51 protein-coding genes and 1 riboswitch (1 of these 52 only partly in view) are annotated in these 57,671 nt (G+C 48.7%); of the genes, 35 read left to right on the top strand and 16 right to left on the bottom strand.

What is annotated here, in order from left to right; translation table 11 throughout:
• The 3 genes in view from preA to FHS16_RS25015 are tightly spaced (at most 35 nt apart) and all read left to right on the top strand, a layout consistent with a single transcriptional unit that may run on beyond the window.
• On the top strand, nt 1-67 hold the 3' end of the coding sequence (gene preA, locus FHS16_RS25025) for an NAD-dependent dihydropyrimidine dehydrogenase subunit PreA (RefSeq protein ID WP_183569303.1). 1,238 nt of this gene lie to the left of the window's left edge; only the last 67 of its 1,305 coding nucleotides appear in the window; its start codon lies beyond the left edge, outside the window; it ends in the stop codon at nt 65-67.
• On the top strand, nt 68-1,495 hold the full coding sequence (gene hydA, locus FHS16_RS25020; RefSeq protein ID WP_183569302.1) for a dihydropyrimidinase: 1,428 nt from the start codon (nt 68-70) through the stop codon (nt 1,493-1,495).
• 35 nt (nt 1,496-1,530) lie between these two features.
• On the top strand, nt 1,531-1,743 hold the full coding sequence (locus FHS16_RS25015; protein ID WP_183569300.1) for a hypothetical protein: 213 nt from the start codon (nt 1,531-1,533) through the stop codon (nt 1,741-1,743).
• Between the two features lie 165 nt (nt 1,744-1,908).
• On the opposite strand, the gene FHS16_RS25010 is transcribed toward FHS16_RS25015, so the two are convergent.
• Nucleotides 1,909-3,153, bottom strand: a complete 1,245-nt coding sequence (locus tag FHS16_RS25010; protein ID WP_246431948.1) for an MFS transporter — start codon at nt 3,151-3,153, stop codon at nt 1,909-1,911.
• A 210-nt stretch (nt 3,154-3,363) separates the two neighbouring features.
• On the opposite strand from FHS16_RS25010, the gene FHS16_RS25005 reads away from it, so the two are divergent.
• Together FHS16_RS25005 and FHS16_RS25000 are read left to right on the top strand one after the other, a co-directional pair.
• Nucleotides 3,364-4,539 carry an exonuclease SbcCD subunit D gene (locus FHS16_RS25005; RefSeq protein ID WP_183569298.1) on the top strand — a complete coding sequence of 392 codons (1,176 nt, stop codon included), beginning with the start codon at nt 3,364-3,366 and terminating at the stop codon, nt 4,537-4,539.
• A complete protein-coding gene (locus FHS16_RS25000; protein WP_183569296.1) occupies nt 4,536-7,628 on the top strand; it encodes an AAA family ATPase in 3,093 nt (1,030 codons plus the stop codon). Before FHS16_RS25005 ends, FHS16_RS25000 begins: the two co-directional genes overlap by 4 nt.
• A 66-nt stretch (nt 7,629-7,694) precedes the next feature.
• Here FHS16_RS25000 and FHS16_RS24995 read toward each other — a convergent pair whose 3' ends face one another.
• A complete protein-coding gene (locus tag FHS16_RS24995; RefSeq protein ID WP_183569294.1) occupies nt 7,695-8,195 on the bottom strand; it encodes a hypothetical protein in 501 nt (166 codons plus the stop codon).
• A 64-nt stretch (nt 8,196-8,259) separates the two neighbouring features.
• On the opposite strand from FHS16_RS24995, the gene FHS16_RS24990 reads away from it, so the two are divergent.
• Nucleotides 8,260-8,646: a DUF423 domain-containing protein gene (locus FHS16_RS24990; protein ID WP_183569292.1), complete on the top strand. Its 387-nt coding sequence runs from the start codon at nt 8,260-8,262 to the stop codon at nt 8,644-8,646.
• 152 nt (nt 8,647-8,798) lie between these two features.
• Entirely contained in the window at nt 8,799-10,700 is a 1,902-nt protein-coding gene (locus FHS16_RS24985) for a putative bifunctional diguanylate cyclase/phosphodiesterase (RefSeq protein WP_246431947.1), read from the top strand.
• 350 nt (nt 10,701-11,050) lie between these two features.
• Here FHS16_RS24985 and FHS16_RS24980 read toward each other — a convergent pair whose 3' ends face one another.
• Nucleotides 11,051-11,593 carry a hypothetical protein gene (locus FHS16_RS24980; protein WP_183569290.1) on the bottom strand — a complete coding sequence of 181 codons (543 nt, stop codon included), beginning with the start codon at nt 11,591-11,593 and terminating at the stop codon, nt 11,051-11,053.
• A gap of 164 nt (nt 11,594-11,757) precedes the next feature.
• Between FHS16_RS24980 and FHS16_RS24975 the strand changes: the two genes are divergently transcribed.
• A complete protein-coding gene (locus tag FHS16_RS24975; protein ID WP_183569288.1) occupies nt 11,758-12,063 on the top strand; it encodes a YunC family protein in 306 nt (101 codons plus the stop codon).
• 78 nt (nt 12,064-12,141) lie between these two features.
• Here FHS16_RS24975 and mtnA read toward each other — a convergent pair whose 3' ends face one another.
• Nucleotides 12,142-13,197, bottom strand: coding sequence for an S-methyl-5-thioribose-1-phosphate isomerase (gene mtnA / locus FHS16_RS24970; RefSeq protein WP_183569286.1), 1,056 nt, complete (start codon nt 13,195-13,197; stop codon nt 12,142-12,144).
• 24 nt (nt 13,198-13,221) lie between these two features.
• Nucleotides 13,222-14,433, bottom strand: a complete 1,212-nt coding sequence (gene mtnK / locus FHS16_RS24965; RefSeq protein ID WP_183569284.1) for an S-methyl-5-thioribose kinase — start codon at nt 14,431-14,433, stop codon at nt 13,222-13,224.
• Nucleotides 14,434-14,576: 143 nt separating this feature from the next.
• On the opposite strand from mtnK, the gene FHS16_RS24960 reads away from it, so the two are divergent.
• The 6 genes from FHS16_RS24960 to sufB all read left to right on the top strand — a co-directional run bounded on the left by FHS16_RS24960 (nt 14,577) and on the right by sufB (nt 20,621).
• On the top strand, nt 14,577-15,161 hold the full coding sequence (locus FHS16_RS24960) for a DUF1802 family protein (RefSeq protein ID WP_312891080.1): 585 nt from the start codon (nt 14,577-14,579) through the stop codon (nt 15,159-15,161).
• Nucleotides 15,162-15,444: 283 nt separating this feature from the next.
• On the top strand, nt 15,445-16,224 hold the full coding sequence (gene sufC / locus FHS16_RS24955) for a Fe-S cluster assembly ATPase SufC (protein ID WP_183569282.1): 780 nt from the start codon (nt 15,445-15,447) through the stop codon (nt 16,222-16,224).
• Between the two features lie 21 nt (nt 16,225-16,245).
• Nucleotides 16,246-17,553 (top strand): Fe-S cluster assembly protein SufD, encoded by a 1,308-nt coding sequence (gene sufD, locus FHS16_RS24950; protein WP_183569280.1) that lies wholly within the window; start codon nt 16,246-16,248, stop codon nt 17,551-17,553.
• On the top strand, nt 17,550-18,776 hold the full coding sequence (locus FHS16_RS24945; RefSeq protein WP_183569278.1) for a cysteine desulfurase: 1,227 nt from the start codon (nt 17,550-17,552) through the stop codon (nt 18,774-18,776). The genes sufD and FHS16_RS24945 overlap by 4 nt, the downstream gene beginning before the upstream one ends.
• Complete coding sequence (gene sufU, locus FHS16_RS24940) at nt 18,763-19,194, top strand: Fe-S cluster assembly sulfur transfer protein SufU (protein ID WP_183569276.1); 432 nt, start codon at nt 18,763-18,765, stop codon at nt 19,192-19,194. Before FHS16_RS24945 ends, sufU begins: the two co-directional genes overlap by 14 nt.
• Nucleotides 19,195-19,223: 29 nt before the next feature.
• Nucleotides 19,224-20,621 carry a Fe-S cluster assembly protein SufB gene (sufB, locus tag FHS16_RS24935; RefSeq protein ID WP_183569274.1) on the top strand — a complete coding sequence of 466 codons (1,398 nt, stop codon included), beginning with the start codon at nt 19,224-19,226 and terminating at the stop codon, nt 20,619-20,621.
• Nucleotides 20,622-21,655: 1,034 nt separating this feature from the next.
• Here the strand turns inward: sufB and FHS16_RS24925 are convergent.
• The 5 genes from FHS16_RS24925 to FHS16_RS32310 form a co-directional block, all read right to left on the bottom strand.
• Nucleotides 21,656-21,814 (bottom strand): hypothetical protein, encoded by a 159-nt coding sequence (locus FHS16_RS24925; RefSeq protein WP_054023675.1) that lies wholly within the window; start codon nt 21,812-21,814, stop codon nt 21,656-21,658.
• Between the two features lie 588 nt (nt 21,815-22,402).
• Nucleotides 22,403-22,705, bottom strand: a complete 303-nt coding sequence (locus FHS16_RS32315; protein ID WP_183569270.1) for a hypothetical protein — start codon at nt 22,703-22,705, stop codon at nt 22,403-22,405.
• 101 nt (nt 22,706-22,806) lie between these two features.
• On the bottom strand, nt 22,807-23,046 hold the full coding sequence (locus tag FHS16_RS24915) for a hypothetical protein (protein WP_183569269.1): 240 nt from the start codon (nt 23,044-23,046) through the stop codon (nt 22,807-22,809).
• Between the two features lie 292 nt (nt 23,047-23,338).
• On the bottom strand, nt 23,339-24,394 hold the full coding sequence (locus FHS16_RS24910; RefSeq protein WP_183569267.1) for an HD-GYP domain-containing protein: 1,056 nt from the start codon (nt 24,392-24,394) through the stop codon (nt 23,339-23,341).
• A gap of 222 nt (nt 24,395-24,616) precedes the next feature.
• On the bottom strand, nt 24,617-25,339 hold the full coding sequence (locus FHS16_RS32310; protein WP_183569265.1) for a molybdenum cofactor biosynthesis protein: 723 nt from the start codon (nt 25,337-25,339) through the stop codon (nt 24,617-24,619).
• A gap of 102 nt (nt 25,340-25,441) precedes the next feature.
• Between FHS16_RS32310 and moaA the strand changes: the two genes are divergently transcribed.
• From moaA to FHS16_RS24825, 16 genes are all read left to right on the top strand, one after another.
• Nucleotides 25,442-26,443: a GTP 3',8-cyclase MoaA gene (gene moaA, locus FHS16_RS24900; RefSeq protein ID WP_183569264.1), complete on the top strand. Its 1,002-nt coding sequence runs from the start codon at nt 25,442-25,444 to the stop codon at nt 26,441-26,443.
• 9 nt (nt 26,444-26,452) lie between these two features.
• Nucleotides 26,453-26,923, top strand: a complete 471-nt coding sequence (locus FHS16_RS24895; RefSeq protein WP_183569262.1) for a hypothetical protein — start codon at nt 26,453-26,455, stop codon at nt 26,921-26,923.
• 41 nt (nt 26,924-26,964) lie between these two features.
• Nucleotides 26,965-28,413, top strand: coding sequence for a bifunctional metallophosphatase/5'-nucleotidase (locus FHS16_RS24890; RefSeq protein ID WP_183569260.1), 1,449 nt, complete (start codon nt 26,965-26,967; stop codon nt 28,411-28,413).
• Nucleotides 28,414-28,561: 148 nt separating this feature from the next.
• The gene (locus FHS16_RS24885) at nt 28,562-29,680 is read left to right on the top strand and encodes an HD-GYP domain-containing protein (protein WP_183569258.1); all 1,119 of its coding nucleotides are present in this window, start codon (nt 28,562-28,564) and stop codon (nt 29,678-29,680) included.
• 134 nt (nt 29,681-29,814) lie between these two features.
• Entirely contained in the window at nt 29,815-30,954 is a 1,140-nt protein-coding gene (gene yfkAB / locus FHS16_RS24880) for a radical SAM/CxCxxxxC motif protein YfkAB (protein WP_183569256.1), read from the top strand.
• Nucleotides 30,955-31,027: 73 nt separating this feature from the next.
• A complete protein-coding gene (gene ytvI, locus FHS16_RS24875) occupies nt 31,028-32,059 on the top strand; it encodes a sporulation integral membrane protein YtvI (RefSeq protein ID WP_183569254.1) in 1,032 nt (343 codons plus the stop codon).
• A gap of 83 nt (nt 32,060-32,142) precedes the next feature.
• Nucleotides 32,143-33,300 (top strand): glycosyltransferase family 4 protein, encoded by a 1,158-nt coding sequence (locus FHS16_RS24870; protein ID WP_183569252.1) that lies wholly within the window; start codon nt 32,143-32,145, stop codon nt 33,298-33,300.
• A 72-nt stretch (nt 33,301-33,372) separates the two neighbouring features.
• A riboswitch (TPP riboswitch) is annotated at nt 33,373-33,477 on the top strand.
• A 428-nt stretch (nt 33,478-33,905) separates the two neighbouring features.
• The gene (gene thiC / locus FHS16_RS24865) at nt 33,906-35,672 is read left to right on the top strand and encodes a phosphomethylpyrimidine synthase ThiC (protein WP_183569250.1); all 1,767 of its coding nucleotides are present in this window, start codon (nt 33,906-33,908) and stop codon (nt 35,670-35,672) included.
• A 225-nt stretch (nt 35,673-35,897) separates the two neighbouring features.
• Complete coding sequence (locus FHS16_RS24860) at nt 35,898-36,938, top strand: FecCD family ABC transporter permease (protein WP_183569248.1); 1,041 nt, start codon at nt 35,898-35,900, stop codon at nt 36,936-36,938.
• Nucleotides 36,939-37,000: 62 nt separating this feature from the next.
• A complete protein-coding gene (locus FHS16_RS24855) occupies nt 37,001-37,972 on the top strand; it encodes a FecCD family ABC transporter permease (RefSeq protein WP_183569329.1) in 972 nt (323 codons plus the stop codon).
• Nucleotides 37,973-38,126: 154 nt separating this feature from the next.
• Complete coding sequence (locus FHS16_RS24850; protein WP_183569246.1) at nt 38,127-43,055, top strand: WIAG-tail domain; 4,929 nt, start codon at nt 38,127-38,129, stop codon at nt 43,053-43,055.
• Between the two features lie 252 nt (nt 43,056-43,307).
• A complete protein-coding gene (locus FHS16_RS24845; RefSeq protein WP_183569244.1) occupies nt 43,308-44,717 on the top strand; it encodes a glycosyltransferase in 1,410 nt (469 codons plus the stop codon).
• A gap of 61 nt (nt 44,718-44,778) precedes the next feature.
• Nucleotides 44,779-45,069 carry a nucleoside-diphosphate sugar epimerase gene (locus tag FHS16_RS24840; protein ID WP_183569242.1) on the top strand — a complete coding sequence of 97 codons (291 nt, stop codon included), beginning with the start codon at nt 44,779-44,781 and terminating at the stop codon, nt 45,067-45,069.
• A gap of 27 nt (nt 45,070-45,096) precedes the next feature.
• A complete protein-coding gene (locus FHS16_RS24835) occupies nt 45,097-45,441 on the top strand; it encodes an alpha-helical endospore appendage domain-containing protein (RefSeq protein WP_183569240.1) in 345 nt (114 codons plus the stop codon).
• Nucleotides 45,441-45,755 (top strand): hypothetical protein, encoded by a 315-nt coding sequence (locus tag FHS16_RS24830; RefSeq protein ID WP_183569238.1) that lies wholly within the window; start codon nt 45,441-45,443, stop codon nt 45,753-45,755. The genes FHS16_RS24835 and FHS16_RS24830 overlap by 1 nt, the downstream gene beginning before the upstream one ends.
• Nucleotides 45,742-45,993 carry a hypothetical protein gene (locus FHS16_RS24825; RefSeq protein WP_183569236.1) on the top strand — a complete coding sequence of 84 codons (252 nt, stop codon included), beginning with the start codon at nt 45,742-45,744 and terminating at the stop codon, nt 45,991-45,993. Before FHS16_RS24830 ends, FHS16_RS24825 begins: the two co-directional genes overlap by 14 nt.
• A gap of 107 nt (nt 45,994-46,100) precedes the next feature.
• On the opposite strand, the gene FHS16_RS24820 is transcribed toward FHS16_RS24825, so the two are convergent.
• Nucleotides 46,101-47,108, bottom strand: coding sequence for a ketoacyl-ACP synthase III (locus tag FHS16_RS24820; RefSeq protein ID WP_183569233.1), 1,008 nt, complete (start codon nt 47,106-47,108; stop codon nt 46,101-46,103).
• Between the two features lie 158 nt (nt 47,109-47,266).
• Here FHS16_RS24820 and FHS16_RS24815 point away from each other — a divergent pair, with 158 nt between their 5' ends.
• Entirely contained in the window at nt 47,267-47,992 is a 726-nt protein-coding gene (locus tag FHS16_RS24815; protein WP_183569231.1) for a YhcN/YlaJ family sporulation lipoprotein, read from the top strand.
• Nucleotides 47,993-48,213: 221 nt separating this feature from the next.
• On the top strand, nt 48,214-49,359 hold the full coding sequence (locus FHS16_RS24810) for a hypothetical protein (RefSeq protein WP_183569229.1): 1,146 nt from the start codon (nt 48,214-48,216) through the stop codon (nt 49,357-49,359).
• A gap of 67 nt (nt 49,360-49,426) precedes the next feature.
• On the opposite strand, the gene FHS16_RS24805 is transcribed toward FHS16_RS24810, so the two are convergent.
• The 4 genes from FHS16_RS24805 to FHS16_RS24790 form a co-directional block, all read right to left on the bottom strand.
• Nucleotides 49,427-50,176, bottom strand: coding sequence for a glycosyltransferase (locus tag FHS16_RS24805; RefSeq protein ID WP_183569227.1), 750 nt, complete (start codon nt 50,174-50,176; stop codon nt 49,427-49,429).
• Nucleotides 50,176-51,162, bottom strand: a complete 987-nt coding sequence (locus FHS16_RS24800) for a glycosyltransferase (RefSeq protein WP_183569225.1) — start codon at nt 51,160-51,162, stop codon at nt 50,176-50,178. The genes FHS16_RS24805 and FHS16_RS24800 overlap by 1 nt, the downstream gene beginning before the upstream one ends.
• Before the next feature lie 83 nt (nt 51,163-51,245).
• Nucleotides 51,246-51,935, bottom strand: coding sequence for a glycosyltransferase family 2 protein (locus FHS16_RS24795; RefSeq protein WP_183569223.1), 690 nt, complete (start codon nt 51,933-51,935; stop codon nt 51,246-51,248).
• On the bottom strand, nt 51,929-52,945 hold the full coding sequence (locus tag FHS16_RS24790; RefSeq protein ID WP_312891082.1) for a glycosyltransferase family 4 protein: 1,017 nt from the start codon (nt 52,943-52,945) through the stop codon (nt 51,929-51,931). Before FHS16_RS24790 ends, FHS16_RS24795 begins: the two co-directional genes overlap by 7 nt.
• A 210-nt stretch (nt 52,946-53,155) precedes the next feature.
• Here FHS16_RS24790 and FHS16_RS24785 point away from each other — a divergent pair, with 210 nt between their 5' ends.
• The 3 genes from FHS16_RS24785 to FHS16_RS24775 all read left to right on the top strand — a co-directional run bounded on the left by FHS16_RS24785 (nt 53,156) and on the right by FHS16_RS24775 (nt 56,842).
• Complete coding sequence (locus FHS16_RS24785; RefSeq protein WP_183569219.1) at nt 53,156-54,148, top strand: sugar phosphate nucleotidyltransferase; 993 nt, start codon at nt 53,156-53,158, stop codon at nt 54,146-54,148.
• Entirely contained in the window at nt 54,145-55,440 is a 1,296-nt protein-coding gene (locus FHS16_RS24780; protein WP_183569217.1) for a UDP-glucose dehydrogenase family protein, read from the top strand. Before FHS16_RS24785 ends, FHS16_RS24780 begins: the two co-directional genes overlap by 4 nt.
• Before the next feature lie 88 nt (nt 55,441-55,528).
• Nucleotides 55,529-56,842, top strand: coding sequence for a nucleotide sugar dehydrogenase (locus FHS16_RS24775; RefSeq protein WP_246431946.1), 1,314 nt, complete (start codon nt 55,529-55,531; stop codon nt 56,840-56,842).
• Between the two features lie 69 nt (nt 56,843-56,911).
• On the opposite strand, the gene FHS16_RS24770 is transcribed toward FHS16_RS24775, so the two are convergent.
• Nucleotides 56,912-57,646 (bottom strand): glycosyltransferase, encoded by a 735-nt coding sequence (locus tag FHS16_RS24770; protein ID WP_183569215.1) that lies wholly within the window; start codon nt 57,644-57,646, stop codon nt 56,912-56,914.
• Between the last annotated feature and the right edge of the window lie 25 nt (nt 57,647-57,671).

Below are 57,671 nucleotides of genomic sequence, written 5' to 3'. Positions count from 1 at the left end.
AGCGGCAATTGCGGCTTTGGGAAACGGCAAGGATTCGGATAATCCAGGCAAGAAGGAGGCGGTATAGGTGGCAAAGAGACTCATTAAGAATGGGATCATCGTTACGGCAGCCGATACGTACAAAGCAGATGTGCTGATCGAGGATGGCGTGATCGCGCAAATCGGCTTTGGGCTTGAGGAGAATGTGTCGGAAATCATTGACGCGGAAGGGAAATACGTATTCCCCGGAGGCATTGATCCGCATACCCACCTGGAAATGCCGTTTGGCGGGACGGTCACGGCAGACGACTTTGCGACGGGGACAATGGCTGCCGCTTTCGGTGGAACGACGACCATCATCGATTTCTGCCTGACGACAAAAGGAAAGCCATTGAGTGAATCGATTGCCGCATGGCATAAGAAGGCGGACGGGAAAGCGGCTATCGACTACGGCTTTCATCTCATGATAGGGGAGATCAACGGCGAAGTGCTTGCCGAGCTCCCATCCATCGTGGCAGAGGAGGGCATTACCTCCTTAAAGGTGTTTATGGCATACAAACATGTATTCCAAGCCGATGACGGTACGTTGTTCCGGACTATGCTGGCCGCAAAAGAGCTTGGCGCAATGGTAATGGTACATGCTGAGAACGGCGATGTCATTGAGTTCTTGATTCAAAAGGCTTTGGAAGCGGGACAGACAGAACCGATCTACCATGCGCTTACTAGACCTTCAATTCTAGAGGGAGAAGCGACGGGACGCGCTGCCAAGCTTGCTGCGCTTGCTGGCGCGCGATTATATGTCGTCCATGTGACCTGTGCGGAGGCGGTGCAGCAGATTGCGGAAGCCCGCTTGCAGGGAGTAGACATATGGGGCGAGACATGCCCGCAGTATTTGGTGCTTGATAAGTCCAGTCTGGAGAAGCCGGATTTCGAAGGAGCAAAGTATGTATGGTCGCCGCCGCTGAGGGAGCCCTTCCACCAGGATGTGCTGTGGCATGCGCTGAGCAGCGGTCAATTGCAGACGCTCGGCTCCGATCATTGCTCCTTTAATTTCGAGGGACAGAAGGATCTTGGGTTAGATGACTTCAGTAAAATTCCGAACGGAGGACCGACGATCGAGGATCGGTTCTCGCTCTTTTATTCGGAAGGCGTCCATAAAGGGCGAATCACGCTGAACCAATTCGCAGATATCGTGTCCACGCGAAGCGCCAAGCTGTTCGGTCTCTTCCCGCAGAAAGGGACGATTGCTGTTGGCAGCGATGCGGATATCGTTATCTTTGATCCGTTGGCACAGCGGACGCTGTCTGTCAAAAATCAGCATATGAACGTGGATTACAACCCTTTCGAGGGGATGACGGTCACTGGCCAGCCAGTAAGTGTCATGTCGCGCGGGGAGTTCGTAATCCGCGACCGGCAATTCGTCGGCTCGCTTGCTGCAGGCCGTTATTTGAAGCGAGCACCTTTTCATTCAGCGAATGAGCCGTTATCGACAGCGGCTGATGCGCCTGCAACGTAGGAATGTATACCACAAACACTCGAGGAGGCTGCCGAATGTCTGCATATGAGCAGTATGCCGAAGAAAAGCGGAAAATTGACGCTTATCTGAACCAGCAGTATGTGATTGCCGGAGTCCGGGAGGGGCTCAGCGGCGATTGGCTGGAGCTTAAGCATCCCGAAGGAGATCAAGTGTCGTTGCTGGTCGAAACGGCGGATGCCCGGAAATATTTCGTCAATATGCTGTTGAAGCAAGCACGTCCCACTTAATCAATTGATTCGTGCACAGCGAAAGCTTCATGCAAGGGATTGCTTAGAGGATAGAATCCAAACCTTGTGACATGAGCTGCTTGTCCGGCTGTTCATACGCTTATGAAAAAGAAAGCCCCGAGTTGTGCTGCATAAGCAGGAACTCAGGGCTTGTTTGTGTTTCCATTACAATATCTGCTGCGCACGCCTCAGCATGCGATATAAGATGAGTGAGGTAACCGAGCAAAGCAGGGCACAAGCGCCAATAAACAAATATCCGGCCTGCAAGCCTGCGACGAGACTTTCCTGCGAGCTGCCGCTGTCAGCAAACAGCTGCTTGGTCCATTCGATTATGCCGCCAATGGCTAGATTCCCGATAACGCTCGCTATTCCCATCAGGGTTACGGTGAACGTAATAGCCATATCGGCATTTCTCGGATAACGTTTCGCCAGCAAAGCCATAACCGTAGGGTAAATGGGGGCGATGCCTACCCCAGCCAAGGCGAATAGGAAGGCGCCAGATTCGCCTGCAATAATGGCAGCAACCGAGCATATCCCTGAAAAAGCAGACAAGATGATAAGCGACATCGTATATCCAATTTTGTCCGTTATCGGACCGAGCACTAGCCGTGCAAGCATGAAGCAGAAGAAGAAGGCGGACAGCATTTTGGATGAGGAATCATTGCTCCAGCCGTATGCTTTCTCCAGGAAATTGACAAGCCAGCCGCCGACGGCGAGCTCGGATACGACGCCGAATGACAATACGGCGACGATTAGCCAAGCGACTTTGTCCCGAGCGAACTCTTTCAAGGATATGCGCTCTGCCGCAGGCTCCCCCTCATTCTTATAGCGCGCGAATAGTCCTGGCATCATAGGAAGGATGGAGAGGGCGAGCATGAGCATATACATGCCCCGCCAGCCGAGCTCGGAGCCGAATATTTCAACACCCATGAGTGATGCTGCGATTATCGGAGCGAAGGTTGAGCTGAGCCCATAGAAGAAATGAGCCAAATTCATCATCGTACCCGTATTTTTGATGAATATTTTTGCTGCGAGTATGGCGAGGCCAATCTCCAACATTCCGTTTCCTATATACATAAGAAAATAAGCAGCGGAGATAGCGGTATAATTCGCTGCGAAATAAATACAAACGCCGGAAATAACCATGGAGCCGAATGCCAGCGAGAGCGTCAGCTTCATCCCAGCACGGTTGGACAGCCAGCCTGTGAACGTACAAGCGAGCAAGTATCCAAGTGAATTGAAGGCAAGCAAAACGCCAATTTGAAGCTCGTCGAGCTTTAAATCGCTTTGCATTCTAGGCAATGCAGGACCTTTAATATTTTCGGAAAAACCAAAAATGAGAAACCCGCCGAATACGACAATTAGCAATAATATGTAGTTTTTGGATAAACCAGCTGACAAGCGTGACAATGTTGTGAACCTCCAGTTCGCGATAGTCATGAAAATGGATTGAAATAGTGAAGCATGGTTAACTTTATCGCGTATTGGCGGGATGCGCAAGCTATAAGCTTGCCTTTGTGCTGCACTATGCGATGCATATACACGAATGGTAATATAAAGGTTAGGGAGTTAGCATGAATCGAGTGGATTTCACTGTGCGAGGAAAGGGTGTTGCAACGAATGAAAATATTTCATACCGCGGACTGGCATTTGGGCAAGCTCGTGCAAGGTGTATATATGACGGAGGATCAGCGTTACGTACTGGAGCAGCTGCTTCAAGCAATTGAGCTGGAGCGTCCGGATGCGGTTATTATTGCAGGCGATCTTTATGACAGGGCGGTTCCGCCAACGGACGCAGTTGAGCTGCTGGATGAGCTGCTTAGCCGCATTGTCATTGATCTAGAGACGACAGTGCTTGCTATTTCAGGCAACCATGACAGTCCTGACCGCATTAATTTCGGCACCAAAATGATGGAGAAGCACGGATTGTATTTGGCCGGTCAGATTCGCGGAAGCATAGATCCAATTGTGCTTCACGATGAGTATGGAGAGGTTCATTTTCACCTCGTTCCATTTGCGGATCCCGCTCAGGTGCGCTATGTGCTGAATGATGAATCGGTCAAAACACATGATGATGCGATGCGTGCGATAACGAGCAGGCTTGCAGCAGGCATGCAGAGCAATGCGCGGCATGTGCTCGTGGGCCATGCCTTCGTAACGGCTTCTGGGGAACCCGAGCAGAATACGAGCGATTCAGAGCGGCCATTGTCGGTAGGCGGGGCTGAGCATGTGAGTGCTGCATATTTCGAGCGGTTTCATTATACGGCGCTCGGCCATTTGCATCAGGCTCACTTCGTGAAGAACGATACGATAAGGTATGCGGGCTCGCCGCTCAAATATTCGATCTCCGAAGAGAATCATATAAAAGGATATTTAGTCATTGAGCTAGACGCATCGGGCGGAACGAAGATTGAGAAGCGCGAGCTGCAGCCGCTGCGCAATATGCGCCGCATTGCTGCTTCAATCGAAGAAATCGAGAAACATGCGGTGAATGAGGATTACGTATTCGTCACGCTTCTCAATGATAATCCCGTACTGTTCCCGATGGAGAAGGTCCGTGCGGTATATCCGAATGCGCTGCATGTGGAGCGTCGTTCGTCCTTTTCGGGAAGCGGCGCTGTAGCTGCTGAGGGCTTGGATTGGGGCGGCGCCGCAAGAAGGCGGGAGGCGAATCCGATTGAGCTGTTCTCAGCTTTCTATCAGGAGGTCAAAGGCCAGCCGCTTGCCGAAGCCAAAAGAAACCTTTTCGCGGAAACCTATGCTGAGCTTCTGCGTGAGGAGGGAGGCGCCCTATGAGACCGATCAAGCTGTCGATGACTGCGTTTGGATCTTATCGAGATGCGGAGACGATTGATTTCAGCGAGCTGGAGCACCGGCGTTTATTTGTCATTTCAGGCAACACGGGAGCTGGCAAAACGTCTATATTCGATGCGATATGTTTTGCGATCTATGGAACCGCAAGCGGAGAGGACCGGGCGGATGCGCGGATGCTCCGAAGCCATTTTGCCCCTGAGGACATACATACCTCCGTTCAGTTTGAATTTGCGCTAGGTCGCAGGAGCTATATGGTCATCCGGCAAATGCCCCATCGCAAGGGCAGCAATAAAAGTGAGACCGGCGGCAAAGCGGAGCTTTACGAAACGACGAGCGGAACGGCTGTGCCGGCAGTCGACCGCTTCATCATTTCCGATGTCAACATACGGCTGGAGCAAATCATCGGCTTGACGAAGGAGCAGTTCAGCCAGATTGTCATGCTCCCGCAAGGTGAATTCCGTAAGCTGCTGACTTCAGATACGGATAATAAGGAAGAAATATTGCGCCGAATATTTCGAACGGAGCTCTATGAACGACTGGAGAGTCGATTCCAGCAGAAGCACCGCGCGCTCCAGGATCAGCTGAAGGAAGCGAAGGCGACTGAACAGGCCTATCTGAAGCAAGTGCAGGAATCGCTTCCTGAGCGAGTCGAAGGACAGCTGTTCAGCACGCTCAAGCAGGATATATTCAGCGCGGCACAGGTGCTTGAAGCGCTGGAGCTGGAATTAGCGTTCTACACCCAGCTTGCAGGCGAATCTGAGTCGCAGAAGACTGCGATTGCGGTGCGCCTCGAATCTGAGGAATTGAAGCTGCGCTTAGCGGCGGCAGTTAACAGCAAGCATGAAGAGCATGACCGCAAGAAGACCCAATTTGAGCAATTAACCGAACAAAAACCCAATTACGAGGCAAAAGAAAAGCAGCTCGCGCTTGCGGAAAAAGCAGCCATTCTTACGCCTTACAAGGAGCAGGCGGAGCGGGCAAGCACGGATGCCTCAGCCAAACAAAATCAGCTGTCCATCCGAACCGCCGAACGGGAGGCTGCCGAACGTGGGCAGCTTCAGGCTGTCGAAATGTTTGCTGTAGAGGAGCAGCGGGCTGAAGAACGCCGCGAAGCTGAGCGCGAGATTAACAGATTGCAAGAGCTTGTGCCGGTCGTTCAAAAGCTCGCAGGTCAGCAGCAAGCGATCGACAAGCTCATACAAGCGGAAGAGCTGTGCGAATTAAAGCTGCAGCAAGCGGAAGCGGAGCTCATGCAGCTCCGCGAGACGCGTCAGTCTGCGAATGCGCTGATTAAGGCTACCGAGCTTGAAACAGCTGGACTCGGTGATCTGCAGGACAAGCTTCGCTTGGTGGAGCAGCAAGGAAAGCAGCTTAAGCGTCTCGTCGAGGTGGAGAAGGAAATGGCGCGCATTGCACAGCTTGAGAAGCAATTCGCATTAAGCTTCTCCAAAGCGAAGGAGGAGCATGACCTTCTCGAATCCGCTTGGATTGAGGGACAGGCCGCTTTGCTGGCTGCTCACTTGCATGATGGGAAGCCATGCCCAGTATGCGGGAGCGAAGAGCATCCCATTAAGGCGAGTTCGGGAACGGAAGTGCCTAGCAGGCTGAAGCTTCAGGAAGTGAAGACGCAGTTAGCTGCTGTGGAGCGCGAATGGCTTGAAGCGCGTGCGCAAGCCGCGGCAGCGCGCGCAACAAGGGAAGAAGAGGCGAGAGAGCTTGCGGAATTCGGCCTGCAAGCCGAAAGGCTGGAGGAGCAGCGGGCGGAGCTTGCGAAGCAGTGGCGTTCACTTAAGGATGAATCGGACAAGCTGTTAGCCAAAGCAAAGCAGCTGCCTGAGCTTAAGCAGCTGTATGAACGTCAGGAACTGCATCTAGAGAAACAGATGGTTGCGAAGGATCAGCTTCAACAGCAACGGCAGCAGCTTGCTATCGAGAAAACCTCGCTGCAGTCTGCAATGGAGCGAGAGCTGCTGCGGGTGCCGGATACGCTGCGCTCGTCTGAGCAGCTAAGTAATAAGCTCAATGAGCAGCAGAACTTGTCAGACCGTATGCATAAAGCTTGGACTGCCGCACAGGAACAGCTTCAAGCCAAGACAGCTAAGCTCGCTGAGCACAAAGCGTATGCCGATCAAGCGGAGCAGCAGCTGCGGGAAGCGGTGTTCAGCAAGCAGCAAGCAGAGCAGAGATTGTTGAACGAATTAGAGAAGGCTGGGTTTACGACGATTCAGCAGTACACCGAGGCTGTATTGCCGGAGCTTTCAAGAGAACAGTTGAAAAAAGAGATTTCTTCTTATCAAACTTTGCATGCTTCCGTTATGCAGCAGCTTATAGAGCTGCAAAGCGAGCTTGCCGGCAAACCGCGCATGCCATTATTGCAGCTAGAGGAATCTCTCTCGGCTGCTAAACGCGAGATGGAGGAGTGGCTGTCGGCCGCTCAGGGCGCATCGCGAACGGCCGAGACCGCGCGGCGGCTGGCAGCTTCAATAAGCAGGGCGAACGAGCAGGTGAAGACGCTGGAAGGAACGCTGGAGGAAATGATGGATGTATTCCATATGCTCAAAGGCGATAATGCTTTAAAGATATCGTTCGAGCGTTATATTCTTATCGAGTACCTGGAACAAATCCTTCATGCGGCAAACGCGAGGCTTCATGATTTGTCGAATGGGCAATTCTCATTGCAGAGAAGCGACCGGCTTGAAACGCGAGGCAAGCAAAGCGGGCTCGGCCTGGATGTATACGATGCCTATACAGGCCAGAACCGCGACGTGAAGACATTATCAGGCGGAGAGAAATTCAATGCTTCTCTATGCTTGGCGCTTGGCATGACTGACGTCATACAATCCCATATGGGTGGCGTGACGATTGAGATGATGTTTATAGACGAGGGCTTCGGATCGCTTGATGAGGAGTCGCTGCAAAAGGCGATCGCCACGCTTGTGGATTTGCAAAAGGCAGGCAGAATGATTGGCGTTATCTCGCATGTGCAGGAGCTGAAGGATGCATTTCCAGCCTGCCTTGAAGTTATGAAGACCAAAGAGGGCTTCAGCAGAACGAGGATGCTGGTCAAATAATTCGCAACAAAAAAGTCTGCTTCGAGCGCGCTGGGCGGCTGAAGCAGACTTTATCAAAAAGATTTTTTATTGAACGATGTTGGCAGCAAGGGAACCGATGCCTGCTATGAATAGGCTGATACCGCCGATGATGACTGCAACGTTAAGTACAATGCCAATGACTCCGAATATTTTGCGGCGTTTGCTGGAGCATGCTGCAATGATAGCTAGAATCAAGCCTACGAAAGCGATGAAGCCGGCTCCGAATATGCAGAGCACAGCAATGACCATGGAAGCAAACACGGTTTCTCCAAGCGATTCAAGGGCTGCCTGAACAGCAGCAGGATCCTCAGGATCCGTGATGATGAGGTCAGAAGCCGCAAGCTGGTCTGCGAAGCTGTTGCCTGCGACAAATGCGATGATAAGCAATACAATTGCAACCAACCCAATGATGAAAGCTGCAATGCCGAGACCGGATTGCTTCTTGGGACCGAAGTCTGAAGCTGGTTCGTTGGAGAAGATCGGTTTGGATCCAAAAGGCTCGGTGGGCGAGTTTTGATTAGGGAAGTTATTAGGCTCTTTATCCATTTATATCGTCTCCTTTACTAATTACGGTAAAATTATACACAAATTTGAAAGGATTGAAAACTACATGTTTCCAAAATATTTTGCAATTGGCGCGTTAAATGCCGCAATAGCTATCGCCTTAGGAGCCTTCGGGGCACATGGGCTTGAACAGAAAATAACGGATCATTATTTGGAAATCTTCGAAACAGGTGTCCGATACCATATGTATAACGCATTGGGACTTATGCTTATCGCTTTGTTTGCGAAGCAAATAGCAGCAGGAAAGCTGGTTCTAAACGGTGGTCGGCTCATTTTTACAGGGATGATTATTTTTAGCGGCAGTCTTTATATCCTTGCTCTTACAAGCTTTAGCAAGCTTGGGATGGTAACCCCGCTAGGCGGTGTGGCGATCCTCGCAGGATGGACATGCGTCATTATTGCGGCAATGAAAAAAAAAAGAATAAGTGAATAAAATGACATTAAAAGGAATGAAGATAGAGTACTAGGCATAGAATTTGCATAATAATTCGCTTTAGTAAATATTTCTATACCAGAAGGCATACTTCGTTTATAATAAAGCGAACACTCACTTGACTCGAAATAGAGGAAGGACGTTTGTGCGTAATGAAACGGATGGATGGTTTTCCTAATCAAACAAAACGGCAGCAGCTGAGGCAATCGTTTAATGGGTCATTTGTTATTAGCTGTTTGCTTACAGCGCTAGCATTAGTATGGGTTGCTGTTTCATTGCTGCTTATATCTAACGACATGTACAAATGGACGGCTGCAGCTATTGCGGCATCGTTATTCGTTACAGCGGTAATCGTCTATATAAAACGAAGCGAATCGTTAAGCTTCCAAAACTATCATACGGCCATTGTAGAAACATTGCTTCGATCAGATGCAGTACCATTAGCTGTGCTTGATAAAAAGGGCATGTTCATGGAAATGAACGAAGCTTCAAGCCGCACGCTTGGGTATCACCGCTCGGAGCTGCTTGGCGAACCTATTGATCGGATCGTTGATCCAAGCAGCAGATCATTATTGAACGAAACGTTCGAGAGTGCCCTTCAAGGCGAGACGAAACAAATTAATATCAATATTACTCACGGTTCAGGGTTCCCGCTCGAGCTGCAGGTCGTTTGCTCGCCGATGATGCAAGAGGACGAAGTCGTCGGCACGGTGATCATAAGCCAGGATTTAAGCGACCGCAAGCGGAATGTGGAACGAATCCGTTATATGGCCTATTACGATGATATGACAGGGTTGCCGAATCGAACCTTATTTCAGATGAAGCTGACGGAGACGCTGGCAAGAGCGAAGGAAGAAGAACGGGTAGTTGGCATCTGTTATTTGGATTTGGACCGATTTAAGCTGGTCAATGCCTCCTTCGGACGGGAGTTTGGCGATATCCTGCTCATGCAGGTTGCAGAGCGGCTCAATCGCGACTTTTCCGACAATGATTTCGCGGCTCGGATGGAAGGCGATGAATTTGCCTTATTGTACTGTAACTTGCAATCGGAGAAGCATTTGCTGGAGTTGTCCAGGCAGCTGCTGAAGGCCATAGAAGAACCGTATGAACTTAGCGGGTTTCCCTTACATATTACGGCAAGCATAGGACTTGTCACGAACCAAGATGAGAATGATGACAGCTACTCCATGATTAAGAAGGCAGATATGGCGCTTGTCAAAGTAAAGGAAAGCGGCAAAAACGATTGCATGCTGTATTCAGACAGCTGGAGTAATTCTTCGCTGGAGCGGCTTACGCTGCAGCATGAAATGTACCGTGCGATACAGCGCTGCGAATTCGTTCTTCATTACCAGCCGCAATATGATCTTGGATCAGGAACGATGGTTGGCGTTGAGGCGCTTGTTCGTTGGAATCATCCGCAGAGAGGCATGATTCCGCCAGGAAGCTTCATTCCATTAGCCGAAGAAAGCGGTATGATTGTTCAAATCGGTGATTGGGTACTTGAGGAAGCGTGCCGGCAGAACAAAGCTTGGCAGGAAGCTGGACTCCCATCTATACCCGTATCCGTGAACTTATCCATAAGACAATTCGTACAGAATGATCTAGCGAGCAAGGTATCCGATGTACTTACAAGAACGGGACTGGATCCAAAGTATCTTGACCTTGAAATAACCGAATCCATGACGATGGATGTCAGCCATGTATCAAGATGCTTATTGGATTTAACGGAGTTAGGCGTCAATATTAGCGTAGATGACTTCGGTACGGGATATAGCTCCTTTCATTATTTAAAGAATTTTCCAATTGACCGTTTGAAAATCGATCGCTCTTTTGTACGTGATATCCAGCAGGATCCGAACGATGCCGAAATCGTCGCTGCGATTATCGCAATGGCGCATAACCTTAATATACAAGTTATCGCCGAGGGAGTAGAAACAGAAGGACAAATGGAATTTTTGCGCAAGCACAAATGTGATGAAATGCAGGGCTTCTTCTGGAGTCCGCCCGTTTCAAGCGATAATATTGAACAGATGCTTACCCCCGGCTATGTATAAAAAAGAAGGTGCTTCAAGCGGCTTTAAATCGCTTGAATCACCTTCTTTTTCGCAATATAAGTGTTAATATGTTTCACGCGATAAAGCATTCTTCTATTTCTACGAGAAACGGCTTCCTTCCTCTAGTGGACGGCGAAGCCGTTTCTTCTTGACGTATAGGAAAGTATTTGGGTTTGCTCATTCTTTCTCTATACGTTTCGCCGAAACGACGGCGTCTATGGAAAGGACGCCCTCAGGCGTTTCTACTTAAAATATAGGAAAGTATATGATTTCGCCAACTTTCTCTATATTTCTACGCGAAACGTAAGCTTAACCGCCAGAGGAGGGCTTCAGCCGTTTACGCTTGTTCATCAATAAAAAAAGTCTTCAATTTCATTCATTCGGAACGTATAAACCTGCTTCTCGTCAACGTGATAAACAGTAATGATGTTTTCGGATTCATCCATATTGATAATTCTGCAAGGAATATTTAACTTGATGCCAAGTCCTTTGTTGACAATCAGTCTAATTAACGTGTTGTTTTTCATAATTGCTTTTATTTTGTCAAAGTAGCTTAACTCGTCTAACGATTCTGTCTTGGACTTGTCTGTTTGGTTTGCGAGCTTTTTGTCTTCTTTGCTGGCGGGTGCTGCAACCTGCTGCTCAGAAATGATAACGTTTTCAGTGGTTTTCGGCTGAACAGGGATGTCATGGACCTCTTTAGCGTTCTTTTTCCTTTGATCGATTTGCTCTCCCAGCTGAATGCCGGACAAAATGCGATAATCAATGAAGCCTGAACGATTGAGTGATTGAAGCAGCTGTTCTAAAGCCTCTGCGTTGTTGTTCCCTTCTACAAGCACCTCGATGTTGAACACAAAGGAAGATTGGCGTTGGGATGAGCTTTCTTTTTCCATAGAACCTCCGGACTGTTTGATGTAGTACTAATATACCACTAAAAACAACAAACATGTAATGCCATTAATGTGCATTTAACCAACACTGCCAAAATATTTCTTGCATATAATGAGGTTGCAGTGCATTGCCTCTAACTATGCGGTATGAAGGGGGTGGATCCTATATGATGCGGATGGTTCCTTTCACACTTGAGAATGGAGAAACCGTTCTTGGTGTTGAAGTGAAGCTGCCCAAAACAACGCTGCTCGCCATTATGACGGACAAAGGGTATATTATGTGCGGCGCACTGGACGTATCGCTGCTTAATGAGCGTCTCAAGGACCGGGAAATATTGGCCGGGCGTGCTGTTGGCGTGCGAACGCTTGAAGAGCTATTGGCTGCCCCGTTGGAGTCCGTTACAACTACGGCAGAATCAATCGGTATTATAGCAGGCATGAAAGGCTACGAGGCACTTCAGTTAATGCTGTAATCGACAGTTAAGAGCCCTAATCCTTCGGAATGAATAATGCTTATCGAAGGGATTAGGGCTCACTTTATAGGCGCTGATTTAAGATTCGAATAGTTTGCGCAGGTTGACATCGTATGGTGCTTCAACGATGCCTTTCTCCGTAATGATTGCAGTTACATATTCATTAGGCGTAACATCGAATGCTGGATTATATACTTTAATACCCTGCGGCGCGGTACGCTTGCCAAAGCCTTCCGTAATCTCCTCTGCGCTGCGTTCTTCAATCGGAATTTCCGAGCCGGTCGGCGTGTTCAGATCAATGGTTGACAGCGGACTAGCAACATAGAATGGGATGCCATGCGCCTTAGCTAGCACAGCAACGCTATATGTTCCAATTTTGTTAGCGACGTCACCGTTTGCTGCAACGCGGTCCGTTCCTACGATAACCGCATCAACCCAGCCTTTGGCCATAATCATGCCTGCCATGTTATCGCAAATGAGCGTGACATCTACGCCTGCCTGCTGCAATTCAAAGGCTGTCAACCTTGCCCCTTGTAGAACTGGACGGGTTTCGTCGGCAAATACACGCAAGGTAATGCCTCGTTCCAGCGCTAAGTAGAACGGTGCAAGCGCAGTGCCGTATTTGGCTGTTGCCAAGCCTCCGGCATTGCAATGCGTAAGCACGCCCATGTCATCTTTGAACAAAGACAACGCATGCTCGCCAATCATTCTGTTCGTTTCCTCATCCTCACTTTGGATCGCAAAGGCTTCGGATAACAAAGCGGCTTTGCTTTCTTCGAGTGAGAGGCCATTTGCTGCAAAGTCAGCAGCGGCAGCCTTCATGCGGTCAAGCGCCCAAAACAAGTTAACTGCGGTCGGTCTTGACGTTGCCAAATATTCAGCTTGCTTGATTGCTTCTGCCAGCCATGTGTCCAATGACTGCTCATTGCGACTGCCGAGCACGACGCCATAGGCAGCCGAAATGCCGATTGCAGGGGCTCCGCGCACTTTAAGATGGCGAATCGCCTCCCATACATCCTCTGCTGTCAACAATGGCAAATATACAATTTCCTCAGGCAAAAGCCGTTGATCCAGCAAATCAAGTCTGTCTTCTCTCCAAATCACAGATTGCAAACCAGCATAGTTTGTAGTCATGATGTCAAATCCTCTCCGTCTATTTCAGTTATTTGCCTGCGATAATGCGATATCGATAACTTCCTCTATGGATTGCGCTTTACGGTTGCTCAGGATAAGCGACGTTCCGATTGCAAGCGCCAGGCGCTGGGCCTTCTCCTTGGCAGCCGAATCAGGAATGCGGTCGATGTCTACGACATGCGATAGCCCGACAATCCTACGTACGATTTTGCATCCGGCAAAGCCGATCGTATCTTGCAGCAATCGCTGCATGTAATAATCTTTGAAAGCAGGGGTAGAAGAAGCCAATCTGTCCAGCCCTTGTTCCTGCCACAATGCGCGGAATTTACGGTCAAACAGATTCCACACATCTCGTACCGTATCTGTTAAGTATTGACGGAAATCTGCACGTTGGCCTGCATCAGTAATCCAATGCTCTTGGCCTGCAAAGTTAAGAAGCAAATTCGCGATTACTGCGCCAATATCGAAACCAATTGGACCGTAGTACGCGAATTCCGGGTCGATAACCTTGGTGGATTCAGGCGTAACGAATACGCTGCCGGTGTGCAAATCTCCGTGAAGCAGCGCTTGCGCGTTTGTTAGAAATTTATCGCGAAGAATCGCAACTTCAAGATGGAGCTGCTCATTCTGCCACAGAGCTTCGGCAGCATCGCGAATGGCAGGGTCGAAGCTGTTATTTGGAGAATCCGTGTACGGATCATCAAAAATCAGGTCTTCAGTTATTTTACAAAGTTCCGGATTAATAAACGCTTTTACCTGCAGCTTCTTCTCCTGCTGATTCATGCCTAAATCGGATGTGAAAAATAAAGTGCGGGCAATAAAGGTTGAGATGTCATCCGCGAATTTTGGATAGCGCGTACCTCCGATTAAACCTTGACGCATAATAACATGATCGCTAAGATCCTCCATAATGGTCAAATAAAGCTCTGGATCATACTTATAGACGACTGGTACGAGGCCGGGTGCAAGCTCTCCTTCTAATAAAAGCTTCTCGCTCTCAATGCGTGCGCGATCCAGCGTAAGCGGCCAAGACTCGCCTACTACTTTAGCATAAGGCAGCGCTTGTTTCATAATTAGGCTCTTGCCGCTGACAGAGTCTGTTATGTGAAAAACGAGATTTAAATTTCCGTCGCCGATTTCGCGGCTGGATAGATTTGCTCCGCTCGGGAAGAATCCGTCGAGGGTTGATGCTATTTCGATTGCTTCTTGTTCCGTTAATGGATGATATGCAGACATGGCTGTCCACCTCCGAGTTATAGTTGTTGGGCAGCAATGCCCAGTATTCATCTCAACATAGTATAATGTAAATTTTTTCGCCTTGGAATAGTTTCGTTTGATATAATATGTTCAATTATAGACAGATAGGCGGGGGATGCACAATGGAGATGCCAAATGAGCTTCAAAACATCGCTTTAAAGGAATGGGCGGTCAGTGTAAAAGCGCTCGTTGAAGGGACGCAGATCATCGTCATGCGCAAAGGCGGAATTGTTGAGGAGACGCGTGATTTTCAGCTTTTGAGCCCGAACTTCTATTTAATGCCCGCATACGAGCACCAGAAAAAGCATCTGCTCAAAGAGGCTTATAAAAGCGAGCTGGATGAAACGCTGAAAGGCTGGTCACTGGACAGGGAGACCGTACAGCTTGATGCATATGCTTCCGTCGTGATGGATATCGAGGTAACCGATCAGCAGACGCTGGACCGTTTGCGAAATCTACATATATGGACAGACGAATTTGCCGAGGAACGGCTGCGCTGGAAAAAAACAAAGCCGCTGCACGTACTCGTCCTTCGCGTATACCGTTTGGAGAACCCGGCTGAAATAGCTAACCTTCCTGCTTATAATGGATGCAAATCTTGGGTAAGACTGGAAGAGGAAATAAAACAGCAGGCGCACATTCCCGTACTAAATGATGAAAGGTTTCAGGCTGAAGTGGACAAGGTAAAACAGGCACTGGGCTCATAAGGCATGGGCATGGTAGGAGGCGTGCAATTCTAATTGAGAATTGCAGACGGGGAACATATATTTTTTCTGCCCCGTTTAACCTGTTGAAGTGCGGGATTTCATTGAATTTTCGGTGATATAAATAGACATAATCAGCCACTGAAGGACATCTCGCATTGATTTATAACAAAAACTATATTAAAATGATTATTGAGAATCATTGAGAATCACTCTATAATAGAAAGTCTATTCTTTATAGATGTGTCTGAGCGAATTAAACCAACCTTGGAGGGATCAGCATATTATGGCAACGCATTTTGTCATCGAGGGCCTGAAAGCGGCTATCGACGGAAAAGAGATTTTAAAAGGAATCAACCTTGAAATTAAAGGTGGAGAAATTCACGCGATCATGGGCCCTAACGGTACCGGTAAATCCACGCTGGCATCCGCTTTGATGGGGCATCCTAAATATGAAGTAACGGAAGGCACGGCAGTTCTTGATGGTGAAGACATTCTAGAAATGGGCGTTGACGAGCGTGCGCTTGCTGGCTTGTTCCTCGCCATGCAATACCCAAGTGAAATTCCAGGCGTAACGAATTCCGACTTCCTGCGCAGTGCATTGAACGCACGACTTGGAGAAGGCAATGAAATTTCACTTATTAAGTTTATCCGCAAAATGGAAGGCAAGATGAAGGAGCTTGAGATGAACCCTGAGTTCGCTCACCGTTACCTGAATGAAGGCTTCTCCGGCGGCGAGAAAAAACGGAATGAAATTCTGCAAATGATGCTGCTTGATCCTAAAATCGTCGTGCTTGATGAGATCGACTCCGGTCTTGATATCGATGCGCTTCGTATTGTATCGCAAGGCGTTAACGCTATGCGCTCGGAAGATCGCGGTTTCTTGATTATTACTCACTATCAGCGTCTGCTTAACTATATTACTCCTGATTACGTGCACGTGATGATGCAAGGCCGCATCGTTAAATCAGGCGGTCCTGAGCTTGCAGAGCGTTTGGAAAACGAAGGTTATGATTGGGTTAAAGAAGAACTTGGCATCGTAGACGAAACGGTCGGCCAGGCTTAAGCGGAGAAGGAGGCATAACGGATGAGTACACAATTAACTACTCCGACAACCCGCCAAGCTGCTGAAGCACTGGCACGCAGCAAAGGCGAGCCGAACTGGCTTGTCGAGCTGCGCGGAGAATCGGCTGAGCTTGCCGCAACATTAGGCTGGCCCAAGCCGGAGAAGGTTAGGATTGAACGTTGGAATTTGACGGCAGTAGGCAGCTACGAGCAGCCGACAGCGGTTAGCGCTACAAGCGAGCTTCCTGAGGTCGTTCGTGAATTGATTACAGAAGGCACTGAAAACTTGCTTGTTCAACGCAATTCCGGCATCGTCTGGAAAGAATTTTCAAGCGAATATGCCAGCAAAGGCATTATTTTCACGGATTTGGAAACGGCATGCAAGGAGCATGGCGAGCTCGTTCAGAAATATTTGTTCCAAGCGGTAGCGAAGAATGAAGATAAGCTGACTGCTCTACATGCAGCATTGTGGAATGGCGGCGTATTCGTTTATGTTCCTAAAAACGTAGAGGTTGAGCTTCCATTGCAGGCGATTTTCTACAACGATTCTGCAGAGGCGACGTTCGCGCCGCATATTCTAATCGTTGCAGACAGCAACAGCCGGGTTACTTACGTAGACTGCGTTGTATCTGAGCCAGGCGCTGGCAGCGCTCCATTCGTACATCCATCCATCGTTGAAGTGTTCGTGAAGCCTGGCGCTCATGTTCGTTTCAGCTCGATCCATCATATGGGCGAGACCGGTGTGGATATGTCGATTAGACGCTCCGTTATTGAGAATGATGGACAAATGGAATGGATTATCGGTGATTTGAATGACGGCAACACGTTGTCCGACACCAAATCCATCCTAAAGGGAACCGGTTCAACTTCCGATGCAAAAGTAATTAGCGTTGGCAAGAACGCGCAGCAAAACAGCTTGACGACACAAGCCGTTCACTTCGGCAAGAGCTCAGACAGCAACATGGTTACTCGCGCAGTTATGAAAGATTCCGCTTCGGCGATCATTAACGGTATTACAAAGATCGAGAAGGGCGCGACGAAAGCGAACGGTGTTCAGACGGAGAAGGTACTCATGCTGAGCCCTAAAGCGCGCGGCGACGCCAACCCGATTTTGCTTATAGATGAAGATGACGTTACTGCAGGACATGCAGCAAGCGTAGGGCAAGTTAACCCCGAGCAGGTCTACTACCTGATGTCGCGCGGTATATCTAAGCAAGACGCTGAACGTTTAATTATTTACGGCTTTTTGGCACCGGTCGTATCGGAAATTCCAGTCGAGGCGGTTCGCGGTCAACTTCAGCGTTTGCTCGAAAGGAAGCTTGAGGGATGAATATAAATGCGATTCGGGAGCAATTCCCGATATTGCATCAAGAAATAAACGGGCATCCGCTCGTTTATCTGGACAGCGCGGCATCTTCACAGAAGCCGCGCTCCGTCATTGATGCGGTTAATCGGTACTATGAGCTGGATAACGCGAACGTTCATCGCGGTGTGCATACGCTTGGTTCCAGGGCGACTGATGCCTATGAGGGAGCGCGCGAGAAGGTCGCTAAGTTTCTAAACGCAGGAGCGCCAGAGCAAATCATTTTTACGCGGGGGACAACGACAGCCCTGAATTTGGTCGCTTCCAGCTATGCCCGCGCCATGTGCGGCGAAGGCGATGAAATTGTTATCACGCAGATGGAGCATCACAGCAACCTTATCCCTTGGCAGCAAGCTGCGAAGGCGACTGGAGCAACCTTGAAATATATTCCGATGCAGCCTGACGGCACCCTCTCTTTGGAGGATATCGAGAAAACGATCACGCCGCAGACGAAAGTAGTGTCGGTTACGTACGTTTCCAACGTACTCGGGTTGATTAATCCTATCAAGGAAATAACACAGATTGCACACCGCAACGGCGCGATCATGGTCGTTGACGGAGCACAAAGCACGCCGCATATGAAAATCGATCTCCAAGATTTGGACGTGGATTTCTATGCTTTTTCCGGTCATAAAATGTGTGGTCCTACGGGCATCGGCGCATTATATGGCAAGAAGGCGCTGCTTAACAAAATGGAACCGATCGAATACGGCGGCGAGATGATTGATTTCGTTGATCTATACGAGTCCACTTGGAAAGAGATCCCTTACCGATTCGAAGGCGGCACGCCGATTATTGCAGGTGCTGTCGGACTTGGAGCAGCAATCGACTTTTTACAGGAAATCGGACTTGAAGAAATCGATCGGCATGAGAGACGTCTGGCTACTTACGCCTACGAAAAGCTTTCTTCACTCGATGGCGTAGCTCTATATGGTCCAAAGGAAAACCGTGTTGGTCTCGTTACCTTCAATTTGGAGGATGTGCATCCGCATGACGTTGCTACGGTGCTTGACTCCAAAGGAATTGCGATTCGCGCGGGGCATCATTGCTGCCAGCCGCTCATGAGATGGCTGAACGTATCGGCTACGGCTAGAGCAAGCTTTTATTTATATAATACAGAAGATGAAATTGACCGCTTAGCCGATGCCTTACTACAAACAAAGGAGTTCTTCGGTCATGCAATTGGATGATTTATATCGTAGAGTTATAATGGATCATTACAAGAATCCCCGTAACCGTGGAACGCTGGATGAAGAATCCGTTACGATAAACCTGAATAACCCTACCTGCGGCGATCGGATTTCGCTTCAGCTTCAGGTCGTTGAAGGCAAAGTGACGAACGCAAAATTCAGCGGTGAAGGCTGTTCGATCAGCATGAGCTCTGCTTCCATGATGACAGAAGCGGTTAAAGGAAAGACATTCGACGAGGCGCTTGAAATGGCTGAGAAGTTCTCAGCTTTAATGAAAGGCGAACCGGTTGAATTTGATGAATATGAGGAGCTGGATGCACTTTCGGGTGTAAACAAATTTCCTGCACGGATCAAATGCGCGACACTCGCGTGGAACGCTTTGCGCAAGGGCATCGAGCAGCAGCAAGAATCACATTAAAACAAGATTGAAGAGGAGCGTGAATGACCATGGCTAAATCAATGCCGGAAATGGAAGATTATAAGTATGGTTTCCGTGACGAGCACAAAGCCGTATTCGAATCAGGCAAAGGATTAACGGAAGAAATCGTTCGCACGATTTCGGATATTAAAGGCGAGCCTGCATGGATGCTGGAATTCCGTCTGAAATCCTTGGAGCAGTTCTTCAAAATGCCGATGCCTAAATGGGGCGGCAATATGGATGAGCTCGATTTCGACGACATTCAGTATTATGTTCGTGCATCGGATAAGCAAGGCAAGACCTGGGAAGAAGTTCCTTCCGAAATTAAAGAAACCTTCGACAAATTGGGAATCCCTGAAGCTGAGCAGAAGTTTCTAGCAGGCGTCTCGGCTCAATACGAGTCCGAAGTCGTTTACCACAGCATGCAAGAGGATCTTGAGAAGCAAGGCGTAATCTTCACGGATACGGATACTGCGCTTCGCGAGTACCCAGAGCTGATGAAAGAATATTTCGGAACGATTATTCCTCCGAACGATAATAAATTCGCAGCGCTAAATAGTGCGGTATGGTCAGGCGGAAGCTTCATCTACGTGCCAAAAGGCGTGAAATGCGAGGTTCCACTACAAGCGTATTTCCGTATCAACTCCGAGAACATGGGCCAGTTCGAGCGTACGCTTATTATCGCGGACGAAGACAGCTCCGTTCACTACGTAGAGGGCTGCACGGCACCTGTATACAGCACAAACTCGCTGCATAGCGCGGTTGTTGAGATTTTGGTTAAGAAAAACGCACGCGTGCGTTATACGACGATTCAAAACTGGGCGCCAAACATCTACAACCTTGTTACGAAACGTGCGGTAGCTGACGAGAATGCTACAATGGAGTGGGTAGACGGCAACATAGGCTCGAAACTTACGATGAAGTATCCAGCAGTCGTTCTACGCGGTCGCGGTGCGAAAGGCATGGTATTGTCTATCGCAGTTGCCGGCAAAGGCCAGCATCAAGATGCGGGCGCCAAAATGACTCACCTTGCGCCGGATACAAGCTCCACGATTATCTCAAAGTCGATCAGCAAACACGGCGGCAAAGTAACCTACCGTGGCCTTGCATCCTTCGGCCGCAACTCCGATGGCGCGAAAGCGAACATCAAATGCGATACGCTCATTCTTGATAATGAGTCAACATCGGATACAATTCCTTATAACGAAATTATGAACGACAACATTACGCTTGAGCATGAAGCTACTGTGTCGAAGGTTTCGGAGGATCAGTTGTTCTACTTGATGAGCCGCGGTCTTAGTGAAGCGGAAGCAACGCAAATGATCGTAATGGGCTTCATCGAGCCGTTCACGAAAGAGCTGCCGATGGAATATGCGGTAGAGATGAACCGTTTGATCAAGTTCGAAATGGAAGGTTCGATCGGGTAACAAAAACGTAGAAGTATTTAGGGCTCAGAGGCTTTCAAAAGTCGTATGATACCTTTTTGATACCATTATGTTAAAAGTGCCTTTGATTTTATTAGAATTTACTAATAGAAGTAGTAAAATCCACAGATTTTTTCTGTGGATTTTTTTGTTGTTCGATAATGAAATAAGCTGTGTTTTTGATGCACACTCTAGTATTCTATGAAATTTATTTTGATTTTGCTTATGTTAATTTTCAAAGAGTATATAAAGTCAATATAAATGTACCTCCTAGCCGGTCCAGCAGGACCACAAGGAGCACAAGGAGTACAAGGAGTACAAGGAGTTACAGGACCTCAAGGAATACAAGGGCTCATTGGACCTGCTGGTGTAACAGGACCTGTAGGACCTGCAGGAGGAATAGCGGACTTTGCATTCTTATGTAGTACGGAAGCTCAAACAATTGCAGCAGCAGAAGTTCCAGGCGGGCAAGGAGGAGCAGTTACTTTTACAGATGCGTAATTCTGGTAATCCTTCTTATCGCGCTTATGAATGTGTGAATAATGGTAAGGTGCTAATCCACCGAAGACATGTAATGAATCATAGAATCCGTAGATTTTTTCTGCGGATTCTTTTTCATTTCTTTAAGCATATCTGCTATAAATGGAGGAAATGGAACATTCCCTACGCTATCAGCAGTTTTTGGAGTTGTTGGTGTTCTAGTTTTTTGAGCTGAACCGGCAGCTAAAGTCGGATCAATAGCCGGAGAAGGTTGGATGGCAGGTTTGAATGTATGGGTTAATTCATTTCTTATAAGAAGTAAAGTCTTAATTAGATAATGTAACACAATGAATACAGAAGATCATGGAGGTGTTGAACAATTGTAAGCATAAAAAAAGAAGAAAACAGATGACATGATCGTGCTGCAAGATGGGTTTGAGGTGGGGGGGACCTGCTTGATGTGCGGGGAAGAAGTTCCCGAGACAGAGGAATATGCGTGAACACGGAAATACATGGAGGGAGGCAAAAAATGAACCTCCCCGTTTATCTTACCAAACCTACCGATGTTCAACCAAATCGATTGCCCCAAGAATAAGATGGGCAAGCCCAAAACCGAGAACACCTGTACCAACAAGTTTGTACTTGCTTTTAAGCAGTGTTGCACCAGAAGCAGAAACCACAGTTCCAAGAACGGCAGGAATCAAACCTTCGCGCATATACAGCACCCCTTTGGTTTTGTTTAGTAAGACAGTTTATTATGTTTCAAAACTATTTTTCTTATTCCAAATTGAATCACAGTTCAGGGGAAGAAGACCGGCCGAATACAAAAGAACATGCGGAGGTGGGCTGACGATGGGAGCGCCGAGAATATTGCAATATTGCACTATCCGGCAGTTGGATGAATCCTATAGCAGCTGGGAACATCATGAAGCAATTGACACTTGGTGATGTACAGAATTGAAGGCTGAATTACTTCTTCTTGCTTTTGAAAAAACCAAATAGTACTAGGAAAATAATAACAACGATTAAGAAACCCAATGAAATCACCTCTTTTTGAGATTATAGCATGATCTGGGCGATTATTGTTTGATTACAGAAATACATGGTAGGGTTGACCAATGATTATTGAAGGTAACACATCCTCGGATGCGCTCCTTCTATAGGCTTTTTTCATTCAGCCTAAGCATTAATAAGTGATATAAAAGTAGTGTAGGATCAGAATGGAATGATAAAATCGAGATGATGGGGAGCCAAATAAAAAATCCCCCAGCATTCGGGGGATGAAGTGGAAACAGAATTGTTGCTTATACGCCTACATCAATGGCTGTAATGGCAGAAAGCTTAATATAGCGTGGTGCTCCACCTTCATTAATAATTGCAGAACCGTTGCTGATTCCTAAATAGACGCCCGTGAAGGAAGTATCTTCTGTATGAATCCGGATATTAGGTGTGCCAACTCCGATTTTTGAAAGAATACTTTGAGTGGACGACATCCCGCCAGAACGATTGCCGTTGCTTCTGTTGCCACCAGAACGAGTGCCATTGCTTTTATTACCACCAGAACGACTTCCACCGCTTTTGTTGCCGCCGCTATTGTTTTTAGGCAATTGAACCATCTCCTCTTTTCTTATTTTGCGAGTTGCTGTTAGCGAAGTGACGAATGGGCTAGTACATCAAGTTGTTTAGATAAATTTGTGCCGATATGGAATTAAACGCCAACTTCGACAGCCGTAATTTTAGACAGCTTAATGTAACGAGGGACTCCATTCTCATTAATAATGGCAGAGCCATCCGTTATTCCTAAATATACGCCTGTATGTTCCGTGCCTATTGTTCGAATGCGGATATTAGGTGTTCCAACACCGATCTGTGAAAGAATGCTTTGAACATTTCCACCTCCTGAACGATTTCCACTGCTTCGGCTGCCACTGCTGCTGTTCTTTGACATATCCTATCAACTCCTTTGCTAGAATTAATAGTATTCTATGAGATTGATAGATTTGCGTGCGTCACTGCCATGCCCAAATTCACTTTGAGCAGATCAGAAAAAGGAAGCCTAGTTAATTCCGAACTTTATGGAATAGACAGTAACGTAAAGAGCCCGTCTCCAATAAGAGGAGGCGGGCTTTGGAAGGGCAATTCATTTTCTATTGCTGCTCGTTGTTATTGCAAATGCATACAGCCCCATCTCATAAAAAAATTCAACTCGCGTATAAATCGGAGTTGAATTTTGAGAGTGTTTACAGATATACTTGCTGGATTTCATATTCGCGTTCAACGGCCATGTCGATAAAATCATCACCTATTTGGATAAGCGGACGAAAGAACTCGGTAGGGTGAGTCATGACGATAATGCCGCTCTCGCCGCTCACAAGCTCAACGCGCTTCCCAATAAAGTTAGGCATCATATGACGAATAAAAGTATGCGTAGTGGAAGGGTCAAGCTCCTTGAAGCTTAAACGGTAAAGCTCTCTTAATACATAGAGCAAATCTCGTTTCTGCTGATATACGCGCTGGGATATCATTGCGCTATAGATGTCGACAACCGCGATGATTTTGGATACGGGATGGATCTCATCACCGGATAATCCATAGGGATAACCTGTACCATCATTGCGTTCATGGTGCTGAAGCGCTCCGTAAGCGACAAAGGGTTCGTCGAATGATTGCAATATAATTTCATGGCCATATAGCGTGTGTCTCTTAACTTCTTCGTATTCTTCTTCCGTTAGCCGCCCTGGCTTGTTCAGGACTTGATCCTCTATGCGGCATTTTCCGATATCATGGAGAAAGCCTGCTTTGCCAACCTTAACCGCTTCTTCATTCGTATAGCCTACCCATGTAGCCAAATAGTAGGAGAGCATGCCGACCTGAACAGAATGCTGGTAGGTATAATCATCTTTCGTATTAAGCAAAAGCAGCATGGATACAACGTCGCGTTCAAGCTGCAGGTTATTTAGAAGCGGTCCGAACATGGAAGAAACCTCGGCATCATCGATCATTCCGGAGGCAGAGGCTTTCGTGAACAGTCCCTCAAAATTTTTGACAGCGTTTTCGTAGAGTGGCTGCACAGTTGGGAGCCACTTGGGGTTTACCGTTGATTCAAGCGTTCGACCTTCAGAAGCTTCGCTTGCCCTCAAATCGATATCAACATAATCAATTCGATGTTGAAATAGTCTTGATATATCCTGGTTGTTAAGCACCGTTCCTTTGGAGAGTACGTGAAGACCATAATCGTTGAATGTATCATTCGTTAAACGGTCTCCATCTAGTAATTCTGTAACATGAACCCTCATCAAGACACCTCAATTGCATGTAGTAGCGATATATACCTACAATAGTAGCAATGAATGATCATATTGGCAATATGAGGATATTACAATAGCGACTAAATACCTATTATTTCAGCATAAACTGACCTTGCGTTCGTACGTTTATCCGTAACTTGAACTAATGCAAGGCCATTGCCATATGGGAATACTACATGCAAAGCAGGATTGTTTCTCCATGCCAATCGTTTAGTTATTTGTAGGCTGAGCTGTCGGATTCCAAGGCCCGAGTTGATGCCCTTTCCATTCGGAGCCATCCTCCCATATTTCTTTCTTCCATATAGGTACAATTTGTTTGAGGCGCTCGATCGCGTAACGGCTAGCCTCGTAGCAGCTATCTCGATGCGGAGAGGATACCGCAATGACGACACTCGTCTCCGCGATTCCAACTACACCGATGCGGTGACTGATTGCGCACAAAGCACCAGGCCAGCGCTCGGCAATCTCATCGCCTATTTGGCGCATCGTTGCAATAGCCATAGGGGCGTATGCCTCATATTCAAGTCTAACTGTACGTTGTCCATGCGTCCATTCGCGGGTCGTTCCAACGAATGTAATGGCAGCTCCATGCTCAGGAACGATGACTTTGGCAAGCACGTCATCCGAACTGATGGAATCTGAGGTGATCACATATCGTTCCATGTCCTCGGTAGCCCCTTCTCCGCCAGAAACCGGAGGAAGCAAAGCAAGCTCGTCTGAAAAGCGAAGTATCGTTGTATCGGCTGCGTACGCATGATTACGGGCAATAAAGGCTGTCTGAATGATGGCCTTATGCTCAGGGTAGAGGCTTATGATCGCTGTTTTCAAATCAAGCGCGTTCATTTCTTCACCCTCGGTTTGCATATGTATAGAAGCAGTTCCCAGCCGCTCAGGAAGGCCGGCAAATAGTTTAATAGACCAGTCAAATGTCATGATATATAACCTCTCATCATCTAGGGTTAAAGCTGTTTATAGAATATCATAATTCAAAAAAAAATGTTATGCTAATACGTAGACAGAAAGGAAGTGAGATTCATGCCGGCATTGGTGGATCGTTTTGGACGGGTACACGATTATTTGCGAATTTCAGTTACTGATCGTTGTAATTTGCGATGTTTATATTGCATGCCAGAAGAAGGAATGGAATTCACGGAATCCGAAAACTTAATGTCCTATGATCAAATCGTAGAGGTCGTTGAGGCAGGCGCGGCGCTTGGCATTACGAAGCTGCGTATCACGGGCGGAGAACCATTGATTCGACCAGGTCTAGACGGACTGATTAGCCGATTATCCGCAATTCATGGGATTCAAGATATAGCATTAACGACCAATGGAATATTTCTTGCCAAGCAAGCCGAAGCTCTGCGGACCGCAGGATTAAACCGAGTGAACATCAGCTTGGATACGCTGGATTCCTCAAGATTCCGTTTTATTGCGCGTAGAGGCGAATTAAAACGCGTCATGGAAGGCATAGAAGCGGCCGCAGCCGTTGGCTTTGATCCGATCAAGCTCAATTGCGTGCTGCTTAAGGAAGTCAATGAGGATGAAATTGCTGATTTCTTAAAACTGGCGTACGAGCAGCCGATGCATGTGAGGTTTATTGAATATATGCCGATTGGCCACGCGGATGAAAACTGGAAAAAGCATTATTTGCCGCTTTCCCGTGTACTTGAAGTTGCGGAGAAGGAAGGCTATGCGATAAGCCGCAGAACTAACGTACACGGCAATGGTCCTTCCGATGATTGGCAGATGGAAGGAGCACGCGGCTCCTTCGGACTTATTCATCCGATAAGCGACCATTTCTGCAGCAATTGCAATCGCCTGCGACTAACGGCAGATGGATCGATTAAACCTTGCTTATATTGGGTCGATGAGTTGAATATAAAGGATGCTTTCGGCAAACCCGATGAAATGAAGCGTTTGCTGCTGCGGGCAATGGACATTAAGCCCGAGAATCATGAGATGGCTGCAAAGCTGGCAGACGGCGCCCAAACCCATGTACCTACGGAGCGCCGAATGTCCCAAATAGGAGGATGACCTTTATTTATGCATGAGATTCGAATAGAGCATTTCATGCTCGGCTCCTTCAAGGCAAGCCCGGAGGATATGGCAAGCTTGGCTGGAAGCAGCTTCAAGATCGCGGATAGAGTTCCGGATACTGAAGGAGAGGCCTTCGACTGGCAACTTTGGTATGCGAAGTGGGTAGAACAAGCAAGTGGATCAGTTTCCATTCCAGCACCGACACATCTCATTGTGGAAGCAGCGGATACGTTCGAGGCGCTAATCCCTTGGGAGGAGCTTGGCGATGCGGCGGTGCTTTACGCACTTGAAGGACAACGGTTGAGCCAAACAGGACCGATTCGGTTGTATGTGCCAAACGGAAGCAGTAAGTGCCTGAACGTCAAAAGCATTGTTAAGCTGAGTATGGTGAAGCATAATGCGGAAGCGGCAACTGAAAAAGCAGCATATGGCTTTAAAAATACATTTTCTGTAAACGAATTGCGTAAAAACAAATAGAGTGGCTTGCTGCGCTGGCATGATGGAATAAGGAGGCGTGCATGAATTTGACGGACAGCTTTCATACAAGAGTGGTGCTTCTGCACAGTAATGATATTCATAGCCGCTTGGAGCATGCCGCCCGAATCGCAACGTTAATCGCGGAGGAGCGTCGATCATACGGCAGCGATCATGTGCTGGCTGTAGACTGCGGCGATCATATGGATCGGATGCGAGTGGAGACCGAAGGCAGCGACGGAGCCGTAAATGTAGAATTATTGAATCATGCGGGTTATGAGGTCATTACGCTTGGCAACAATGAGGGGCTTACATACTCCTCTCAGATCATAAGCGATGCCTATCGTGATCGGGCGAAATTCTCGATTGTATGCGCCAATATGCTGGACTCGCAAACCGGAGAACTACCGGAATGGCTGCTTCCGAGTACCATTGTCCATAAAAATGGACTGCGTATTGGATTGATAGGTGCGACCGCGTCTTATACGGAGTTTTATTCTTTGCTCGGCTGGCAGGTAACAGATCCATTCAAGGCTGTACAGGAGCAGGTTAGCAAGCTGAGAGAGCATGTTGACGTTGTTGTAGTCATGTCGCATTTAGGGATAAATGTAGATAAGCTGCTAGCGGAGAAGATAGATGGCATCGATCTTATTCTAGGGGCGCATACACATCATTTATTGGAAGAGCCGCTCTTTATTGAAGGAACGACGATATGCGCAGCCGGGAAATTCGGAGAGTATCTCGGCCGCGTCGAAATCGGAATCGATCCGATTTCGACGCGGCCCGTATTCCGCGCAGCAGTCGTGCCTACGGCCGCCTTGGCGGAGCATCCGGAAGCTGCCGCGATTATCGGCAGCTATCTGAAGGCGGGACAGCAGCGACTGAGCCGGGTCATTGCCCGGCTGGAATCGCCGCTTCCCGCCAGAGCCGAGCGAGAATCGCCGCTCGGCAACCTGCTGGCCGCTGGCCTGCGCCGCTGGACCGATGCCGAAATCGGCATGGTCAACACGGGGCAGCTGCTTGGCGGCCTCGCACAGGGGGACGTGACAGCAGGCGAGCTGCACGCCCTCTGTCCTTCACCGATTAATCCGTGCCTGATGACGATTGCAGGCATGGAGATACGCATAGCGCTTGAGCAAGCGCTGCTGCCGGAATTCATTCACAAGCCGATTAAAGGTTACGGCTTTCGCGGAGAAGTACTCGGGACACTTGCAGTGGATGGCTTAACCATCGCTTATGACCCCGCGAAGCCGCAGATGTCCAGGTTGACCAGCGTTTCCGTCAACGGAGAGCCGCTTGAGGATGAGCGGCTGTATAGGCTGGGTACGATTGATATGTTCAGTTTCAAAGCAGGCTATGAGTCTTTGGCTAATGCCGTTCAGCAGCAGTACTATTTGCCAGAATTTATAAGAGATGTTATTGCAACACAGCTACAGGATCCGTCGGCAATTATCGAAAGTCGTCGTCTGCGGTGGGAAAATAGATCGTTATAGTCGAAATTAGAAGTATTATCGACAATTGATGTCGAAAATATAGAATAAAATGGTTGCGATTTTCTTGATTTTCCCGTACATTAACATTACGAACGGCTTTTTCCGATGTAATAGTTAGCATATCTTTTTATGGGGAAGGATCGAGAAAATGCGTTTGCTGCCAATTACGAGATGCAGGCCGGGAATGAAGCTGGCCAAAAAAATATTTTCTCAGGAAGGTCTAGTCCTTCTCGGTGAAAACATAGAGCTGACCGAAAGACTCATTTCCCGCTTAGAGCAGTGTGGAATACAATATGTTTATATAGCCGATCCCAAGACGGAGGATATCGTATCTCCGTCCTTGATCAGCGAGGAAACGATGCAAATCGCGCTTAAAGAGATTCGAACCAATTTCCGCGAGATGATGGATCGTCCGAAACGCAAGAAAGGCGTCACATATCCCTATATTGCGCAGCCGTTCAAACAAATGATGAATATGATTATCGATGATTTGTCCAGCCACAAGGATGCGATGATTATGCTGATGGACATGAGTTCTGTCGACCATTATTTGTTCCAGCATTCATTGAATGTGTGCGTATATACGACGCTTCTCGGCATGGCTAACGGTTATTCGCGAGATGAGCTGACGACGCTTGGAATGGGAGCATTGCTTCATGACATCGGAAAAACACAAATTTCCATCGATGTGCTGAAGAAGCCGGGCTCGCTCTCTAGCGAGGAATTTAATGCGATCAAGCAGCATGCGAGAATCGGTTACGAGCTGTTGAAGGATGAGCCCAACTTGCCGCTGCTTGTTGCCCACTGTGCTTTTCAGCATCATGAGCGCATTGATGGGAGCGGCTATCCGCGAGGGATCAAAGGCAACGAGATCCACGACTATGCGAAGTGGATCGGCTTGGTCGACTCTTACGACGCCATGACTACCAATCGAATCTACAGTGCTCCAATGCTTCCCCATCATGCGATTGAAAGATTGTATGCGGGCACAGGAACATTGTATGAGCAGCGGATGCTTCAGCTGTTCCGAGACAAGGTCGCCATATATCCAATCGGGATCACGGTGAAGCTGCAAACGGGAGAATCAGGAATTGTTGCTGATCTGAATCATTCCTATCCGCATCGTCCAATTATCCGCATCCTTTATAATGAAGCAGGCGAAGAGCTGAAATTGCCTTATGAGGTCGACTTGTCCAAGCAGCTGACGATGATGATCGTTAGCGTCAATGACGACTCCAATGAAGTACAGCAAGCTGCGGGTATTTAAAAGGTTTTGAGCTTAGGAGCCGAGATGGCTCCTTTTTGCTTCTTTTTTACCGTTTTATTTGCTTCCTTTACGGGCTGGCATTACAATAATTAAAGAATGTTTCATTCCAGATAATAAGTCAGGTGTTGAAGAAAATGACCATGATTGATGTGCAACAAACACGCAAGCCGTTATCTATACTTTCGCCAACGAATGATCCTTGGGATCCTATTCGTTCACTGCAGCAATATGGAAGACATCGATTGACCAGCGTCGAAATGACGGTATCCAATCTATGCAATATGAGATGCGAGCATTGTGCAGTCGGCGATACGCTCGTAATATCAGAGCCGGCTAAGCTTCCGTTGAAGCAAATGCTTGAACGTCTGGATGAGGTGGAGCATCTGGAAACGATCAGCATTACAGGCGGGGAGCCTTCTTTCTCCGATCGAACGGTACGCGAGTACATGGTACCCTTGCTTCAGTATGCTCGCAGCAGAGGCATCCGCTCCCAGATTAATTCCAATGTCACACTCCCATACAGCCGATATGAGCAGCTTGCCCCGTATTTGGATGTTATGCATATTTCGTTTAACTACACGTCTGCTGAGGATTTCCACCAAATTGGCTTCGCCAAAGCTGGGCATCAGGTTTCGCTCGAAACAGCGACGAAGCTGTATGAGAGGATGATTGACAATACGCGCCGTCTTAGCGACACGGGCGTGCTCGTTTCCGCGGAGTCCATGATTAACTATAGAACCTTTGACAAAATGGACGAGATTCATAGGCTTATCGTCGAAATGGGCTGCCAGAGGCATGAGGTGCATCCGATGTACCCAAGCTCCTTCGCTAAGGATTTGCCTGTACTTTCGCGCCAGCAGATGCTCGGGGCGATCGACCAGCTGCTGCAGACGAGGGATAAATCGGTTTGGATGCTGTTCGGAACCTTGCCTTTCTATCAATGCAGCGACCATTCATCCGAGCGTGAGCTGCTGCGGCGATTGGCGAATGAGCCGAATGTCACCGTTCGCAACGACCCCGACGGGCGCAATCGCTTGAATGTCAATTTGTTTACAGGCGATGTTTTCGTAACCGACTTTTCCGATGTGCCAGCATTTGGCAACATCAACAACACCAAGCTTGAGGATTTATTTGATAAGTGGCTGGACCATTCCTTGGCGCAGAGCGTTAACTGCCATTGTCCGGCGGCTGCATGCTGTGGACCGAATTTGCTTGTGAAGGATATGTATTACAAAGATGTTAATTTCCATGAGCGAACTGCAATATCCGATTAATATCGGCAGGGACAAACGGTAGGATTAACAACGGAATTTGCAGCATATAGAATTAAGAAAGGAGGAGAAGCTGTTGTCAATCAAGACAATTGTATTTATTGGATTAGGATTGCTGCTGCTGTATTTGTTTTTTACGGTGGGAGCTCCGTTCCTGCTCGCGCTTATCGTTGCCATATTTCTAGAGCCTCTTAATCAGCTCTTTATGAAAAGGTTTCGAATGAACCGATTGCTGGCAGCTACGATTTCTAGCAGCTTGTTTACGATTATTCTCATCGGACTAATCGCGCTGCTTGGTGTCAAAGTAGTTGCAGAGCTAATCGCCTTTTTCAAAAAGGTGCCTAATTATTTCGAGGATGCCAACGGCATGGTTGATGATTTGATGAATCAAGCGCAATCGTTGTACCAGAACTTCCCGCCGGATGCGATCGAAACACTGGAAAACTGGCTGATGGGTCTAACAAGTACGCTGACCAAGATGGTCGGAACCTTATCGAACACAGTCATTGCTTTCGCATCAAGCATTCCTGGGATGTTTATCTTCTTTATTGTCTTCTTGGTCGCGGTCTATATGATGAGCTTCAGCCTGCCAACGATGAAGACGACGATATTGTCTTTGTTCGAAGAGAAATCGCAGCAGAAGGTCGACGCTTTGCTGAATAACCTTAAGAAATCGATATTTGGATTTTTGCGCTCTCAATTTATATTGAGTGCTCTTACATACATCATTTCTTTAATCGGCTTGCTCGTACTTAATGTCAAATATCCGCTAGCTATCGCACTGCTCATCATCATCGTGGATATTATGCCGATTCTTGGCACAGGCTCGGTGCTCGTTCCTTGGGGGAGCTATTTAATTCTGACGGGCAATCTTTACGTAGGCGTTGGGCTGATCATTCTGTTTTTGGTCATTACAGTGTTCCGCCGTATCGTGGAGCCTAAGATTCTAGGTGATTCCGTTGGAATTGGATCATTGTCAGCGCTTATCAGCTTGTATGTCGGATTTAAGCTAGTCGGAGTCATTGGCGTATTCATCGGACCGCTTGTCGTTATTATATACATGGCAGCGCGGAAAGCCGGATTATTCCAAATGAAATTCAAGCTTTAGCCTTGGCGACAGGCCGTGTCAAAGCCTTATATCGATGCGTATGATACTGCAAAATAGCAGATCAGCAGGAGGCATACGATTAAATGGCACCCATTAAAGTGGCAATTGTCACCCCGGGCTCTTTCCCGATTCCATCTTCAGGAAGCAGCTCTGTCGAGCGGGTGGTAGAGAAATTCGCTCCGCTGCTCAAGCCTTATGCTGAGCCGCGCATCTTTGGTAGATTAAGCAAGCGATTGCCGCGGAAAGGTCACTTCAACGGCGTCGTTTGCGAGCGTTTTGCAGCCGGCAACAAGCAGAGATATATCCGTGAGGTCGGCCGTGCGGTCAAAAGGTTCTCGCCGCATGTTATTGACGTCGAAAACCGTCCACAATTCGTACTCCAAATGAAGCAGATGAACCCAGGCAAGCGCGTCTGGCTTTATTTGCATTCCTCTACGTTCATTTCTTCTCCTTATATTTCATCCGCAATGCTCCATAAGTGTCTGCAGGCAGCAGATAAGATCATCGTCAACAGTGAATTTCTCCGGCGTGTAGTCGTATCCAAAGCTCCCGAGGTAGCGTCAAAATTGCGGGTCATATACCCTGGCGTTGAGACGAACCGCTTCCAGTCACAGTATTCTGCGGAAGGCGCGGCAAGACGAGAGAGCTTGCGGGAGAAGCGGGGACTAAGCGGCAAAAAGGTCGTGCTCTTTATGGGCCGGCTCATTCCCCTTAAAGGTGTTCATCACTTGTTGAATATCGTACCTCAGCTCGCCAAAAGCCATCCAGAGCTGGTTGTCGTTATCGTCGGGAGCCCCTTCTACGGGTCCCATCGCAAAACGGCGTATGCACGCAAACTTGAGCAGCTGGGCCGCAGAAGCGCCGGTCATGTAAGGTTCGTCCCATATGTCCCTTACACCGAGGTTGCGGGCTGGATGCTGTCCGCTGATGTAGTTGTCGTTCCCTCAGGTGCACGAGAGGCATTCGGCTTAGTCAACGTGGAGGCGATGTCCTGCGGCGTTCCCGTTGTAGCGACTCGCGCCGGCGGCATGAAAGAAATTATTCGTAACGGAGATACCGGATATCTTGTTAATCCGCATCATGTCGAGCGTGAACTAAGAGAGAGGCTCCATGAGCTGCTGCGCGACAAGCAGCTGCGGCAGAAAATGGGCAGACGCAGCAGGGAACGCGTGGAGCAGACCTTCACTTGGCGCCATACGGCGGATCGCTGGGTGAAGCTGCTTAAGGAAAGCGGGCTGTAGCTTCCAAATTCAAATTTTTTTGGAAAATAGAGGGTTGACACTGCTCTCTCCGAAACGTTATAGTCAAACAAGGAAATCCACTAGGGGCGCCGTCATGGCTGAGATAAAGCGAATTGCTTTGGTCCCTTTGAACCTGATCTGGGTTATGCCAGCGTAGGAAAGTGGAATTGTGCGTTTATGAAACAGCGCGTGAGAGCTCTGCTTGGCAAGGGGCCGATTTGTCGGCTTGTTTTTGAAATATAGGAAAGTATATCCTTAGGCTGTACATTCTCTATATTTCTCGGAATGAAACGCGCCGCGCCGCCAAAGTACGGCGATAGCCGTTTCACCTTGCTCAGTCTAGTAGAGTCGTGTCTGCTCCTAGAAATTTCGGACAGACCGCACACGTTTAACGACACACTTCGACCGCTCCTTTGCTGGAGCGGTTTTTTTGTGCTTATATGCTGTAGAAGCTTCTGATGGGGGAAGCGAAGCAGATGCGCATGAATCGCTTCAGCGTAGGATGCATGTGCATCGATTTGCAGCGGCGGTATTTTTATGCTTTCTTTTATTGCTCGTATATGCCACCAGGGGAACCTGAAATTTCACTTGGGAGGTTATTATTCATGGCTATTGAATGGAAATCGCTGCCAGGCAGCCGCAAAGTTTATGTTACGGGCTCGAAGGCAAGCATACGTGTTCCGATGAGGGAAATCGCGCTTTCGCACAGCGCGGTAAGAAACGGTGAGGAGCTGCCGAATGAACCGGTTAGAGTCTATGATGCAAGCGGCCCTTATACGGATGAAAGCTACGAGGCTGATGTAAGGCGGGGACTGCCGGCAATGCGCAATGAATGGATTTGCTCACGCGGCGATGTTGAGACGTATGAAGGACGGAACATAAAGCCGGAGGACAACGGATTTATTTCGGAGAAGCGCGTGATGGAGCGTGGGGCAGAAAGGTTTCCCGGACTGTCGAGAAGACCTCTGCGGGCAAAAGCCGGGGAAAACGTCACGCAGCTTCATTACGCTCGCAAAGGCATAGTCACTTCTGAAATGGAGTATATTGCTATTCGCGAAGGAATGGATCCCGAAGTGATTCGCAGTGAAGTAGCAGCGGGGAGGGCGATTATTCCATCCAACCTTAATCATCCTGAGAGTGAACCGATGATTATCGGCCGGCATTTTCACGTAAAGATCAATGCCAACATCGGGAATTCGGCTGTAGCCTCTTCTATTGAGGAGGAAGTGGAGAAAATGACATGGGCAACGCTGTGGGGGGCGGATACGATCATGGACTTGTCCACAGGTCAAAACATTCATACCACAAGGGAGTGGATTATTCGGAACTCCCCGGTACCGGTGGGCACAGTACCCATCTATCAAGCATTGGAGAAAGTGAATGGGAAAGCCGAGGAGCTGAGCTGGGAAGTATTCCGTGACACGCTGATTGAGCAAGCGGAGCAGGGTGTTGATTACTTTACGATCCATGCTGGCGTACTGCTCCGTTACATTCCGCTTACAGCCAAGCGCATGACGGGAATCGTGTCCAGAGGCGGATCGATCATGGCTGCTTGGTGCCTTGCTCACCATAAGGAAAATTTCCTGTATACGCATTTTGAAGATATTTGTGAGATTATGAAAGCCTATGACGTGTCCTTCTCGCTGGGAGACGGGCTGCGACCAGGCTCGATTGCGGATGCCAATGACGCGGCCCAGTTCGCTGAGCTTGACACATTGGGCGAGCTGACCCATATTGCCTGGAAGCATGACGTGCAGGTCATGATAGAAGGACCTGGTCATGTGCCTATGCACTTGATCAAGGAAAATATGGATCGACAGCTCGAGGTATGCAGTGAGGCTCCATTCTATACGTTGGGTCCCTTGACCACAGACATTGCTCCAGGCTACGATCATATTACATCGGCGATCGGGGCTGCAATGATTGGCTGGTTCGGTACTGCTATGCTTTGCTATGTAACGCCGAAAGAGCATTTGGGATTGCCGAACAAGGACGATGTGAAGGAAGGGGTCATTACGTATAAAATCGCGGCGCACGCTGCGGACCTTGCGAAAGGACATCCGCGGGCAAAGCTGCGTGACGATGCATTGTCCAAAGCGCGGTTCGAATTCCGTTGGCGAGATCAGTTTCATTTATCGCTGGATCCGGAGCGTGCAATGGCCTATCACGACGAGACGCTGCCGGCAGACGCCGCGAAATCGGCTCATTTCTGCTCCATGTGCGGACCGAAATTTTGCAGCATGCGCATCTCTCAGGATATCCGAGAATATGCGGCTCAGAATGGAATGGAGACAACGGAAGCGATTGAAGCGGGTATGAAAGAGAAGTCGGACGCATTTATTGCGGGAGGCAGCAACATCTACGGGCAATAAAGAAATCTGAATTCGTACGGCAGATAAGTAGAAGAAGGTATCGTGCATTGACGAGACAAGGTGCTGCTTATGGAGAGGGGCGGCACCGTTTCGTCTTGATAGGGTGCAATAATTGGATTGAAAAAACAGATTAAATCTGCTATATTGAAAACGAGAATCGTTATCATTGTAGCGGGTTTTTTGTTTTTATTCATAAAAGTATACATACAGAAGGGTAGTTAGCAGATGTCTTCTCCATTAAACTCCAAAGCGCTGGCAGGCAGCAAGCTGCGCACAAGGCCTCTAACGGCTACGATTATTTTGTTCGGCGGTGTAGCAGCTCTCTTATTCTCCTTGGCTTTATCCATTTCAGTCGGAGCAGCAGATATTAGTTTAGGTACGGTATGGAATGGTGTTTTTCACTTTGACGCAGAAAACATCCAGCATCAAATTATTAAAGAGCTGCGGATGCCGCGTGCACTTGCAGCTGCATTGGTCGGAGCGGCATTCGCGGTTGCCGGTTCCGTCATGCAAGGAATGACCCGCAATCCGCTTGCGGATTCGAGCTTGCTTGGCATCAATGCTGGTGCAGGTTTCATGCTGGCGCTTTGCTTTGCGTTTTTCCCATCTATTTCGTATACGGGACTTATGTTGGTATGCTTTCTTGGAGCGGCAGTGTCCATGGGGTTGGTGTATGGCATAGGCTCAATGGCCAAGGGAGGACTAACGCCAGTCAGACTTACACTTGCCGGAGCTGCGGTAGGTGCGCTTCTGCTGGCTATTACGGAAGGAATCGCGCTTTATTATAAAATCGGGCAAGATCTGGCCTTTTGGTACGCCGGCGGGGTAGCCGGAACAAAATGGGAGCAAATCCAAATCGTCTCTCCGTGGGTAATCGGCGCTTTGATTGGCGCCATCGTGTTATCGCGTTCCATTACTTTGCTAAGCTTGGGCGAGGATGTAGCCGCAGGCCTTGGCCAGCGTACGGGATTAGTAAAGGCAGCAGGCGTTATTATCGTTTTGCTGCTTGCGGGCACAGCCGTGTCCGCAGTTGGCTCCATCGGCTTTGTCGGACTCATTATTCCGCATATCTCCCGCTTTCTAGTAGGCGTAGATTACAGATGGATTATTCCTTCCTCGGCGGTACTAGGCAGCTTGCTGATGGTGCTTGCCGATATTGGCGGGCGCATCATTAATCCGCCTCAGGAGGTTGCGATCGGCATTATTATCGCTGTACTCGGCGTTCCGTTCTTCCTCTATCTTGTAACTAAAATGAAAGGGGAATAAACGTGGATACTTTATACCTGACAGCAACGGAACAGCGCAGAAGAAAACGCGCGGTGCTCGTTATGACCGTGCTAAGCACGCTGATTGTGGTTTCTTTTATTATTAGTATGAATACGGGCTATATTCGACTAGCGCCGATCGATGTTCTGAAGACGCTGTTCGGTGCAGGCACGGACAAGCAAGAGCTCATTTTGTTTGATTTCCGACTGCCGCGGATCGTCATTTCCATTTTGATTGGAGCAGGCTTTGCGGTATCTGGCTGTATCATCCAAGGCATATCGCGCAACCCGCTGGCCGATCCCGGACTTCTCGGCATTAATGCGGGCGCAGGTTTAGCAGTTATTTTGTTTATTTCCTACTACCCGCCTACGCAAAAAGGTTCGATTTTTCTTATGCCGTTCCTTGCGTTGATCGGTGCGGCATTAACGGCATTGCTTATTTTCGTGCTTTCCTACAAGCGTCATCGGGGGTTGCTGCCGACCCGCATGATCTTGGTCGGCATCGCGGTTGCGGCTGGAATCAGCGCATCTATGCAAATCTTGATTCTTCGCCTTACGCCTGAGAAATACCAGTATTTCGCGGTTTGGATGGCGGGAAGCATTTGGGGGACGAACTGGAAATACGTGCTTGCTCTGCTGCCGTGGCTTCTTATTATTCTGCCATTCGTACAATACAAGGCAAAGTCCTTGAATGCTTTGAATCTAGGGGACCAAATGGCAATCGGGCTTGGTGCCCAGGTGAATAAAGAAAGAGCATGGCTGCTTGCCGCAGCCGTGGGACTTGCCGGATCCTGTGTCGCAGTTGGCGGCGGTATCGGTTTCGTTGGGCTTATCGCTCCGCATTTGGCAAGAAGATTGGTCGGTCCGCAGCATCAGGTTCTTGTGCCGGCATCGGCTTTCGTCGGAGCTCTGCTCGTTATCGTTGCAGATACGCTGGCTAGATGGGCATTCCAGCCTAATGAGATTCCAACGGGCATCGTCGTTGCTGTTATCGGCGCTCCATATTTCTTGTATTTGTTATCCAGATCCAAATAATCAGTGTGAAATTAAACCGCGGAAACACGCTGCTTCCGCGGTTTTTTGCTGTTTGAATAGACGTGTAACCATATTTGCCTTCGATTTCAGTATCCAGCCCATGGGTACCTGCATATATTACCTATGACATTTCAGGTGGGAGAAGGAGAGGACTATGACAAAAAGCAGAAAAGGGAAAAGCCCGAAGGGGCGAAAGCCGCTTTTTTATGTTGATAATCCCAATACTTCCGAATTAAAGTGGTTGGATGATTTGAACAAAAGGAAGGCGGCCATTCAAGCCCAAGCCGTTAAAACATCCATAATAACAGCTGACGAAACGGAACCGATAGCCATTATTAAAGCGCAAGCCATCCTCGAGGCAGAATATGAGCAAAATGTTGAAGAAGACGCTGAGCAGGAGGTAGAGCAAGATGTACAGCAAGAAGCCGAGCAGCTTGCTGCGGGAGAGCAATTGCAAGACGAACTGCTTGAGGAGATTCTTCCCGAGCAGGAAGAGGAACCGATAGAGGCATTTACTCTGGAGCAAAAGCTGGAGAAGATCGAAGAGAAGAAGGAGCCAGAGGGTCCGCCTGCCTTTATTTATACCGATGATCTTGTAGATTTGTCGGTGACTTCTGAGAAGATTGCACCAGGCTCAATCGATAGCAGCAAGCTGGCGCCAGGAAGCGTGCAAGCAAGCTCGCTTAGCGATTATGCCGTCCAAGCGATACATCTTAACAATGGCATTATTCAATCAGAGAAAATCTCAAACGAAGCGATTACTACTAGTCATTTGGCAAGTCAGTCGGTGACCGGTGACAAAATTGCGGATAACTCGATCTCTGGCAGCAAGCTGCTGAATGGAAGCATTACCTCCGATAAGCTTGCAGATCGAACGATTGATGCAGCCAAAATCGCAGAAGGCTCAATTGAGTCAAAGCATCTGAAATCGCTGCTCGTTACGACAGAGCTGCTTGCTGACCAAGCCATTACATTCGAAAAAATAAAAAGCGGTGCGGTGCGTCCTGAAAATTTGGCGAATGAGAGCATTAACAACTCAAAGCTCAGCGAAGGCGCGGTTACCTCTTCCAAGATTCGAGACGGAGCGGTTACAAGCGCCAAAATTGCAGCAGAAGCAATTGAAGCCGAGCATCTGAAGCCAGGCTTACTCCTAGCCGAGCATGTTGCTCCAGGCATTATTCAAGGATTGCATGTGGCCCATGGCGAAATAACAAGCGATCATCTTGCAAAAGGATCGGTTGGAACCGAAGAATTGCAAGTGGGAGCTGTCAGAGCCGAACAATTAGCGTTTGACTCGGTGTCTGCGCCACACCTTCAAGAAGAGTCGATTCTAAGCTCGCATATCGGAGCGGGTCAAATTGAAAGCGAGCATCTCGTTGATCAATCTATCAACTCTTCAAAATTAGCGGATCAATCCGTTACGACAATCAAAATCGTCGATCACTCCATTACGATCTCCAAGCTCTCCGATCAGAGCGTGAACGCGCAGAAGCTGGCAAGCGACTCCGTCTTAACCCGCCATTTGGGAGCAGGGAGCGTAACGTCAGACAAAATTGCCGAGGAGCAAATTGTTGAAGGGCATTTGACAGAAGGTGCAGTAGTAGCAAAGCATATCGCATCCGGCTCGATTGCGCGCAAGCATTTGCAAAGGGGCATCATTAACGAGGATAAGATCGCTCCACAAGCTATCAAAGAAATGCATATCGGTGATGCAGCGGTTGGAACAGCGCAACTGGCCGAGGGTTCAGTCACACGCGGGAAGCTGGCGGATGGAGCCGTCGACGGCTTGGTATTAGGAAACGATACGTTAGAAACCAGACATCTTAAGGATGAGATCGTAACTTTTCAGAAGCTGGCACCTGAAGCGTTAAGAGCTTATCATTTCGCCGCGGACTCCGTAACGTCCGAGGCGATTGCTGATCATGCTGTCGGCAAAGAGCATATGAAGCAAAACAGCATCGAAGCCAATCACCTTGCAGCCGATGCAGTGGGCAACAATCATCTGCAGGATGGTTCGGTAACGAGCAGCAAGCTGGCGCAGGGGGCTGTATCTGAGCGTTATATTGCACCGGGCGCGGTGTTCTCGCACCATTTGGCGGATCATGTGGTCAATTCTCTTAAGCTTTCGCCGGAGTCGGTTACTACAGATAAGCTGACGGATCTAAGTGTATCATCAGCTAAGCTGGCAGACGGCAGCGTGACGAGCGGAAAGCTTGCATCCCACTCGATTCTGCCTAGCCATATTGCGATCAAAACGGTAGGCACCCAGCATATCCAGCCGGATGCGATTCGCACGGCCCATATCGAGGCAAGGGCAATCGTAGCGAGCCACTTAGCTGAGCAATCGGTCGGTACGGACTCGCTGCAGGACAATGCAGTAACGTCTTCGAAGCTGGCATTTGGCGCCGTACAATCGAAGCAAATCGAAGATGAGGCGATACACAGCCGGCATCTTGGCAATGCGTCGGTGCTTGGCATTCATCTCAGCGAGGGCTCCGTTCATGGACCGCATTTGGTTAATGATTCGGTCACTTCAGAGAAGCTTGCTGCCGGCAGCATTATTTCCGATCATCTTCAGAACGGGTCTGTTGGCGCGGAGGCGCTGCGTGCCGAAGCGGTATGCACGGACCATATCGAAGCGGGGGCTGTCACCTCGGATAAAATTGCTGAGCTGTCGATCAGCTCGAAGCAGCTTCAGCCACAATCGGTACACGCGGCTCACTTGACTCCAAGCAGCGTAGGAGAGCTAGCGCTTCAAGATGAGTCCGTGACGAGAGCGAAGCTGGCGCAGGATTCGGTTTCCAGCGAGCATGTACAACTGGAATCGTTGGCCGGCAAGCATTTGAAGTCGGACACAATCCAAGGCTACCACATTCGCAAGGGTACAATTACACTAGCCCATCTGGCTGGCGACGTGCTTGCGTTCGATAAGCTGGCCGATGAATTGATTCCGGGCAGCAAGCTGAAGCAAGGGACGATAGGGAGCAAGCAGCTATCTACGAGCAGCGTAAGAACCGAGCAGCTAAATGACAGAGCTGTTACGCGGGAGAAGCTGGCCATGGATGCTGTAGGAAGCGAACAGTTGACAGATGGCAGCGTAACGGGAGCCAAGTTGGCAGCAGGCAGCGTTGGCGAGTTACAGCTGACAGACGGAAGCGTGACGGAAGCGAAGCTGGCAGTTAGCAGCATAAGCGAAGCACTGCTGAAGGATGGAAGTGTGACTGGAGCAAAGCTGGCTTCCGGCAGTGTTGGTGAGTTGCACTTGACTGACTGGAGCGTGACAGAAGCGAAGCTGTCCGTTGACAGCGTAGGCGAGGCACAGCTGAAGGATGGAAGCGTAACGGGAGTTAAGCTGTCCATTGACAGCGTAGGCGAGGCGCAGTTGACGGATGGAAGCGTGACAGGAACGAAGCTGGCAGCCGGCAGTGTAGGTGAAGCGCAGCTGAAGGACGGAAGCGTGACGGGAGCGAAGCTGGCAATAAGCAGCGTAGGCGCAGCACAGCTGACGGACGGAAGCGTGAGTGGAACGAAGCTGTCAATAAGCAGCGTAGGCGAAGCACATCTGAGAGATCGAAGCGTGACAGGAACGAAGCTGGCAGTGGGCAGCGTGGGCGAAACACAGCTGACGGATGGCTGTGTGACAGGGTCTAAGCTGGCAGTCGGCAGCGTTGGCGAGGCACAGCTGATAGATGGCAGTGTGACGGGAACGAAGCTGACGGCTGGAAGCGTAACAGGAACGAAGCTTGCAGCAGGCAGCGTAGGTGAGGCGCAGCTGACGGACGGAAGCGTGACAGGAACGAAGCTTGCAGCAGGCAGCGTAGGTTCAGTGCAGCTGACGGACGGAAGCGTGACGGGAGCGAAGCTGGCAGTCGGCAGCGTAGGTTCAGTGCAGCTGACGGACGGAAGCGTGACGGGAGCGAAGCTTGCAGCCGGCAGCGTAGGTGAGGCGCAGCTGACGGACGGAAGCGTGACGGGAGCGAAGCTTGCAGCAGGCAGCGTAGGTGAGGCGCAGCTGACGGACGGAAGTGTGACGGGAGCGAAGCTTGCAGCAGGCAGCGTAGGTGAGGCACAGCTGACGGATGGAAGTGTGACGGGACCGAAGCTTGCAGTCGGCAGCGTAGGTGAGGCGCAGCTGACGGACGGAAGCGTGACGGGAGCGAAGCTTGCATCTGGCAGCGTAGGTGAGGCGCAGCTGACGGACGGAAGCGTGACCGGAGCGAAGTTTGCATTAGGCAGCGTAGGTGAGGCGCAGCTGACGGACAGAAGCGTGACGGGAGCGAAGCTTGCAGCAGGCAGCGTAGGTTCGGTGCAGCTGACGGACGGAAGCGTAACAGGATCGAAGCTTGCATTAGGCAGCGTAGGTTCGGTGCAGCTAACGGACGGAAGCGTGACGGGATCGAAGCTTGCAGTCGGCAGTGTAGGCGAGGCGCAGCTGGCGGACGGAAGCGTGACGGGATCGAAGCTTACGGATGAAAGCGTGACAGGGTCAAAACTAGCACTTGGCAGTGTAGGATCGTTGCAACTGATGGACGGAAGCGTAACGGGAACGAAGCTGACAGCAGGCAGCGTAGGGTCGGCACAATTAATTGACGGAAGCGTGACGGGATCGAAGCTGGCGTCTGGCAGCGTAGGGACAGAGCAAATCGCACCGGGCAGCATCTCAGCAGATAAGCTTGCACCTGACTTGCTTTCAAGCTTGATTCCGAGTGTGGTGGCATCGCCGCCGGAGCAAATCGCGAGCGACTCCGTTGGTGCCGTTCATATCCAGCAGCAATCGGTAGAGTTATCTGCGTTGCGCTTCAATCCCGTGATCACCGGCTCAGCACTTGGCGTTATAAAGCAGCAATTTGGCTTGGCGCCATACAGCTTTGCAGTTCAAGCCGAGCAGGTAGAGTTGATCATCCCATTCGATGAGCCTTTTGCAGACAATCGGTATGTATTGACAGTTACAACTGACAATCCCGTCTGTTATGCTGTGGTGCATTCCAAGGCTGTGGATAAAGCTGCTATTGTTATTATTCGTACTCGGATAAGTCATGAGCCTAGAGGAAGCATCAACTGGATCGCAATTGGAAAAGGATAAACCTGAAAAAGGATTGCTAGCCAAGGTCGCAAGGATGACTTTGGCGGCAGTCCTTTTTTTAAATACGGCGATACTCTTCGGTTCTATATGATGCGCTCTCTATTCTACAGCCTGCTCATATAGACATTCCAAATGCAGCAACATTCGTTCCGAGCCCTTGATAAGTGTACGGTTGCCGTTACGGATCATATTCCCTTACATACAATATGATGTTGAAACGCACGATTATATAACGGATTGGAGAGGTTGACGATGAGACGCAAAAAGAGGCCGGTCCGACGTCTCAAAACGAATGCTGGTTTGCGAAGCAATGCTGAAAAGCGGATGGAGCGTTATAAGTCTGGACTAATTGAGGGCTATAAGCAAGGCGTGCAAGCAGGCATAGAAAGCTATGATGCGCACTTTGAGGGAACGAGCATCATCATTCCAAGTCATAACGAGGTCGATTCTGTAAAAGCATGCATTGAAGGCATTATGGACCAGACTGATTTGCCTTATGAGGTTATCGTCGTTGATAACGGTTCTACGGATGGAATCGAACACTATTTGAAGCAATTGGACGGACAGGTCCGATATCGTATATTACCAGCTTCATCAGGCTATACCGGAGCCGCAAATGTTGGTTTCATGATGGCGAAGGGGACTACGATTCTATTGCTGGATAACCGAATCCGTGCGACGGAAAACTGGCTAGACAATCTGCTTGTTTGTTTGAATAGCGATTCAAGCATCGGCATTGTTGGGCCCGTATCTGCCGGACTGACAGGAAAGCAGCATATGGCGCTACATGTGGATGATATGGAAGATATGCAGGAGTTTGCGAGAATGAATAATAAAAGCAATTCTTCCAAATGGCATCAAGTAGAGCGGCTATCGAGCAGCTGTCTGCTGTTCCGCCGGGAGCTGCTCGAAAGAGTCGGCTATTTAGACGAAGGCTGTACGGAAGCTCCATTCGATGCGGCGGATTATGGCTATCGAGCACGCCTTCAAGGCTATTCGCTCGTTTGTGCGAGAGACGCGTATATTCATATGCAGCCGAATTCGAATGAAACGGATGAGCATTTCTCTAATGAACGTGAACGTCTAGCGCCGATGGATATTTACGAAAGCGCAAGCACGTACTTTATGAACAAGTGGAGCGGACTTGATGAATCCTTTTTCGAGCGCGATGCTTTTGCTCCTTCTCGCCAAGCACTGATGACCGATGAGGAGATCAGTCAGGCGAAGAAGCTGGGAGAAGCTTTATTTTATCCGCAGCAACTGGTCGTAAAGGGTCTTGGCGCCACGTCATATTGGATTGATGGCAGCACGAGGAGACCGATTGAAGGACAGTATGACCGAATGACAATTCGGTTGTCGCAGCTGGATTTATGGAGATGGTCCGTCGGCGAGAAAATAGATGCTGAAAAGGTATACGCATATATGGAAATGCTGCACGATGCAGGAAATGAAAGATTGTACAATAAAAAGGTTTGCGAGTGTGGGGACGGCAGCAGCTACTATATCGAAAACGGAAAAAAACGAATGATTTTAAGCCGACTGGCGGCAGAGGGCTGGGGCTTGCAGCATGACCTTCACTGTATGATTCCCAAGGAGGAGCTTGAGGCTATTCCGGAAGGACTGCCCATAATCGCGCCTATTACGCTCCGCCAAGCTTTATAGCTTGCTATAAAGTACCTCTGCGGAGGAGCCCGCATATGATATAGGAGCAAGGAGGTTTGGCATGCACGATTCGATTACGGAAATCATGCAGCATATGTCCCACGCAAGCGTACAGCTCGCCCGCGTATTAGAGGCAGAACGCCATGTTTCTGTCCGCCTCTCTGAAATCGTACAGGCGATTCCCGATGAGGAGCCCGGCTTCGGCGGTCTAAACGGGATTCTAGAACATTCGCAGTCGGTGGGTCAAAGCGTCGTCGCTTATTTAAATAGCTTAGCTGAGTTTCAGGAAACACTTGCCGCTCAGCTTACCTTTGTTATCCAAGAGCTTAAGGAACCAAGCGCGGAAGAATAGCGGAATGATAAGGAGGTATGGGCAGCGATGAACCGCGAACAGGCGTATTTGCGGATGCTGGACTCAACGGCGAATATGCAGTGGAATATAGCTATTATGCTAGAAGCCAAAGCAGCGGAGGCCGAGAAGATGCGAAACTGGATTTGCAATCATTTGCACAGCCATAGCTTTGACTCTGAGCAGGCGCAGCTTGGTCAGTCCATTCAGATGCATGATCAAGTCATTGAGGTTATCGACGGAATCGCCAAGCTTAATCAAGGCATGGTTTCGATTCTGAAGGCGGTACTGCAGCAGGAGGAAGAAATGGGTGAAAGCTATGGAGATGCAATGCCTTCAATAGGAAAAGGCTTCTCTTTCGGGGATAAAAACTAATGGTCAGCCCGCGTAACGAACAGGAAGCGAAAATTGCGTTTTTGGCCGCGCTTGCAAGAAGCCAGCATGCGCTTGCGCACATGCTGGAGAGTATGGCGGGAATAGCAGACAGCTCTCCTTATGCGAGCAAGCTGCTAAGAGACAATGTCAGTACGCTGACAGCGATGCAAGAATCGATTGCAGAGTCGGTTACGGGCCTTGCCTGGCGCAAACGGATTAGACGGAAGGGGAGGCCTGCCCAGCCTTGGCTTCAGCAAAAGCTATCCATATACAGCGTTTCATGGTCAGGGGGTGAAGCGGGTGCTGAGCAATAAGAGAAGAGCGGCTGCGGGCATAAGCAAAGGCTCGAAAAGTACGCGCAAGGCGGCAGGCCGAAGAAACATAGCTCCCCAAAAGACGCTTCTGCGCCGCAAGCCTGTTGCGAGAAAACGGTTTGCCCAGAAAGATAATGAACGGGCGGAGCTTGGGCAAACCTTTAACGATGGTTATAATACCGGATTTGCCAAAGGCTTTGAGGATGGCCATCAGGCCGCTTATGAGAAGCGGCAATGAGAAGGGGAAATAAGAAAAGCGGCAATGAGCAGGCTAAAAGAAAAGCCATATTCCTTCATGTTCCCCGTTAGCGGAAACATAAAGGAATATGGCTGATTTGGCTTATTTTATAAAGACCAGCGAAGGATAACGCCGGCTTGGGTTAATCCACCGCCGAAGCCGTAGAGCAGCATAAGCTGGCCTGGCTTGACGATACCTGCCCGTACGCCTTCATCGATCGCAAGCGGAATGGAGGCTGCAGATGTATTGCCATATTGTTTGATGCTGGATAAGGTTTGTTCGAGAGAGAAACCGGTTCTCTCACAGAGCGATTCAATGATGCGCATGTTGGCGCTATGCGGTATGAACCAATCGATATCATTCGTACCGTACCCGCTGCGGTCCATAAGCTGTTGAATGCCTTCTGCGACGTGGCTGACGGCCCAACGGTATACTTCACGGCCATTCTGAACAATGAAGCCGTTCGTTAGTATAGCATTCTCGCCAATGACAGAAGCTAAGCTGCTGCGGTAGAGCAGATGTCCGCGCGCGCCATCGGTTTTGGTGAAAACAGCCGAAATGTCTCCATGGCCGTCATCGGAGGTTTCCATTAAAAACGCACCAGCGCCATCCCCAAATAAAATACAAGTGGTTCGGTCCGTGTAGTCCGTAATTTTGGTTAAGGTTTCTGCGCCGAGCACTAATATTTTACGATGCGCCCCCGATAGCAGCAATCCGTTAGCCAGCTGAATTGCCGCTGCAAAGCCGGCGCAGGCAGCTTGAATATCGACAGAACCGGCATGAACGATTCCATAATGCGATTGAATCTGCGAAGCAACGCTCGGGAAGACAGCATCTGGGGTCGAGGTTGCTACGATAATATAATCAACATCGGAAAGCTGCACGCCATAGCGCTCAATCATGTTGTCGACGGCCCCGAAGCAAAGATGGCTCGTGAATTGGTCATCAGCAGCCATGCGACGCTCCTTGATGCCTGTACGCTGGACAATCCACTCATCACTTGTTTCCACAAGCTTCTCCATGTCAGCATTCGTTACAATTCGTTCTGGTACATACGTTCCGATTGCGGTAATGACTGCGTTGGATTGAAGGTTAATCGATTGTTTTTCGTTCATGGCGAGCCTTCCTTTCAGAATTAGTACCAAGTACTAGTAGTTGATACTAATTTACTTGATTCTTTGCCAATTGTCAATGAAATGAATAGACATCGCCTGTCAGGCGAACGCTAAGCAAAGGTCTTGAACCTAAACTAAATCAGGTGGAGGATGGCTCAATGCGCAAACAAATCGTTGCTTTGTCTGCAGGTGTGTTGCTTAGCACGATGCTGGCAGGCTGCATGGAAAATCACGGTGAGCTTGGGAATAAAGACATCCGATCAAACAGCATTCGATATGATGCAAATGGCAATTTATTAAAAAACAAACGGTTCGCCGATGATCAAATGAATGAAATGAACCGGGTGAATGGACGAAGGCTGAACAGCAATAATGTTATTGGCTCCCACAAAAATTACCGTATGGAGATGAGCGAGAAGCTCGCTAAGGAGATTACGGATCTAGGAGTAGTTAAGGCCTCTTACGTCATGCTGACAGAACATAACGCGTATGTAGCGGTCTCCCTTGACGAAGGCGAGCCTAATATGGATTCCAAAATGCTAAGCCGTACAAACAACGGCTATATGGGAAAAGAAGGCGCTGATATCAGCAGACGCATGAGCAGCTTGTCAACCGGTCATGCTCAGTTGACTGCAGCAATGAAAGATCAGATTGCGAATAAGATCAAAGAGTTAAATCCAAGCATTGAGCATGTGTACGTATCCGCGAACCCTGACTTCGTTGGACGAATGACCGCATATATGAATGATGTGAAGCTCGGACATCCCATCCAAGGCTTTATAGCAGAGTTCAACGCAATGGCTGAGCGTATCTTCCCGAAGAAATCGGGAGAGGACCAGGTGGAGAACAGAAGCACAAAAACGAAACGAATGATTTACGACTAAGGTGAAGAAGCGTTCATGTTAAGACGGCAGAAGAATAACTTCGGCCGTCTTTTGGCGTAAACTTGCACCCTCTCGGATTCTATCATCGATGAGGGTTCAAATATAGACAGATCATAGGGTTTCCTGCCATTCTAGTCCTTCATAGAATAGGGTAGGAGAGGAGATGGTCAAACTACCATGAGTGATAAAAGACTACAACGAAATAGCAAGGTAGGATCTAGATGATTGTCGTAACGGCAATTAGTGCCGTTCACTTGCCTAAAGCGATCGTCATGGCCAAATCGGTCAAGGAACAAATGCCCGGCAGCAAGATAGTCGTAGCATTAATGGAGGATAAGCTGCCTTCTGCCGCAAAGCAATGCTCTTATTTTGATGAGACGGTATTGATGAAAGATATTGCTGCATGGGATAGTGTGTCGAAATTTTTCTTTCAATATACATTAATAGAAGCAGAACGGGCTTGCAGGTCCTTTGCTGTGCGATACGTATACGATAAATATGGAAGTGAGAATCACTTTGTCAGCATGGACGCTGGTACGATGATGCTATCTCCCTTAAACGAGCTTCCTACGATATGGGAAGCGCATCCGATTGCGATGGCGAGCAAAGTTGTTTTTCCCGAGTCGCTGGATGCCCATATGCAGTCGAATGTACGCCAGAAAGGTATATTCGATACCGCCTTTGTTGCGCTAAGACGCCACTCTATTACGAATGATTTCTTGAAATGGTGGTGCAGGCTTAGCGAGAACAACTGTTATTATGAGATCGACAGCAGCCGTTTTGCCGATCAATCCTGGCTTGACTTCACGCATACGCTGTTTGATAACGTATATGCGATTAGAAATCCGGGTTATCTGGTGAATGCAGATAATCTCATGGAGCGCTGGAATATTACGGCTGCAGGACCGAATCACTATGAGATCGAAGGCCAGCCGCTTCGCATCATATTGCCCTCGAGTGGGTTTCTTCAGGCAACGGCTTGGATCGAAGACGCGAATGCCATGCTGTATCAAGAGCTCTATGAAAACTACAGAGCTAGAATAGAAGCGGAAAGCGATGCGGCGGTTGAGAGCGTGCCTTGGTGCTATAGCATATTTGCAAGTGGAGAAGCCATCTCGGATCTTACGAAATCGTTGTTCCGCCGCTATTATTATGAGAATCCAGAAACGGAAAATCCATATTTGCTGACGAACGCCTATTTTGGCACAGGCGAAGAGCTCATGAATGGATATAGTAGTACGGATGAAGCCATGCTCGATCCCAGCCCGGATGAAAGTTTTGAGAAAACGAATGCCTTGAAAAGACGAAAGCTTGTCCGTAAAAAAAGAAAATCAATTAGACGCAAACGCATACAGCGCCGAAAATGAAAGTGGAGGCTGACTTTCACCGTCTAGGATGAGTGAGTCAGGGCCAGCCTCCGCTTTTTTTTGGCTGTTAGCTCTTGCTTGCAATGCCGGAGGGAACAATATGAAACGGCTTCATAATATGTTTATTGAAGTTAGTCGTGCGGATGATGATAGCCCCTTTACTAGACAACAATTGATAATCGTTGACTTTCCAGGTATGCGACCTTGGATCCTTTCGCCGGAACGCAACGAAATTGTATCGGGAGGTCGTATATAACCGAAAACCGTTCGCGAGACAGGCGCGGATGAAACGGACATCTGAGCCTTGTATGACTTTGGTGGGAAATTGCACCTTTTCAAAGACGTTTCTGTGAAACATAATCGTGGCTCCTGCTATTTTCTTGCATCGGCTATTGGCGCGGACTGCGGTTCTGCGGAATAACAGCTTCGAGCGGTGAGGAAAATAGAAGTAGCAGGAGCGTTTGCCTACTATGTCGGCATCAGAGCTTGAAAATTGCTGCATCGCCTCGGTGAGATAATAAGGTGAGTAATAATCATCATCGTCCAGCTTTGCAATATAATTGAATTTGGCTTGCGCTACTCCGTAATTCAGACAGGCTCCCAGGTTCTTACCTTCATCTACCCTAAACACGGATACATTCGGATAATCCAGCGCCTTCTGCATGTAAGGAGCCAAGGAAATTGCGTTATCGTTCACGATAATAATCAGCTCTTTATGAGTCCAGATCTGACGATCGTAATTGTGAAAGATCTGCTGGAGAAAGGGCTCACGGACTGTGGCAGCAATCATAGAAACGCCTTCAGCCGCAAGCTTCATTAAATCTCGTTCCAAGTCGATTGTTTATTGAGCTTATATTGCTTTTCCATAATGATTTTTTTGTACAGCTTCAGAAATTTGCTCGTCATTGCACGGTCTGAGAAGTTCGTTTTGACGTAGCGCCGGCATGCCCGTGCAGAGGGCAGCTTTTTCGGATGCTTGGCTTTCGCGATCATGCTTTTTGTGTTTTTGCAGATGAGCGCGGGCATGCCCTTCAGCACTTCAGGCACTGCCCCGCCTTTCTTGAAGCCGAGCGCAGGCGTACCGCAAGCCATCGCTTCGATAAGCACGAGGCCGAACGGTTCATCCCAGGTCGACGTGAACAGCACGCAGCTTGCCTCAGAAAGCAGCTGCTGCTTTTTCTTGCCGCCTACGGGTCCCACATATCGGATATGCTTATTCAAATGCGGCTGGATTTTGGATTTGAAATATTTGTTATCATGGATCGGACCGGCGAGGATCAGGTCCTTGCCTGTTTTTTTGGCTACCTTGACAGCGAGATGGGTTCCTTTTTCCTTCATGATCCGGCCAAGGAAGAGGAGATGCTTCTTTTTCTTTTTGCGGAACGTATAGTCTTTCATCCGAATGCCATTATGCACGAAGAAGCCTTTTCTATCGCCGTATTTGCTCCATATTTTTTTGCTAACATATACGGGTATCTGAACGCCGGTTACCCCTTTGGAATGGGAGCTGCGAATGGTGGGAATCGGAGGATTGGCTTTTGCGACAATACCGTAATGGTCATGAATGAAGTCGATGCCGTCCGGAAGGTTTTTTTTAATAAAAGCGAGCTGTTCCTTGGCATCGTTGGATGGGTAATAGAAGGTTTTCGTTGAACGGGCGCTTGTGCCTTTTTTGGCAAACAAATAAACCTTATGACCGCGCCTGAGCAGTTCCTCCGTTAAATAGTATACCTCGCGCTGCGTACCCCCGTAATCCTTGGGAGGCACTGGTATCGTATTATTCGATATTTGAGCAATTCTCAAAGCCGCTCAGCTCCTCTGTTTAGGTGCAGCCGAGAACAGCGGATCCCGCTGTTCCAGCTATTGCGGTATTCCGTTCATCCCTATTAAGAAACGTATTTTTTGAAGTTGCGGGTATGACGAACCAGCTTGCAATGAGACATGTATCGTTTCGTACTCTTTTTTTGCGTGTGGGAGCCAATGTTTTTTCTTCTTATGCAGACGTAGTGCTTTTTGGAAACCGAATATATTTTATAGCCTCTTCGGCGGCATCTGCCAGTCCATCCGGAATCGGTGCCTACCAATTTGTTTTCGGGGAATTTCACTTTTTTCCATACGGATTTCCGGAACAAAAGGGTGCCTCCTTTAACAGATCTTTGGTATTTGCGCTCGCCGCCGGCACGAAACACCATAAGTGCCTTTTTTTCCTCAAAATAAAGGTAGGAGGTATGCTTGCCGATGATTTTGGCTTTCCCTTTTTTGAGCGCTCGCACGGATTCCCTCAAATACTTCGCCCCGTAGTAATCATCATCGTCGAACTTCGTAATGATGCCGTCCTTCGCCCGAGCAATGGCGTAGTTCAAGCATTTGCCAAGCTTATACTTCTGCGGGAGCTTGAATACGCGCACTTCGTTATTCGGATAACGGCTTGCGCGTTCTTTCCATGCCTCCAGGTTCATGTTGTTTTTGTTCAGTACAATAATCATTTCCTTGTCTTTCCATGTCTGCCGATCATAATTGGCGAAGACATTATCCATAAATGAAGATCTCATCGTGCAGGCAATGATGGTTACCATTCTTTCATCTCCTCGTTCTGTTTAACGATCCGGGCTTTACGCTTATTCCATTTAGAGTTTTTGATGAGCTTGTATTTGTTCCCTTTAATAATTTTTTCATAGAGCTTGAGAAATTGATCGGTCATGACGACATCGGAGAAACGCTTGCGCACGTATCGCCTGCATCGATGGGGGGACGGGAATCGCTTGGCGTTCTTTACTTTGGCGATCATGTCCCTGGTGTTGTCGCATATCAGCTGAGGCAAGCCCTTCAGCACTTCAGGAATGGCGCCTTTCCTGAAGCCGAGAACGGGAGTCCCGCTTGCGAGCGCTTCGATCAGTACAAGGCCAAACGGTTCATCCCAAGTGGAGGTGAAGAGCACGCAGCTTGCGCCGGCAAGCAATTCTTGCTTTTTTCTGCCGCCGACCGAGCCCACATAGCGGATGCGTTTATTGAGATGGGGCTTTATTTTGGCGTTAAAATATTTACGGTCATTCAGCGGACCTGCGATGATAAGCTCTTTCCCGGTTTTCTTGGCAATCTCGATCGCAAGGTGCACGCCTTTCTGTTCAATCAATCGGCCAAGGAAGAGCAGATACTTGCTTTTATTCTTTTGAAAAACGTAGTCCTCGACACGAATCCCGTTATAGACGTAGAAGCCTTTCCTTTTTCCGTATTTCCGTAAAATCATCCTGCTTACGTAGACGGGAAGCTGAACGCCGCTAACGCCTTTTGAATGCGAATTGCGGATCGTCGGGATCGGCGGGTTCGCCTGCGCGACGATACCGTAATGGTCATGGATGAAATCAACGTCCTCAGGCATGTTTTTTATGATGAAATCGAGTTGTTCTTTTGGATTGTTGGAAGGATATTCAAAGGTTTGGGTAGCTTGAGCCGTAGAGCCTTCCTTGGCGAACAAGATGACCTCGTGTCCGCGGCGAACCAATTCCTCGGTGAGATAATAAACGTCACGCTGCGTGCCGCCGTAATCTTTTGGAGGAACTGGAATCGTATTTGTCGATACTTGCACGATCTTCAAATGTACACAGCTCCCTTAGGTTAGTATCCATGGGCATTTCTTGATAGGATATGAGCGGTTTTCAGAAGACGACACGGCACTTTCATTAGTTGGGCGAAGAAAGTTCCGCTGTATTCTATCTCACTCGCGAAGCTTGGCCCACACCAATCAAGCTGCAATTTAATAGATTAATAGAAACTGATTTTTTAGGGGAGATGCGAATTGAAAGGACTTATCCTATGTGCGGGTAAAGGGACAAGATTGTATCCGATCACTTTAAATTTTCCAAAAACACTTATTCCTGTAGCCAACATTTCTATTCTGCAGGCTTGCATCGAGAAGCTGACTGAGCTTGCCATTGTGGAAATTGGAGTCGTTATCCATCCATCGCAGGAAGGCTTGATTCGCGAGCAGGTTGGCCATGGAGAAGCTTGGGGAGCCGCGATCACATATATTTACCAATATGAAGCGAGAGGCATCTCAGACGCGGTCAGGCAAGCTCAGACGTTTATCGGAGAGGAAGCCTTCCTGCTTCTGCTGGGAGACAATTTAATTTCCCAAAGCCTGGCGGAGCTGAAGCTCGATGTGGAGGAGAGAGGCAGCCATGGCTCCCTGCTGCTTGCAGAGGTTGCGAATCCTCGGGATTATGGCATTGCAGAAGTGCTGGAGGGACGCATCGTGCAGCTGGAGGAGAAGCCGAAGGCACCGAAGTCCAAGCTTGCCGTTCTGGGCGCTTATGCTTTTGACAGCACCATATTCGAAGCCGTGGACCATATTAAGCCATCACCCAGAGGGGAATATGAGATTACCGATGCGATTCAATGGCTGATTGAGCATGGCAAGCAGGTAACCTACCATGTGACCGAGCAGCTCAACATGGATGTCGGAACGGTAGGGCGGTGGCTGGATGCGAATCGTCAAATGCTGGCGGTGCTCCCGCCTCAGAATGCCATTCATAAATCCGTTGTCGCAGAAAATTGCACGATCATAGCCCCTGTGTCCATCAATCAGGGCTGCGTCCTTAAAAACTGCGTAATCGGTCCATATGTGTCGATTGGAGCAGATTCGCAAATTGAGGGTTGCCACATCGAAAACAGCATTCTGTTAAGCGGCGTCCATTTAAAGCATATTCCTTACCCGTTGAAAGATACGGTAATTGGCCGTCAATCCGCGATGACGGGGTTGCAGGCACAGAAAGAAGGGGGAAACGAATGAAAATATTAGTGATCGGGACCGGCTATGTCGGTTCAACGACGGCGATGGTGTTTGCCGAGCTTGGCTGGAAGGTGACGGGGCTTGATACAGATGTTCACAAAATCAGGCAGCTCAGGCAGGGCCTGCTGCATTTCCATGAGCCGGGCTTGGAGGATTTATTGAAAAAGCATATACAATCGGGTCAAATCAAATTTACAACGGACAAAGACAAGGCCATTCAAGAGAGCGATGTCATCTTTATCTGCGTAGGAACGCCGTCACGGCCGGACGGCAGCGCCGATCTGCGCTTCGTTAAGCAGGTCGCCTCGGAGATCGGCCAGAAAATGAACGGCTACAAGCTGGTCGTCACCAAAAGCACGGTTCCGGTCGGGACGCAGGAGCTGGTCACCGGCTGGATCGAGGCTGCGCAGGAGCATTTCTACCCCTTCGACGTAGCGTCCAACCCGGAATTTCTCCGTGAAGGAAAAGCGGTGACAGATGCCTTGAATCCGGATCGTATCGTCATCGGATCAGAGAGCAAGCGAGCGACGAATCTACTCAAATCGCTTTACCATTCCGTGAAGTGTCCCTTTGTGATTACTACTCCGCGAACGGCTGAGCTTATTAAATATGCTTCTAATGCGTTTCTAGCTACCAAAATATCCTATATTAATGAGCTTGCTAGGCTTTGCGATGAGCTGAACGTCAACGTGAAGGATGTAGCAGGAGGAATTGGTTTAGACCCGCGTATTGGCTCAAGCTTCTTGCAAGCAGGAATCGGTTATGGGGGATCATGCTTTCCGAAGGATGTATCTGCTTTAATTCTGACAGCAAGGCAGAACAACATCGAGCTAAGCGTGCTAGAGAAGGTCGTGAAGGTTAATCAAACACAGCATAGTTATTTGACGGATAAGGCCAGAACGCGGCTCGGAAGCTTTTCGGGCAAAAAAATAGCGATTCTAGGCTTGGCGTTTAAGCCGGATACCGATGACATTAGGGAAGCCCCTGCTCTTCGCATCATCGAGAGCCTCTTGAATGAACGGGCCCAGCTGCGGCTGTACGACCCTATTGCGACACTCCCGCATGATGCGAAATATGAATCCGTAGCTGTGTGCCTGGAGGTGGAGGAAGCATTGAAGGAAGCGGATGCGGTTTTTCTTTGCACGGAATGGCCAATTATTCGGGGGATTGACTGGGCCCAGATGAAGGATGTGATGGCGCATGGCAATGTATTCGACGGCAGGAACATCCTGAATGCGCATGACATGCAGGCGTTGGGTTACTATTATCAGAGCATTGGCAGCAACGATTAGCCGCAATTTGTCCAATCATTTCCTATGAAGCTTTCATATACTATTTCAGTTGACTATTGCAAATAGAAAGAAGGCGAGATCATAGAGTATGAATATGGAATCAGACATTTGGTCTCCAAATGAGCAGCGAACCGTAGCTATTGTGGGGCTTGGCTATGTGGGCCTTCCGTTGGCGCTGCTATTTGCCGAGAGAGGTTTTCATGTGCTTGGCATTGATTTGGATAAGCAGAAGATCGATAAGCTAAGCAGAGGAAAGAGCTATATTCTAGAGGTGCAGGACGATGAGATCCAAGCAGCGATAGCTTCGAATCGCTTCAAGCCGTCGGATCAGTACAGTGAACTGGAGTCGGCCGAAGCGGTTATGATTTGCGTCCCGACTCCGCTTACTGCTTATGGGACGCCGGATTTAAGCTTTCTTACGCAGGCGGCTAGGGAAATCGGCTGCCGGCTAAGAAAGGGACAGCTTGTTGTTTTGGAAAGCTCGACGTATCCGGGAACGACGCGCGAGGTGCTGCTCCCTCTATTAAGCGCCTTCGATTGGAAGATTGGCGAAGACGTCAATCTAGCCTATTCGCCGGAGCGGGTCGACCCAGGCAACACGGATTACAAAGTCGCGCAAATTCCGAAAGTAGTCAGCGGCATTACGCCGATCTGCTTGAGTAGGATTGTTGAGCTGTACAGCGGCGTATTCAATCACGTGCATAGCGTCTCTTCAACGGATGCCGCTGAAATGACAAAGCTGCTGGAAAATTCATATCGTCTCGTCAATATATCCTTTATTAATGAACTGGCAATGATATGTGATGTACTGGAATTAAATTTGTGGGAAATTATTGAAGCAGCCAATACGAAGCCGTTTGGCTTCAAGGCTTTTTATCCCGGTCCTGGGGTCGGCGGCCATTGCATTCCGGTAGACCCTTCGTATCTGGCATGGAAAATCAAGCAATATGGCATCAAATCGGATTTCATACAAATATCGAACACGGTCAACCGCATCATGCCGATGTACATTACACAGCAGTTGAAATTGCATTTGGCGCCAAAACCGTTGTCGAGCGCACGAATCTTAGTATATGGTGCAGCTTATAAGCGGGATATTGCCGACCATAGGGAATCGGCCTCTATTGAGCTCATTCATATGCTTCAGCTCGAGGCGGAATGCGTGATGTACCATGATCCTTATGTCCCAACCATACAAGTCGGAGGCGAGAAGCTCATGAGCGTTGAACTGGATGAGGCTGTACTAAGCGGGGTGGATTGCGTCGTCATAGCGACGGATCACTCAAGCCTACCGCTGCAGATGCTGCTTGAGCATGCTCCGTTTATTTATGACACACGCAATGTGACTGGCGGGGCAGAAGGCAAAGCCAAGGTCGTAAGGTTCGGCGGAGGCTGGAGCTGACAAAGGGATGGATGGATTTGACGCAAAAACAAGGATGGCCGCGGCCATCCTTGTTTTTGTATACAGATATTAGAGGGATTCTTGGACTACGAACTTGCGATAATCGTCGGTATGGGCAATGAAGATGCCTGTACTGAGGAAATATTCCTTCGCAGGCTTCCAAGTGTGAAGATTCGGATCCGTCCTGCGGTTGCAAACGTAATTGTAACGGTTGGTTGTGAAAATTTTGAAGTTCGATAACCGGCAGTCCCTAAGAAATGCAACGTCCTCGCCAAGGGAAATCGGTTGAAAACGCACCCTTTGGAATACTTTTTTGCGAAACAGCAGTGTCGCTCCGGCAATTTGTTTCGTATACGCGTTTTCTCTATTGGGAAATCGAAGGGATAAAGACCGGTCCTCTTCCAAATAAGTGTGATACGCACTTTTTCCGATAATGTCCGCTTTTGTCGTTTGCAGCGCATGAATCGCGGAGCTAACATAATATCGCGAGTAAAAATCATCGTCATCGAATTTGGCCAGCACATCGAACCGGCTCCGTTCGGCAGCGAAATTCAAGCACTCGCCTAGACTTACGGACTCGGGCAGCTGGTAGACGGAAATATTGGGATAAATAGCAGAGCGCTCCTGCCAATCGGCCAAGCTGAGCTGATCATTGTTCAATATAATGATCAGCTCTTTGTTCTCTACGATTTGCCTGCCGTAGTTGTTGAATATATTGTACATATACGGCAGCTTATTCGTGCAAGTAATAATCGAAACGCCAATATCGGTCGCAGCCTTCCTTTTCTTCTTGTTCGTTTTCACCAAGCACACCACCTAGGTTTGTTCG

Source organism: Paenibacillus endophyticus (assembly GCF_014192395.1).
In the GTDB taxonomy this organism is placed as follows: Bacteria; Bacillota; Bacilli; order Paenibacillales; family Paenibacillaceae; genus Pristimantibacillus; species Pristimantibacillus endophyticus.
The sequence above is the reverse complement of the archived record's forward strand: the minus strand, read 5'-3'. Positions and strand labels throughout refer to the sequence as shown.

Bases quoted from the DNA above. Each gene is read 5' to 3' on its own strand.
- FHS16_RS25015 (WP_183569300.1), top strand. From the start codon at position 1,531: ATGTCTGCATATGAGCAGTATGCCGAAGAAAAGCGGAAAATTGACGCT.
- FHS16_RS25005 (WP_183569298.1), top strand. From the start codon at position 3,364: ATGAAAATATTTCATACCGCGGACTGGCATTTGGGCAAGCTCGTGCAA.
- FHS16_RS25000 (WP_183569296.1), top strand. From the start codon at position 4,536: ATGAGACCGATCAAGCTGTCGATGACTGCGTTTGGATCTTATCGAGAT.
- FHS16_RS24995 (WP_183569294.1), bottom strand. From the start codon at position 8,195: ATGGATAAAGAGCCTAATAACTTCCCTAATCAAAACTCGCCCACCGAG.
- FHS16_RS24990 (WP_183569292.1), top strand. From the start codon at position 8,260: ATGTTTCCAAAATATTTTGCAATTGGCGCGTTAAATGCCGCAATAGCT.
- FHS16_RS24985 (WP_246431947.1), top strand. From the start codon at position 8,799: ATGAAACGGATGGATGGTTTTCCTAATCAAACAAAACGGCAGCAGCTG.
- FHS16_RS24980 (WP_183569290.1), bottom strand. From the start codon at position 11,593: ATGGAAAAAGAAAGCTCATCCCAACGCCAATCTTCCTTTGTGTTCAAC.
- FHS16_RS24975 (WP_183569288.1), top strand. From the start codon at position 11,758: ATGATGCGGATGGTTCCTTTCACACTTGAGAATGGAGAAACCGTTCTT.
- mtnA (WP_183569286.1), bottom strand. From the start codon at position 13,197: ATGACTACAAACTATGCTGGTTTGCAATCTGTGATTTGGAGAGAAGAC.
- mtnK (WP_183569284.1), bottom strand. From the start codon at position 14,433: ATGTCTGCATATCATCCATTAACGGAACAAGAAGCAATCGAAATAGCA.
- FHS16_RS24960 (WP_312891080.1), top strand. From the start codon at position 14,577: ATGGAGATGCCAAATGAGCTTCAAAACATCGCTTTAAAGGAATGGGCG.
- sufC (WP_183569282.1), top strand. From the start codon at position 15,445: ATGGCAACGCATTTTGTCATCGAGGGCCTGAAAGCGGCTATCGACGGA.
- sufD (WP_183569280.1), top strand. From the start codon at position 16,246: ATGAGTACACAATTAACTACTCCGACAACCCGCCAAGCTGCTGAAGCA.
- FHS16_RS24945 (WP_183569278.1), top strand. From the start codon at position 17,550: ATGAATATAAATGCGATTCGGGAGCAATTCCCGATATTGCATCAAGAA.
- sufU (WP_183569276.1), top strand. From the start codon at position 18,763: ATGCAATTGGATGATTTATATCGTAGAGTTATAATGGATCATTACAAG.
- sufB (WP_183569274.1), top strand. From the start codon at position 19,224: ATGGCTAAATCAATGCCGGAAATGGAAGATTATAAGTATGGTTTCCGT.
- FHS16_RS24925 (WP_054023675.1), bottom strand. From the start codon at position 21,814: ATGCGCGAAGGTTTGATTCCTGCCGTTCTTGGAACTGTGGTTTCTGCT.
- FHS16_RS24915 (WP_183569269.1), bottom strand. From the start codon at position 23,046: ATGTCAAAGAACAGCAGCAGTGGCAGCCGAAGCAGTGGAAATCGTTCA.
- FHS16_RS24910 (WP_183569267.1), bottom strand. From the start codon at position 24,394: ATGAGGGTTCATGTTACAGAATTACTAGATGGAGACCGTTTAACGAAT.
- FHS16_RS32310 (WP_183569265.1), bottom strand. From the start codon at position 25,339: ATGACATTTGACTGGTCTATTAAACTATTTGCCGGCCTTCCTGAGCGG.
- moaA (WP_183569264.1), top strand. From the start codon at position 25,442: ATGCCGGCATTGGTGGATCGTTTTGGACGGGTACACGATTATTTGCGA.
- FHS16_RS24895 (WP_183569262.1), top strand. From the start codon at position 26,453: ATGCATGAGATTCGAATAGAGCATTTCATGCTCGGCTCCTTCAAGGCA.
- FHS16_RS24890 (WP_183569260.1), top strand. From the start codon at position 26,965: ATGAATTTGACGGACAGCTTTCATACAAGAGTGGTGCTTCTGCACAGT.
- FHS16_RS24885 (WP_183569258.1), top strand. From the start codon at position 28,562: ATGCGTTTGCTGCCAATTACGAGATGCAGGCCGGGAATGAAGCTGGCC.
- yfkAB (WP_183569256.1), top strand. From the start codon at position 29,815: ATGACCATGATTGATGTGCAACAAACACGCAAGCCGTTATCTATACTT.
- FHS16_RS24870 (WP_183569252.1), top strand. From the start codon at position 32,143: ATGGCACCCATTAAAGTGGCAATTGTCACCCCGGGCTCTTTCCCGATT.
- thiC (WP_183569250.1), top strand. From the start codon at position 33,906: ATGGCTATTGAATGGAAATCGCTGCCAGGCAGCCGCAAAGTTTATGTT.
- FHS16_RS24860 (WP_183569248.1), top strand. From the start codon at position 35,898: ATGTCTTCTCCATTAAACTCCAAAGCGCTGGCAGGCAGCAAGCTGCGC.
- FHS16_RS24855 (WP_183569329.1), top strand. From the start codon at position 37,001: ATGACCGTGCTAAGCACGCTGATTGTGGTTTCTTTTATTATTAGTATG.
- FHS16_RS24850 (WP_183569246.1), top strand. From the start codon at position 38,127: ATGACAAAAAGCAGAAAAGGGAAAAGCCCGAAGGGGCGAAAGCCGCTT.
- FHS16_RS24845 (WP_183569244.1), top strand. From the start codon at position 43,308: ATGAGACGCAAAAAGAGGCCGGTCCGACGTCTCAAAACGAATGCTGGT.
- FHS16_RS24840 (WP_183569242.1), top strand. From the start codon at position 44,779: ATGCACGATTCGATTACGGAAATCATGCAGCATATGTCCCACGCAAGC.
- FHS16_RS24835 (WP_183569240.1), top strand. From the start codon at position 45,097: ATGAACCGCGAACAGGCGTATTTGCGGATGCTGGACTCAACGGCGAAT.
- FHS16_RS24830 (WP_183569238.1), top strand. From the start codon at position 45,441: ATGGTCAGCCCGCGTAACGAACAGGAAGCGAAAATTGCGTTTTTGGCC.
- FHS16_RS24820 (WP_183569233.1), bottom strand. From the start codon at position 47,108: ATGAACGAAAAACAATCGATTAACCTTCAATCCAACGCAGTCATTACC.
- FHS16_RS24815 (WP_183569231.1), top strand. From the start codon at position 47,267: ATGCGCAAACAAATCGTTGCTTTGTCTGCAGGTGTGTTGCTTAGCACG.
- FHS16_RS24810 (WP_183569229.1), top strand. From the start codon at position 48,214: ATGATTGTCGTAACGGCAATTAGTGCCGTTCACTTGCCTAAAGCGATC.
- FHS16_RS24805 (WP_183569227.1), bottom strand. From the start codon at position 50,176: ATGAAGCTTGCGGCTGAAGGCGTTTCTATGATTGCTGCCACAGTCCGT.
- FHS16_RS24795 (WP_183569223.1), bottom strand. From the start codon at position 51,935: ATGGTAACCATCATTGCCTGCACGATGAGATCTTCATTTATGGATAAT.
- FHS16_RS24780 (WP_183569217.1), top strand. From the start codon at position 54,145: ATGAAAATATTAGTGATCGGGACCGGCTATGTCGGTTCAACGACGGCG.
- FHS16_RS24775 (WP_246431946.1), top strand. From the start codon at position 55,529: ATGAATATGGAATCAGACATTTGGTCTCCAAATGAGCAGCGAACCGTA.